This window comes from uncultured Roseovarius sp. (genome assembly GCF_947259555.1).
In the GTDB taxonomy this organism is placed as follows: domain Bacteria; phylum Pseudomonadota; class Alphaproteobacteria; order Rhodobacterales; family Rhodobacteraceae; genus Roseovarius.
In genome coordinates this window covers 1-44,247 of sequence record NZ_CAMYMD010000031.1, presented here as the reverse complement: position 1 = coordinate 44,247, position 44,247 = coordinate 1, and the positions used below count along the sequence as shown (strand labels likewise).

Here is a 44,247-nt window from a genome sequence, read left to right as displayed (position 1 = left end):
GCCGAGGCGGCGCTTGTCGCCGCCGACGAGGCGCGCGCCGAGGCACAGGCGCGCGAGGCAGAGGCACGCGCCGGGCGGTCCGAGGCCGAGGGCGAAGTGAACGCGCTGCGTGCCGAAGTCACGGCTCTGGCCAAGCTGGTACAGCGCGACACCGCCGAGGGCGGGCAGGTCATGGACCGGCTTCAGGTACAGCAGGGGTTTGAAAAGGCGTTGGGTGCGGCCCTGGCCGATGATCTGCGCGCGCCCGAGGTTGAGGCGGATGGCCCGTCAGGCTGGACCATCCTGCCGGGATATTCCGCACCACAGCCCTTGCCGGACGGTGTGACCGCTCTGACCAATCATGTTTCGGTCCCCGAGGTTCTGGCGCGGCGCATGTCGCAGATCGGGTTGATCGACCCCGAGGACGCGGCAAGATTGCAGCCCCTGCTCAAGCCCGGTCAGCGGCTGGTCAGCACCGAGGGCGATCTTTGGCGTTGGGACGGGTTTCGGGCGTGGGCCGAGGACGCGCCGAGCGCCGCCGCGCTGCGCCTGCAACAGCTGAACCGGCTGGAAGAACTCAAGCAGCAGTTGGAGCACGCCACCGCCCGCGCCGATGGTGCGATGCGGGCCCATGAGGCGCTGCGCGAGGCGTTGAGCCAGCGCACCGAAGAGGACCGCGCCGCGCGCGAGGCCCGTCGTGCGGCGGATGCCGCCGTGAACGAGGCCAACCGCGCCCTGAGCCGCGCCGAGGCCGACCGCAATCTCGCAGAGTCGCGCCTCGAGTCGTTGGGCCTTGCGGTGTCACGTCACGACGAAGAGGCGATGGCGGCGCGCAAGGGGCTGGCCGAAGCCGAGAAGGGGCTGGCTGATCTGGGCGATCTCGACATCGCGCGCAACGATCTCGAAGACATCAAGATGACGGTCGAGGCCGCGCGCATGACGATGATGTCCAAACGCTCGGCCGCCGACGAATTGCGCCGCGAGGGCGAGCGCCGCACCCGGCGCGGTCAGGAGATTGCCAAGGAAGTCAGCGGCTGGCGGCATCGGTTGGAGACCGCCGAGAAACGCAGTGCCGAGCTGGAAGAGCGCAAGGCGGCGTCCGAGGAGGAGCTGGGTGAGGCGAGTGCAACGCCCGAGCTTCTTGCGGCGAAGCGCGCTGAACTGAGCGAAGAGATCGAGCGCAGCGAGGCCCGCCGCGCCAGTGCCGCAGACGCCCTGTCTGCTGGCGAAGGCGTGGCGCGTCAGGCCGCGCTGGACGAGCGCGAGGCAGAGCGGCTGGCCTCCGAGGCCCGCGAGGCAAGGGCTCGGGCCGAGGCCCGTGTCGATGCCGCGCGCGAGACCCAGGACTATGCCGCCGAGCGGATCAGTGAGGCGATTGATCTCACGCCCGAGGCATTGCTTGACAGTCTCGGCACCGATCCCGATGCGATGCCGGCCTCGGATGTCATCGAGGCCGATGTGAACCGGCTCAAGCGTCAGCGGGACGCCCTTGGCGCCGTCAATCTGCGCGCCGAAGAGGACGCCCGGGAGGTCGAAGTCGAGCATGACAGCCTGGTCACCGAGAAGACCGACCTTGAAGAGGCGATCAAGACCCTGCGCAGTGGCATTGCCAGCCTCAACCGCGAAGGCCGCGAGCGGCTGCTGACCGCGTTCGAGCAGGTGAATTCCAACTTCACGCTGCTCTTCCGGCACCTCTTCGGCGGGGGCGAGGCCAATCTGGTTCTGGTCGAAAGCGATGATCCGCTCGAGGCGGGGCTAGAGATCATGTGTCAGCCGCCGGGCAAGAAACTCTCGACGCTGAGCTTGTTGTCGGGGGGTGAGCAGACGCTGACCGCTCTGGCTCTGATCTTTGCGGTGTTCCTCGCCAACCCGGCGCCGATCTGTGTGCTCGACGAGGTCGATGCGCCGCTTGACGATGCCAACGTGACGCGGTTCTGCGATCTGCTCGATGAGATGTGCCGCCGCACCGAGACGCGGTTTCTGATCATCACCCACCACGCGGTGACCATGAGCCGGATGGACCGGTTGTTTGGCGTGACCATGGGCGAGCAAGGGGTGAGCCAGCTTGTCTCGGTCGACCTCAAGAAGGCCGAGCAGATGGTCGCCTGACCCGCGCGGGCCGCTCCTCATGAAGCCGCCGCAGTCAAGCTGTGGTCAGGACGAGCCCGCCTTCGTCCAAGATGAACTGTGCGACCCGCTCGATTCCGCTTCCCATACGCAATTCGGTCAGGACATAGGGCCGCGATCCGCGCGCGCGCGCCGTATCGGCCTCAAGCTGCACCAGATCAACGCCGACATGCGGCGCGAGGTCGGTCTTGTTGACCACCAGAAGGTCGGATTTCGTCAGCCCGGGGCCACGCTTGCGCGGGATATCCTGCCCGGCGGCGGTGTCGATCACATAGATCGTCAGATCCGCCAGTTCCGGGCTGAAGGTGGCGGCGAGGTTGTCACCCCCCGACTCGATCAGCACCAGGTCGAGATCGGGAAAGGCGGTGTTGAGATCGGTCACGGCGGCCAGATTGATCGACGCATCCTCGCGGATCGCGGTATGCGGACAGCCCCCGGTTTCCACCCCGCGAATACGGTCGGCGGGCAGGACCTGCGCGCGCACCAGCGCCTCGGCATCCTCGCGGGTATAGATGTCGTTGGTGATCACCGCCATCGAACAGCGATGCGCCAGCGCCCGCGCCAGCCCCTCGGTCAGCGTGGTCTTGCCCGCGCCCACCGGGCCACCAATGCCCACCCGCAGCGGGCCGTTCATACGGGTGCCGCTCATGTCCTGAAAATCCTCACATCCATCCCCTCATGTTGCAGCGCCGCGAGGTCGCCCGCAAGCGCGCAGGTGCCGAGCGTATCCAGCGAGGCATTGGCGGCGCGGTTTGCCAGATCGTAGATCAGCGGCGCAAGGCCCGAGAGGATGGCTTGCCCCTCGGTCTGACCAAGCGGCACGTGGCGGATACCGATGGTGACGAGGTTCCCGGCAAAGCCTTGCAGGTAGAGCGCGATCACGTCCTCGCGGTCCAGATCGAGCGGCGCGGCGGCCTCCCCCACCGCCACGGGCAGCATCCGGGGGGGCAGCGCGCGCCCGGTGAGGCCATGGACGGTGCGGGCGAATGCGGCGCCCTGCTCCAGCCCCTCTTGCAGCCGCTCGGCGCAGGGTGCGAGCGCGCGGGCCAGATCGTCAAGCGCCTCGCATCCGCCCTCCAGCGCGTGGCTGAGCAGCACCGCATCCTGCCAGCCCGCACCATAGCGCAGGATGTTCTCCAGCCATGCCGCGAGGCTGGCTGCGTCCCTGACCACCCCCGTCGCGATCTCCCGCTCCAACCCGTGCGAATAGGCGAACGCCCCGGTCGGAAAGGCCGGAGAGAGCCATTGAACGAGCGAAAGATGTGCGGGCGTGAGCATCAGGCGTGGTGATGGCTATGGCCATGATCGTGGCCCCCATGATCATGCCCCCCGTGATCATGCCCCATCGTGCGCCCCTTGCCATAGGCGCCGCCTTCGGGGCGAAACGCGCCAGTCACCGGCGTCAAATCCGCGCCCAGTTGCGCCAGCATCGCCTCGATCACATGATCCCGGCGGATGCACAAATGATCCGCGCCGATCTGGCAAGGCGTGTGCCGGTTGCCGATATGCCAGGCCAGCCGCGCCAGATCACCGCGCACCTCGATCAGGTCCTCGGGCGCCGGTTCCACCGCCACCGCCCGGCCATCGTCGAGCGCGAAACCCCAGTGATCGTCTAGGTTTGTGACCTCGGCCAGATCGACCAGAAAGGCCAGCCCGGCCTTGCCCACCAGCCGCTTGCGCCGCATCAGCCGCGCGTCATAGTCGAGCACGACCGTATCGGCGATCCGGTCAGGGGCGTGAGGCAACAGGTGGCGGGCAACGGGCAGGTCGGTCATGGCATGGCCTCAGAACAGGAAATAGCGTTGCGCGAGCGGCAACTCAGAGGCAGGCTCGCAGGTGAGCAATTCGCCATCTGCCCGCACCTCGTAGGTTTCAGGATCGACCTCGACCTTGGGCGTCAGGCTGTTGTGGATCATGTCGCGCTTGGTGAGGGTGCGGGTGTTCGAAACTGCGGCCGTCTCCTTGGCCAGACCCAATGCCGCGCCGATCCCGTCTGCCTGCGCCGCCTCGCTGACGAACAGCACCGAGGACCGTTCGAGCGACCGCCCGTAGGCCCCGAACATCGGCCGCGAATAGACCGGTTGCGGCGTCGGGATCGAGGCATTGGGGTCACCCATCTGCGCCAGCACGATGGTGCCCCCCATCAGCACCATCTCGGGCTTCGCGCCGAAAAACGCCGGGTTCCACAGCACCAGATCGGCGCGCTTGCCGGGGCTTACGCTGCCGATATGGGCGCTCATCCCGTGCACGATGGCGGGGTTGATGGTGTATTTCGCGATATAGCGTTTGACGCGGGCATTGTCGTTGTCGCCGGTCTCTTCCGCCAGCCGCCCGCGCTGCTTGCGCATCTTGGAGGCCGTCTGCCATGTGCGGATGATCACCTCGCCCACGCGCCCCATCGCCTGACTGTCCGACGCCATGACGGAAAACGCGCCCATGTCGTGCAGGATATCCTCGGCGGCGATGGTCTCGCGCCTGATCCGGCTCTCGGCAAAGGCCACATCCTCGGGGATCGCCTTGTCGAGATGGTGACAGACCATCAGCATGTCGAGATGTTCCTCGATGGTGTTGACGGTGTAGGGCATGGTGGGGTTGGTCGAGGACGGCAGGACATGCTCAAAGCCCACCACCTTCATGATGTCGGGCGCATGCCCGCCGCCCGCACCCTCGGTATGAAAGGCATGGATCGTGCGGCCCTTCATGGCGGCGAGGGTGTTCTCCACGAAACCGCTCTCGTTCAGCGTGTCGGTGTGGATCATCACCTGCACGTCCATGTCGTCGGCAACACTCAGGCAGCAATCAATCGCGCCGGGTGTTGTCCCCCAATCCTCGTGCAGTTTCATCGCACAGGCCCCCGCGCGGACCATCTCGACCAATGCCTCCGGCTGGCTCGCATTGCCCTTGCACGAGAGGCCCACATTCATCGGAAAGGCATCCAGCGATTGCAGCATCCGCCCGATATGCCACGCCCCCGGCGTGCAGGTGGTGGCGAGCGTGCCATGCGCGGGTCCGGTGCCGCCGCCCAGCATGGTGGTGATGCCGGAATGCAGTGCGTCCTCGATCTGCTGCGGGCAGATGAAATGGATATGCGCGTCGAACCCGCCGGGGGTGAGGATGCGGCCCTCGCCCGCGATCACCTCGGTCCCCGGTCCGATGACGATATCGACGCCGGATTGCGTGTCGGGGTTACCCGCCTTGCCGATGGCCGCGATCAGCCCGTCGCGCAGGCCGACATCGGCCTTGGTGATGCCCTGATGATCGAGGATCAGCGCATTGGTGATGACGGTGTCCACCGCCCTGCCCGCACGGGTGACCTGAGACTGCCCCATGCCGTCGCGGATCACCTTGCCGCCGCCGAATTTCACCTCGTCGCCATAGGTGGTCAGGTCGCGCTCCACCTCGATGATCAGATCGGTATCGCCAAGCCGCAGCCGGTCGCCCGTGGTGGGGCCATACATGGCGGCATAGTCGGCGCGGGGGATGGAATGGGGCATTAAAGACCTCCCTTGGCCAAAGGCGCGCCGCCGGGGAGGGCCCGACCGCGGGGGGGCGCTGCGACCTCTGTGGAATGCGCTTTATGGCGGTCAAATACTGCAACGGTCGCGCGGTTGCACGTGGTTGCAAAAGCGCCCGCCCGTCCGGGCGGTCGGGCGCTGCGCGGCGGCGCGTGCCGCGCCTTTGTTCCGCGCAAGGGGCACTTGGGACTGATCCCGCGCATCACACCTCTCCCATCACCTGTTGATTGAACCCGAACACCCGTCGCCCGCCGCCATAGGGGATGAGCCGCACCTCGCGCCTCTGCCCCGGCTCGAAGCGGACGGCGGTGCCTGCGGGAATATCCAGCCTCTGCCCGCGCGCGGCATCGCGGTCAAAGGACAGCCCGCTGTTGGCCTCGGCGAAATGGTAATGGCTGCCCACCTGCACCGGCCGGTCGCCCGTATTGGCGACCTCCAGCACGGTGACGTGTGCGCCTTCGTTCAGGGTGATCTCGCCATCGGCGGGAAAGAGTTCTCCGGGGATCATGATCTATGCCTCACCCTGCGGCCACAAGCCACGCGCCGAGCGCCGCGACTACACCACCGCCCCCGCGCACCACGCTTTGCGAGCCAAGCCGCATGACAAGCAGCCCCAGAGCAAGGCCCGCAAGATGCAGACCCATCGTCGCGACGGCAAACCCCGCGAAATAATCCAATGCGGTTGCCGCCCCGATTTCGGCCCCATGGGCACCGCCGTGAAACAGACCGAATACCGACACGATACCGACAGCCCAAATCGCGGGCAGCCGCACGGCGAGAGCCACCAGCAGCCCCAGGATCAGCACCGAGGCAAGGATCAGCGGCTCCACCACCGGGAGGGTCAGCCCGAGCAGCGCGCCGCCGAATCCAACCGCCATCGCCCCGACAAAACCCACCGGCAACAGCCAGATCGCGCGCCCCGAAAGCACTGCGGCCCAAAGCCCGACAGCCAGCATGGCAAGCACATGATCGGCCCCGAATAGCGGATGCGTCGCCCCGGCAGCGAAAGAGCCATGCGCCGCAGGGTCGAGATGCGCAAAGGCAAGCGACGGTGTCAGCAGCAGAACGGTGAGGATGTAGCGCATCGGGAATATCATTTCAGCGTATGGGGTTATGGACGGTCACCAGCTTGGTGCCGTCGGGAAACGTCGCCTCGACCTGCACGGAATGCAGCATCTCGGGGATGCCCTCCATGCATTGCTCGGCAGTGATGACATGCGCGCCCGCCTCCATCAGGTCAGCGACGCTGCGGCCCTCGCGCGCGCCCTCGACCACGAAATCGGTGATCAGCGCCACCGCCTCGGGGTGATTGAGCCGGACGCCGCGCGCGAGGCGCCCGCGCGCCACCATGGCGGCGACGCTGATCAGCAGCTTGTCCTTTTCACGGGGGGTGAGGTTCATCCTGTGTCTCTCCTAGTTCTGCCAGACGCGGGGCAGGGGGCCGGGGCGCAGGGCGCTGACCAGCCGCATGATCTGACGGCGCAAGGGCCAGCCGTCACCGGCCATGAGGCGGATCACCAGCTTGCCGTCAAAGCCTGAGGCGCCGCCCGTGACGCCCTGCTCATCCAGCAGATCCTGCATGCGGGGTGCGGCATCCTCGGCCCCCTGCGCCACCAGCGCCAGCGTGGCGAAGGCGCGCGCGCCGTTCAGGATGGCGGGGCCAGCGGTCAGGGCCTCGGTGGTGAGGTGGAGCGGCTCGACCAGCACAGGCCTGCCCTCGCAGGTGATGCGGCGGGTGTCGCGCAGGGTGGTGCGCGTGACGGTCTCGCCCATGGCGGCGCGGCCAAGGACAATCGACTCGAGGATCAGGCAGGAGGCATCCCGCGCAAGGTCGATGGTGGTTTCGCGGTCCAGATGGCTGCCGTCGAAAAGGATCGTCTCCTGCGGCAGCCAGTCGAGATGCGCGCCGGATGCGACGCGGTGATGCACCGTTACTCGTGCCGCTTCACCTGTGCTGCGATAGGCACGTTCGGCGGTCTGCGTGGTGCCGGTGGCGCGACATCCCGCCGCCAGATCGAGCCGGTAGGACAGACGATCTCCACCGGTCAGCCCACCCGAGGTGTTGAGCAGCACGATCTCGGGACCGGAGGGACCGGGATGCAGAAATGCCTTGGCCGATCCCTTTTGGTGCAGGCGATCAAGCCGCCCGCCATTCGGCCCGGGCAACAGCGTCACATGCGCGGCGCCAAAGCTGCGTTCCTGTGTCGGGGAGGGGGCGGGGCAGGCGGGCATGCGGGATCTCTTGCTGTGTTTGGCCCGAGGCTACCGCCCTTGCGCGGGACTGCCAGAGATGGGCCGTGGACTCGCATGCCCTGCACGCTCCTCGACGCCCATATGCCCAAATAGCAGGCAGATCGCCCATCAAATGGACACTTCGCGCAACAGCCGTTCGCGTTCGACCGTGGCCGCAGGCTCCGAGAGCCGCACCTCGCCGCGATTGAGCACCACCAGATCGTCGGCCAGATCATAGGCGAAATCGAAGAACTGCTCGACCAGCACGATGGCAATCTCGCCCTCGTCGCGCAAAAGACCGATCACCGCGCCGATCTGCTTGATGATATTGGGCTGGATGCCCTCGGTCGGCTCGTCGAGCAGGAGCACGCGGGGGCGGGCAATCAAGGCGCGGGCGATGGCAAGCTGCTGCTGCTGCCCGCCCGACAGATCCCCGCCGCGCCGGTCGCGCATCTGCTCCAGCACCGGGAACAGCTCATAGATGCGGGGCGGGATGGTGTGATCGCTTTTCGGCAGGCAGGCAAAGCCGGTTTGCAGGTTCTCGGTGACGGTGAGCAGGGGGAATATCTCGCGCCCCTGCGGGACATAGGCGATGCCCGATTGCGCGGCCTGCGCGGCGGGGAGGCGGGGCAATTCGCGCCCGTCGAGCGTGATGCGCCCGTCCGTGTAAGGATGCCGCCCGGCGATGGCCTTGAGCAGGCTGGTCTTGCCGACGCCGTTGGTGCCCATCACCGCCGTCACTGCGCCGGGGCGGGCGGTGAGGCTGACGCCGTGCAGGATCTGCGAGGCGCCATAGTGCAGGGTGAGGCTGTCCACGCTCAGCATGGCTTATCTCCCCAGATAGACATCGATCACCTCCTTGTTCTGCGTGACGTGATCGAGACTGCCCTCGGCCAGCACCGACCCTTCGTGCAGCACCGTTACCTTGCAGCCAAGGCGGCGGACGAATTCCATGTCATGCTCGATCACCACCACGGCGCGGGTCTGCGCCGCACGTTTGAGGATGTCGGTGGTGTGCTCGCGCTCGGCGGGGGTCATCCCGGCGGCGGGCTCGTCCACCAGAAGGAGGCGCGGATCCTGCGCCAAGAGCATGCCGATTTCCAGCCATTGCTTTTGCCCGTGGCTGAGGTCGCCCGCGCGGCGGGGTAGGTCGTCTGCAAGGCCGATTTCGCGGGCCAGTTCTTCGATCCGCGCCGCGCCTTCGGCGGAGCGGCGAAAGAGCAGCACGTCAAGCGGCCCACGCTTGTTCTTGAGCGCGAGGCGGAGGTTCTCGCGCACGGTTTGGTCCTCGAACACCGTCGGTTTCTGGAACTTGCGACCGATGCCCGCCCGCGCGATGGCGCTTTCGCTCATCCCCAGAAGCGAGATGTTCTTCTCGCCCCACACAACCCGGCCTTCGTCGGGCCGCGTCTTGCCGGTGACGATATCCATGAAGGTGGTCTTGCCCGCGCCATTGGGGCCGATCACGGCGCGCAGTTCCGGTTCTGCCACCTGAATCGAGAGGTTGTTGATCGCGCGGAAGCCGTCGAAGGTGACGGAGACGCCGGAGACTTCGAGAAGGGTGGTCATGGCTTCCTCACCAGCATGTCAAAGAGCCCGCCGATGCCGCGCGGGAAGAAAAGCGTGACGGCAACGAAGCCGAGGCCGAGAAGCACCAGCCACCAATCGGTCCAGTTGATCGTGTAGAAGCCGAGGTCGATATCGGGCGCGCCGCCGCCGGTGAACCAGCTTGAGGCGAGGCTGACGACCGCCGCCCCGATCACCGCGCCGTAAAGCCGCCCGCGCCCGCCGATAGCGACCCAGACGGCGAGGTAAATCGACGCGATGGGCGCGATTTCGGCGGGGTTGATGATGCCCGCCTGAGGGTAGTAGAGCGCACCGGCAAGGCCCGAGACCACCGCCGTCAGCGTGAAGATCACCAGCTTGTAGCTTTCGACATGGTAGCCGAGAAAGCGCACGCGGGTCTCGTTGTCACGGATCGCGCGGACAACCGAGCCGAACTTGCCCGAGATGAGCCAGGCGAAGAAGAGATAGCCGAGGCCCAAGGCGGCGGCGGAGGCCCAGAAGAACCACAGCGCGATGGTGGATTGCGGCAGGTGCAGCAGGCCGGGAATGTTTTGCAGGCCCGAGAGCCCGTTGTTGCCGCGCAGCCCTGTGTCATTCTGGAAGAGGTAGAGCGAGAGCGCCAGCGTCATCGCCTGTGTCAGGATCGAGAGATAGACGCCGGTCACGCGGCTGCGGAAGGCGAGCCAGCCGAAGACCAGCGCCAGCAGCCCCGGCACCAGCACCACGAAGAGAAGCTGCATCGCGAGGCTGTCGGCGAAGGCCCAGATCAGCGGCAACTCGTTGGAGCCCACCACGCCGAAAATCTGGGTGGCGATGGCGTCGTTGATCTCCCCCTGCGTCGGCGGAATGGGGGCATTGGCGAGCGAGTCCACAACGATGCCTTGGGTGCGGGCATACATCAGCCACATGCCGATGGCATAGCCACCCAACCCGAAGAAGGCGAAATGCCCGAGGCTGAGGATGCCGCAATAGCCCCAGACCACGTCCATCGCCACGGCAATGAGGCACAGGCAGAGCGTCATGCCGAGGATCTTGACCATCGAGGTCGACAAGAGCGCCATGCCGAAGCCCTCGGCCAGCACGGTGACGCCGAGGGTGAAGAGGCCGAGCAGGCCGAGGAACCACATCACCGAGGGGTTTTCGGCCAGAAAGCTGCGGCGCGGGGTGATATCGGGTTTGCTCATGGCTCAGTCCCCCGCCGCGCGGCCCTTGAGGGCGACGATGCCCTTGGGGCGGAACTGGATGAAGAGGATCACGAAGAGCACCATGTAGGTCTGTGCCGCCAGCGTGTTGGAGGGGTTGAACCACTCAATCCCCTTTTGCAGAAAGCCGATGAGCGAGGCCCCCGCGAGCGTGCCCCAGACATTGCCGACGCCGCCCACCACCACGGTCATGAAACTTTGTACGATGTAGTTGGCGCCCATCTCGGAGGTGACCTGCGCGTAGAGCCCGATGGCCACCCCCGCGATCCCGGCGATGCCGGAGCCGAGGCCAAATGTCAGCATGTTGATACGGTCGGGGTTGATCCCCATCGAGGCGCCCATGCCTGGGTTTTGCGTGACCGCCCGCACCTCCAGCCCCAGCCGTGTACGCTTGAGGATGTAGAGGAGCAGCGCGAGGAAGATGAGGGCGAGGACGAAGATCGCCACGCGGATGGTCGAGATGCTGACGATGTCGTTGAGGGTGATCGCGCCGCCCAGCCAATCGGGGGCGGTGAGGGGCCGCGCCTGCGTGCCGAAGATGTTCTTGGCCAGTTGTTGCAGGGCGATGGAGATGCCGAAGGTGGCCAGCAGTGTCTCCAGCGGTCTGGTATAGAGGTGGCGGATCACCAGCCGCTCCATCGCGACGCCGGCACCAAACGTGACGGCAAAGGCCAGTGGCAGGGCGATCAGCAGGCTGACGGTGTAATCGGGGATGAAAAGCTGCACGACATAGCCGGTATAGGCCCCCATCATGATGAACTCGCCATGCGCCATGTTGATCACGCCCATCACGCCGAAGGTGATCGCAAGGCCGATGGCCGCGAGAAAGAAGATCGAGGCGAGCGACAGCCCGTCAAGCACAAGATCGGCGGTCTGGTAGAGGCCGAGGGTGCGCGAGGTGGCGGTGAGCGCGTCCTCGGCGGCCTGCGTGATCTGCGGGTCGGGTTGCAGGTATTCGGCGTAGAAGACGTGGGCGGCGACGGCCTGCGCCACCTCATCGGGGGCGGCGCGGGGCGGCACGGTGCCCGCCTGTTCCAGCGCCTCGTAGGCGCGGGCGCGGGCAGCGGTGGTGTTAAGCTGGTGCAGCGGCACGCCGCCGACGGTGCCGTCAACGATATGCTGCGCCAGCACGTCGCGCAGGTCGGTGGCGGTCTGGCGCGGTGGGGCGAGGTCTGCGGCCACGAGCCGGTCATGGGCCTCGGCCTCGGTAAGGTCGGTGCCGACCTCCAGCACGCGGGCGAGGTTGATGTCGTCCGGCAGGGTCTCGGCCACGCCGTCGCGGGTGGCGGTGAGTTGGTTGAGAACGCTGCGCGCCTCGATACTGGTATCGCCGCCAAGCCCGGCGATGGCGTCGAGACGCTCGGATTTGGTGGCCCCGAATTGTGCGATCAGCAGGGTGAGAAGGCGCTCTTTGCGGGTCTTGAGCGCGGGGTCGGTCTCGCCCTCGATGCTGCCCCTAAGCGGTGCGATCTGGCTGGCATCCGCGCTGCGCGTGATGGCCTCCAGTGCCTCTGCGCGGCGGGCTGGTTCGGGGGCGTTCAACTCATACGGCACGAGGGCGGCGGCGAGTTCGCGGCGCACGCCCGCATTGGGGCGGATCTGGTCCACCTCGCGGCTGCCCACCTCGGCCACCGCCGCGCCACTGTCGATGTCTATGAGACGCAAGCTGTCGCCTGCGTCCTCGGCGTAGAAGAAGAGCCCGTCTGCGGGACGCAGGTAGACCTCGCGCGCCTCCCATTTGCGCAGGAAATCGGCCATGCCGGGGTGATCCGAGGCCAGCAGATCCGCGATCACCGGGCCGATGGTGCGGCGCGAGGGCTTGGCGAGGTCGGCCTGATACTTTTGCAGGAGCGGTTGCAAGGCTGACTGTGCCCTTGCCTCATCCGGGCGCAGGATCACGGCGCAGGCGAGCATCATCAGCAGCGCCAAGGCGCGGGCAAGGAGGGCGGTGAAACGCATGGTCGGTTCGGTCCTGAGCGGGGAATTCAGTGCGAGGGGCCGCGCGGACGCGATCCGCGCGGCCCGGCAACTTAATAGTTCGAGGTCATCTGCACGCAGGTGCCGGTCTCGGTGTTGTACATGCCACAGCCGAGATCCTTCCAGTCGCTCTTGAGCGGCGCGCTCTCGGGCAGGTGGTCGGTCCAGGCATCGCCGGGCACTTCCGCGGTCTGGCTGATGATGTCGAACTGACCATCATCGCGGATCTCGCCGATCAGCACCGGTTTGGAGAGGTGATGATTGGCGTTCATCACTGCCGTGCCGCCGGTGAGGTTGGGATATTCCTGCCCCCACATCGCCGCGCGCACCGTGTCCACATCGGTGGTGCCCGCCTCGGTCACAGCGTTCACCCACATGTTGAAGCCGATGTAATGCGCCTCCATCGGGTCGTTGGTGACGCGCTCTTCGCCAGCATAGGCCTTCCATGCCTCGACGAATTTGGCGTTGATCTCGGTATCGGCGGATTGAAAATAGTTCCACGCCGCGAGATGGCCGACGAGCGGCGCGGTATCGAGGCCCGAAAGCTCTTCTTCACCGACCGAGAAGGCCACCACGGGGATATCGGCGGCGTCCACGCCTTGCGCGGCCAGTTCCTTGTAGAAGCCGACATTGGCATCGCCATTGATGGTCGAGATCACGCCCACCTGCTTGCCTGAGGCCCCGAGGGCGACCACGTCCGAGACGATGGTGGCCCAGTCGGAATGGCCGAACGGGGTGTAGTTCACAAATATGTCCTCATCCGCGATGCCCTTGGACTTGAGATAGGAATCGAGGATGTTGTTGGTGGTGCGGGGATAGACATAGTCGGTGCCAAGAAGTGCAAAGCTCTCGACGCCCAGTTCTTCGAGGAAATAATCCACCGCCGGGATCGCCTGCTGGTTGGGCGCGGCGCCGGTGTAGAACACATTTTTCGAGCTTTCCTCGCCCTCGTATTGGACGGGGTAGAACATCAGCCCGTTGAGTTCCTCCAGCACCGGCAGGGCCGATTTTCGGCTCACGGATGTCCAGGAGCCGAAGATCACATCGACCTCGCTCACGGTCAGCAATTCGCGCGCCTTTTCGGCAAAAAGCGGCCAGTCGGAGGCGGGATCGACCACCACCGCCTCGATCTCGCAGCCCAGAAGCCCGCCCTTGGCGTTCTGTTGTTCGACCAGCATCAGGACCGTGTCCTTGAGCGTGGTCTCGGAGATCGCCATCGTGCCCGAAAGCGAATGCAGCACACCCACCTTGACGGGGCAGTCCTGCGCCAGTGCGGGAAGCGTCCCGGCGACCGTGGTCGCCAAAAGGCTCGCCATGAATGTTTTCTTGTTCATTTGATCGAAACTCCCATGTCAGGGCTGCGCGCGTCATGCCGTCCAACGGGTCTTGGCCCAAGAGGTGGGCTGGCAACGCAGCATCCAGTTTGTATCTCCGCCCGGAGATTTGCGATCTGCCGAGAGCGGGGCCGCTTTGTGGATTGAGGGCAGTCACCCCCGCGACAGCGCAAAGACAAGCAGGCTATTGGGGAATACGCATGAGCGCGCCGTGAACGGGGTAGGGTGATCCGCATCAAGTTACAATTTTTAAGCGGCAATCTCGCAAGGCGCACAAAAATATCGCAGTCGCAGAAAGAATTTTGCTGCGTTGCGGCATGTTTGGGCATGTCGCGCGCGGTTGCTGGCATTTGAAAACAGCGCGCCACGACTCGGGGCCCTGCCCGTTGCGGAGACCTCTTCGCAGGGCCTTGCACCTCGGGCTGGCGAGAGGCAAACAAGGCAGGCACGCTTGGGAGCAGTCATGGAGAAAAGTGGGCTTGCCGATCGTTTGGCTGGGCTTTTGCTCAGCGCGATTACATGTCTGGTCATCCTTCACGAATGGCGCATCGCGGAATGGATGACGCCGGCAAAACCTGTGTTCGTGGGTTGCGTCATCGCCATTTTCGCGGTGCAGGTGCGGCTGGCGCGCAAGGCGTTTGTCGCCGTTGCTCTTGGCCTTACGGTCGCATTGGCGCTGAGCGGATCGGATTGGCGAGGGCCGGTGATGGATGGGCTGAGTGCGTCGGCCTTTATCGCGGCATTTTTCTCGGCGCTCACCACCTTGCGCAATGTCGCGCAGACCTCGCCTGCCGTGCAGGCGGCGGGCCGGTTCCTGTCCGCTCAGCGCCCGGGACGGCGCTACGCGGCGCTCACGGTGGGGGGGCAGGGCTTTGCGCTTTTGCTCAACTACGGAGGCATTCAGCTATTGGGCGCGTTGGCGCTCGCCAATGCCGGGGGAGAGCCCAATGCAGAGGTTAGGGGCCATCGTATCCGGCGGATGCTTCTGGCCATTCAGCGCGCGTTTGTCTCGACCTTGCCGTGGTCGCCCCTGTCGTTTGCCATGGCCATCACGATGAGCGTCGTGCCGGGTACGAGCTGGGCAGAGGCAATGGTGCCGGGGCTGGTGTCTTCGGCGCTTCTGGCTGGTATCGGCTGGGGGCTGGACAGCGTGTTCAAGCCACGTCTGAGCGTGACACCACAGCGGGTCGAGCCAGAAGGCTCGTGGGCGCTGATGTTGCCCTTGCTGACATTGCTCGGCATTCTCGTGGTGAGCGTGGGCAGTCTGCATGCGTTGACTGATGTACGGATTGTCGGGCTGGTTGTGGTCATCGTGCCTTTGATCGCCGTGGTCTGGATGATCATCCAGCATTGGGACCATGCGCCCGTCCGGTCGGTCGGCACGCGTGTGCGGGATTACGTCCTGAAGGAATTGCCGGGCTATCGCGGAGAGCTGACACTCTTGATGATGGCCGGATATATCGGCACGGTTGGATCTGCGTTGCTGGGGCCGTTGATGCAGCGCGCGGGGCTGGATCTGTCGGTCTTGCCTGCGTGGGTCATTCTGGTGTCCTTCGTCTGGCTTATCCCTTTGGCCGGGCAGATCGGGATGAACCCGATCCTTGCCGTGACGCTGATTGCGCCGCTGATTCCCGGAGCCGAGAGTCTTGGCGTGACACCGGCTGCCATCGTCGTGGCGATTACCGCAGGCTGGGCGCTGAGCGGTGCCAGCTCTCCCTACACGGCCACGACGCTGCTGATCGGCTCGTTCGCGGGGATCAGTGCGCTGCGTGTGGGCTGGGTGTGGAACGGGGCCTACACATTGCTTTGCGCCGTGGTCCTGTCAGGTTGGGTGCTGATCTATGGCTTTGCGCTCTGAGCTGTGTGGCGGCTGATTGTGTCACGAATTGGTCGCCCTGTGCATGGTCTTGAGACTGCGTGAGAGATGCTTGAGGTGTTGGCGCATGGCGCGCCGGGCCGCCTTGGCATCTTGCGCGGCAATCGCCTCGACCAGAGCATTGTGCTGTTTTGCGTAGAGGTCACGCAGCATCGGAGAGCGCGCATATTCCCGGGCGTGCTCGTCTTGCCAATGGTGCATCTCTCGCATCTCGTCCACGAGCGCGTAAGTGGTCAAAAGGATCGGATTTCCGGCAACATCGGCAATCAGACGATGCAAGGAGCGATCCCAGAGTTCTGCGGCTTCGGCGTCTTTCGCGGTGTCCGTACGCTTAGCCAGCATACGCATGCGCTCGATATCCTGCGGCGTTGCGCGCTCGGCGCAAAGTGCGGCAAGTTCGGGTTCCACGCAGAGCCGCGCTTCCATGACACTGAAAGGGTCTGCATCGCCACTGATTTCGGCGGCGAGGCGCCCGGTAGGATCGGGCGGTTGGCCCAGATACGTACCCTTGCCCTGCCGTCGCCAGATCAAACCCTCTGCCTCGAGCGCGTCGAGGGCCGCGCGCAAGGCACGGCGTCCGACACCAAGCCTTGCGGCAAGTGCCCGCTCTGTCGGCAGTTTTCCGTCGGTATCCAGTTTGCCAGCTTCGATGAGGGAACGCAGTTGTGAAAGCACGTGCTGTGCACCCTGGGATTTCTGGCTGTTATCGAGGGACATGACGTTTCCACCCGGATGCGCGAGATATCTGCCGATGGGGTTTGCAATGCGCGGACTTGAACCTTTTGTAGTATTGGTTTGCGTTGAAGATCTGTCAATCCGTTTTGGCAGTGCCGCTAGATCGCCAGGCCTGTTACGCGTCCATCGTAGATGGCCGCTGCGGCATGGCGCGGCGCGTTCGCATCGCCGAGCAGTCTGGGACGCAGCCCCAAGGTGCGCAAATCATCAGGCAGCGTGTGATCGGCGCGGCTTCCGGTGGCGAGCACAAGGCTGTCCGCGGTCATTTTCTGAAATTCGCCTGTCAGGAGGGATACAACCTGCGCGCAGGTGCCGGACCATTCCGAAATCGCGCTGTCTGTGACAAAGCGGACCCCGAGCCGGGCCAGTTTTTGACGCGCCGCGAAATCAGAGGCTGTGCGCGCAAGGTCCCGGCCGATCATCGCATCAGGCGTGACGAGGGTCACGTCATGACCCGCCTCGGCCAGATACCACGCGGTGCCGATGCCGCGCCAGCGCCCTCCTTCGTCAAGGAGCATGACGTGTTGGCCGAGCCGCGCAACGCGCCCCATCACATCCTGGGCCGACCAGATATTGCCGTGCGTGATACCCGGCAATTCCGGCACCTGAGGCAGGGCCTTTTGAAATCCGGTTTCATCCGGCAGGGCACCGGTGGCGATGATGATCTCGTCGGCTCCGAAGGCAGCGATCTCATCGGCCTCGAGGCAGGTGTTGAATCTCAAGTCGACGCCCAGTTTCTCCAGTTGCCGCCCGTACCAGCCAATGAGGTCGGTGATTTGCGCACGACGCGGTTGCAGGCCGGCAAGGCGGAACTGCCCGCCCAGTTCCGGCGCGGCCTCGGCCAATGTCACGGAATGCCCGCGCTCTGCCGAGACCCGCGCGCATTCGAGCCCTGCGGGGCCGCCTCCCACCACGAGGACGGTTTTCGCGGTGTGTGTCGTGGTAAACCGGTCGCCACCCCAGAGGTACTCGTGCCCTACCGAAGGGTTGATCAGGCAAGAGATATAATAATCGCGCCCGCGCCGTCCCCAGCATTGTTGATTGCACGACAGACAGCCGCGAATATCCTCTGGCCGGCCCGCCTCGGCCTTGGCCACAAGATGCGGATCGGCGATTTGTCCGCGCACGATCGAGACCAGATCGGCCTGCCCCGCCCCCAAGAGGGTATTGGCGTTTTCGGGCGTGCGGATGCTGGCCTCGGCCACTATCTTGGCAACAAGACCGGCCTGCTTCAGCCGCTGCGCCAGATCGGCGCCGAGGTTCTCTGGGTACTGAAAACTCGGGATGATCTTCTGAAAGTCGATATAGCTGCCCGCGCCGATTGTGACGTAATCCATCAACTCCTCGGAATCGTGCAGCGCAACGATCTTGACCATTTCGTCTCGTGTGGGAAAGACTCCCGTCTCGGGGTCGTCCGAGATCGACAGCCCGATGATGAAATCTGCACCACAGGCCGCACGTACCCGCCGCAGGATCTCGCGCGAGAACCGCGTGCGGTTTTCAAGGCTGCCGCCCCACTCGTCCCCGCGCTGATTGGAAAACGGCGCCCAGAACTGATCGAGCAGGCAATTGTAGGCGGCCCAGACTTCGACCCCATCGAAACCGGCCTTTTGACACCGGACTGCCGCCTGCACGAAGGCGTCGATGGTTTCCTCGATTTCGGCAGCGGTCATGGGATGGCTGCCATCGTTGTCATGATAACTTGGTGCGCCCGAGGGGGACCAGTTCACGTGCCAGGAATTATCCCAGTCGCCATGCGCGCCGACATGGTAAAGCTGTTGGATCATCACCGCGCCCTCGGCCTTGCAGGCCCCGGTCAGCCGGGCGAACTGCGGGATCACATCATCTGAGCAAGGCCTGAAATTGCCACGCGTCAGGACCGCCGCCGGATGCACCGGCATCGGCTCGACCGTGATCATCGCAGCACCACCCATTGCGCGCTCCAGATAATAGGCCAGATGCTGTTCGCCGGGTACGCCATCGCGGGCCATGTTGGTGGTATGTGCGCCAAAGATGATCCGGTTGCGCAGGGTCTTGTGGCGCAGGGTCAGCGGGGTGAACACATGCTTGAGGCTCATGCACTGCGCCCCACGGTCGGGGTGCTGGTACCGGTTCCGATCACACCGATCCGCATCACAGATCCTTGACCAGCCGCAGCGCGTCATAGATCGCCGCATGAGTGTTGCGCGCGCTCACAGCGTCGCCGATCCGGAAAAGCTGGAACGCACCGTCGGGGTTGCGCGTCACGCGCTGCGGCTGGCCTGCGATCAAGGCATCATAATCCACCTCGCCGCCATTTGAAGAGTGCGGCTTTAACGCGAAATACAGATCGTCCATCGGCAGCGTGCCGTAGTTCACGACCACTTGATCGTAGGTCTTCTCAGAGGTGAAATCGCTGTAATCGGTGCCGATCGTGGCCTTGAGCCGGTTGCCGTCGCGGGTCACGTCCAGCAGGCGGCGGGTGACGGTAAAGGTCACGTCCTTGTCCTGCAACGCGCGCATATAGGGCACCAGGTTCATCCCCATGACATCGGGGGCAAAGGTGCGGTCGGGGGTCATAACCTCGACACTTGCACCGGCATTGGCGGCGATTTCGGCGGCCATCAGGCCGGGATGATCGCCGCTTTCGTCATAAATCAGCACGTTTTGCCCCGGCTTCGCATCGCCCGCGATAATGTCCCATGTCGTGGTGACAAGGTCCTGTTCCTTGCCGCTCTCGAAGAGTTCGACATTGGGCAGGCCACCCGTTGCCACGATCACCACATCGGGGGCGAGTGCGGCGATGTCTTCGGCCTCGGCCCAGGTGTTGAAATGGAAGGACACGTCGCGTGCCGCGCATTGCGCCATGCGCCAGTCGATGATGCTGATCATCTCACGCCGACGCGGGTTCTGCGCGGTCAGCCGGACCTGTCCGCCGGGGTCGGGCTGGGCTTCGAATACGGTCACGTCATGCCCGCGCTCAGCGGCGACGCGCGCGGCCTCGAGCCCGGCAGGGCCTGCGCCGACGATGACGATCTTCTTGCGTGAGGGGGCCTGGGCGATCTCGTGCGGCATGGTCAGTTCGCGGCCCGTGGCGGCGTTGTGGATGCAGAGCGCCTCGCCCGCCGCGTAAATGCGGTCCAGGCAGAAGGTCGCACCGACACAAGGGCGGATGTCATCCTCACGCCCCTCGATGATCTTTTTCACGATATGCGGATCGGCCATGTGCGCGCGGGTCATGCCGACCATGTCCAAGAGCCCGGCCTGCACCGCGTGCCGCGCGGTCGCCACGTCGGGGATCTTGGCGGCGTGGAAGGTGGGCATGCCGGTGGCCGCCCTGACCGCGCCTGCGAAATCTAGATGCGGGGCGTTTTTCATGCCCTGCACCGGGATCACATCGGTCATTGCCGGGTCGGTATGGACGCGCCCGCGGATCACGTTGAGGAAATCGACCATGCCGCAATTGGCCAGCTTTTTTGAAATCTCCAGCCCTTCCTCGGGGGTGATGCCGCCTGCCTCGGCCTCGTCCGCCGTGTAGCGCAGGCCGACGATAAAATTGTTTCCCACACGTTTGCGGATCCCGCGCAGCACGTCCATCAAGAGCTTCATCCGAGTGTCGAGGTCGTGCCCGCCATAGGGGCCATCCAGATCATTGGTCAGCGGTGACCAGAACTGATCGAGCAGATGGCCGTAGACCTGCAATTCGATCCCGTCCATGCCGCCCTCTTTCATGCGTTCGGTGGCATCGGCGAAATCGGTGATGATCCGTTCGATATCCCAATCCTCCGCCAGCTTGGGAAAGGCCCTGTGCGCGGGTTCGCGGTGTTTCGAGGAGGACAACGAAGGCAGCCAATCGCCCTTGGACCAGACGGTGCGACGACCAAGATGGGTCAGCTGAATCATCACCGCGCAGCCGTGATCGTGGCAGGCATCCGTCAATTGCCGGATCCACGGCACCACCTCGTCCTTGTAGGCGAGGACGTTGTTGAAAACTGGCGGGCTGTCTTTGGAGACCGCCGCCGACCCGGCGGTCATCGCCAAGGCGACGCCCGCACGGGCGCGCTCGGCATGATAGGCGGTATAGCGTTCCTTGGGCATACCGTCCTCGGGATAGGCCGGTTCATGGCTGGTGGTCATGATCCGGTTGCGCAGCGTCAGATGCTTAAGCTGATATGGTTGAAGGAGGGGGTCATTTGACATCGGGCGGGCTCCGTTTGGCTGGGATCACGATTCCGGATATGTTCAGATATGTCAAGTTTATGGTCACTGATGAACATTTTATTGCGCTTGGCCAACAAGGCTCTTAGGATCGCGCCATGTCGAAACTTGAACATATGGAAGATGGCGACAAGACGAGCGGTTGGCGCGGCTCGCGTGATCTATGGCTTGATGCCGCGCGCAAGGCGTTCGTCACAAGCGGTCTCGATGCGGTCAAGATTCAGCCTCTCGCCAAGCAACTCAACCTGTCTCGCACCAGTTTCTACTGGTTCTTCAAGGATCGCGCCGCCCTGCTTGATGCGCTGCTCGACATGTGGGACGAAAGCAATACCGGCGGTCTCGTGATGGCCGCCGGGCTCTATGCCGAAACCATCACCGAGGCGGCGTTGAACCTCGTCAGTGTGTTTCTCGATGACGGGCCGTTTGAAGCGCGCTTTGATGTTGCGGTCCGGGGGTGGGCGCATAGCTCTGATGCGGTGGCTGCGCGCGTGCATTCCGCAGACGAGGCGCGGCTGTCAGCGATCCGTGGGATGTTCGAGAGGTTTGGATTTGATCCCGAAGAGGCTGATGTGCGGGCCCGTACAGTATATCTCGTGCAGATCGGGTATATTTCGATGCAGGTCGAGGAGGCCCTAGCCACCCGCATGGCGCGCATGCCCGCCTATATCAAGACGTTCACCGGCCAGCCCCCCACCGACCAAGAATTGCGCCGCTTTCATGCGCGCCACGGCGATGCGCCGCGATAAGACCCGATGCCGCCCCGCATTTGTATCGGATCTCTGGCATGTAGACGGTGGGCCGCGCAGCCATGTCGCAATTCTTCTGATTGCTGCAAAATGCGGTCTGTGCTCGCCTAGACCGGCATCACCTCTCTGGCAGAATCGTGATGACCCATGCTAAGTTTAGCGTCATGAACAAGCCGGACCCCAATATGAGCGCAATAATGCCAGAGATCCGCCAGTTGGACGAGGGGGCGGTCAACCGTATCGCCGCAGGCGAGGTGGTCGAGCGTCCGGCCTCTGCTGTCAAGGAGCTGGTCGAGAACGCGCTGGATGCGGGCGCTCGCCGGGTCGAGATTTCCTATGCCGATGGTGGCAAGACACTCATCCGGGTCGTGGATGACGGCTGTGGCATTTCGCCCGATCAATTGCCATTGGCCCTGGCCCGGCATGCCACATCCAAGATCGACGGTTCCGACCTGCTCGACATACACTCGTTCGGGTTTCGCGGCGAGGCGCTGCCGTCTTTGGGTGCGGTAGGACGGCTGACCATCACATCCCGCGTCAGCGGAGGCGAGGCGGCCGAGATCAAAGTGGCCGGTGGACAGATGGGCGGGGTGAAGCCCGCCGCGCTCAACTCTGGCACGGTCGTGACCTTGCGCGATCTGTTTTACGCGACGCCTGCACGATTGAAATTCATGCGATCGGATCGGGCCGAAGCGCAGGCCATCGCTGATACGCTCAAGCGCCTTGCCATGGCAGAGCCGTTTGTGGGGTTTATTCTGCGCGATGTGTCGGGCGGCGGCGAGGGCCGTGTCGTGTTTCGCGCGGAGCCCGAGAACGGCGATCTGTTCGATGCGCTGCACGGTCGGCTGGCCCGTGTGTTGGGTGCTGATTTCGCAGACAACGCGCTCCGGATAGACGCGACGCGTGAAGGGATACGCATGACCGGATATGCTGCCCTGCCCACCTATTCACGCGGATCGAGCGTGGCGCAGTATCTCTTTGTCAATGGTCGTCCGGTGCGGGACAAGATGCTCTATGGCGCGCTGCGGGCCGCCTATCAGGATGTGCTGAGCCGCGACAGGCACCCCGTCGCCGCGCTCTTTCTCGATTGTGACCCAACGCTGGTGGATGTGAACGTGCATCCGGCAAAATCCGAGGTGCGGTTTCGCGATCCGGGTTTGGCGCGCGGGCTGATCGTATCGGGCTTGCGGCATGCCCTCGCCGAGGCCGGGCACAGGGCGTCGACAACGGTGGCAGGGGCCACGCTCGGCGCGTTCCGGCCCGAACCTGCGGGCGCGCGCATATACCAGATGGACCGACCATCGGCGCAGGCCCGCAGCGTGGCCTATCAGGCGCAGGCGCCGGGGTTCTCCGATCTGGCCGAAAGCTGGAGCGCGCGGGTCGAACCACAGGGTAGCCTGGGTGCGCCAGAACCGAACGCCCCCCCGGATACAGCCTTGCCGCTTGGCGCGGCGCGGGCGCAGGTCCATGAGAATTACATCATCGCACAAACCGAGACAGGCATGGTGATCGTCGATCAGCATGCGGCGCATGAGCGGCTTGTCTATGAACGGTTGAAGCGGCAAATGGAGGAAAGCGGGATCGCGGCGCAGGCGCTGCTGATTCCGGAAGTCGTTGATCTGTCTGAGGGCGATTGCGCGCTTTTGATAGAGCATGCCGATGCTCTGGCCCGGCTTGGACTTAGTGTCGAGCCATTTGGCCCCGGCAGTATGGCGGTGCGCGAGACGCCGGCCATTCTGGGCGAGGTGAACGCAGCGGCGCTCTTGCATGACATTCTGGACGAGTTGCACGATCAGGGCGCGAGCGACATGCTCAAATCCCGGATCGACGCGATCCTGAGCCGGGTGGCATGTCATGGCTCTGTCCGGTCGGGCCGCCGGATGTCCGCCGACGAGATGAATGCGCTCTTACGCGAGATGGAACGCACGCCGATGTCGGGACAGTGCAACCACGGGCGGCCAACATATGTCGAGCTGCAGCTGTCTGATATCGAACGTCTGTTTGGCCGCACATGATCGAGATCGGGGGCGAGAGCTATGGCTTCGGCGATCCTCTGACACTCGCTGCTCTGAGTGGCGCGGCGGTTGTGCTGCTGATCCTAATCCTCTTGATCATGGCGGTGCGGGCGGCGGGCCGCTCGGCCCGTCTGGCAGAGCCGCTGGCTTATCAGGTTGGTCAGTTGGGTCAGCGGGTGCAGGGGCTGTCGGATGGCCAGCATCAACTGGCGGGTGGCCTCAATCATGTCTCGGAGGCGCAGGCAGCGGCGCAATCGCATCTGTTGCAACTGATGGAAAAGCGATTGGCGCAAGTCTCAAATTCCATGAGCGAGAACCTTCAGGGCACATCGCGGCGCACCGCGCAGTCGCTGGGTGAATTGCAGCAACGCTTGCAGGCCATCGACAAGGCGCAGGACAATATCACCAAGCTCTCGGGCGATGTGCTCTCGTTGCAGGATATATTGAGCAACAAGCAGACGCGCGGCGCATTCGGAGAGATCCAGCTCACCGATATCGTGACCAAGGCGCTGCCCTCGGACAGCTACAGCTTGCAACACACGCTGTCGAACGGCAAAAGGGCGGATTGTCTCATTCATCTCCCGAATCCGCCCGGTCCGATTTGTGTTGACAGTAAATTCCCGCTTGAAGCCTATGAGGCGCTGCGCCGGGCCGCGACTGATGCCGAGGCGGCGGAGGCGGGGCGGTTTTTGCGCAATTCGGTCAGGAAACATATCAAGGATATTTCCGATAGATATATCCTCGATGGCGAGACCGCCGATGGGGCGCTGATGTTCTTGCCGTCCGAGGCGGTCTATGCGGAGTTGCATGCGAATTTTCCCGACGTCGTGCGCGAGGGCTTTGCCGCGCGGGTCTGGATCGTGTCGCCGACCACCTGCATGGCCACGCTCAACACCATGCGCGCGATCCTCAAGGATGCGCGGATGCGTGAGCAAGCCGGGGCGATCCGACGGGAATTGGGGCTGCTGTTTGCAGATGTCGAGCGTCTGGGCGGCCGGGTCGAGAATCTTGACCGGCATTTCAATCAGGCCGCCAAGGACCTCTCCGAAATCAAGATTTCCGCTGACAAGGCCGGGCGTCGCGCGCGTCGGCTGGACAATTTCGACTTTGAGGAACTGGCCCCAGAGAGCGAGTCCGTGATCTTGCCGATGGAGCGGGAAAGCTGATCGGCGCAGTCAACTCTTGATCATGCTTTGAATGTCGCAATGAAACTGCCCGCCGTCTGACAAACGGCGGGCATTCGGGGCTTTGCCATGCGTTTCGGGTAAGGACCGGAAACGCAGGCTAGCCGATGGCAGCGGCCTTCACGTCCTCGTCTATGAAGGGGACATATTGCGCAAAGTTGTCCGCGAACATCTGCACCAGCTTGGCGGCCTGCGCATCATAGGCATCGGGATCGTCCCATGTGCGGCGCGGGTCCAGAAGAACCTCGGCCACACCCGGCGCCGCGACCGGCACCTCAAAGCCGAAATTCGGATCCTTGCGGAACTCCACATCGCCAAGCGAACCATCGAGTGCCGCCGTCAGGAGCGCGCGTGTCGCCTTGATCGGCATGCGCGAGCCGGTGCCATGCGCACCGCCGGTCCAGCCGGTGTTGACCAGCCAACAAGTCGCGCCGTGCTTGGCGATCTTTGCGCGCAGCAGGTCACCGTAGACCTCGGGGCGGCGCGGCATGAAAGGCGCGCCAAAGCAGGTCGAAAAGACGGGTTGAGGCTCGTCCACGCCACGCTCTGTCCCGGCCATCTTGGAGGTGAAACCCGACAGGAAATGGTACATGGCTTGCGCGGGTGTCAGCCGCGAAATGGGCGGTAATACCCCAAACGCGTCGCAGGTCAGCATGATGACATTCTTGGGGTGACCGCCCACAGCCGTTTCGGACGCGTTCGAGATATAGTGCAGCGGATAGGCGCAGCGCATGTTGGGCGTCAGGCTGTCATCCTCGAAATCCAGCTCCAGTGTTTCGGGGTCGAAGACCATGTTCTCGATCAGGGTGCCGAATTTCTCTGTCGTGGCGTAGATTTCCGGTTCTGCCTCAGGGTTGAGGCTGATCGTCTTGGCATAGCAACCGCCCTCGAAGTTGAAGGTGCCGCGATCTGACCAGCCATGCTCGTCGTCGCCCAGAAGCGTGCGTTCGGGATCGGCCGAAAGCGTCGTCTTGCCGGTGCCCGAGAGGCCAAAGAAGATCGCGGTATCCACAGGGTTGCCCTCGGCATGATTGGCCGAGCAATGCATTGGCATGATGCCCTTTTCGGGCAGCAGGTAGTTAAGCAGCGAGAAAACCGACTTTTTGTTCTCGCCCGCGTATTCGGTATTGCCGACAAGGATCAGCTTGCGGTCGAAATTCATCGCGATCACGGTCTCCGAGCGGCAATCGTGGCGCTCCGGGTCTGCCTTGAAGCCAGGGCAGTTTATGACAGTGAAATCGGCGATAAAGCTGTCGAGGGCCTCGCGCTCGGGGCGGCGCAGCATGGTGCGGTTGAACAGGCTGTGCCAGGCCAGTTCCGAGATCATGCGCATGTTGATCGAATGCGCCGGATCGGCACCGCCGACGAGATCCTGCACAAACACATCGCGGTCTTTGAGATAGCTCAGCATGTCCTCATGCAGCGCGTCAAAGCCCTCGGGCGACATGGCCGCATTGTTTTCCCACCAAACGGTGTCGGCAACGCTGTCGGTCTTGACGATGTGCTTGTCCTTGGGCGACCGGCCAGTGAACGTTCCGGTGCTGACCAGGAGCGTACCGCCGCGGCCAAGCGTGCCCTCGCCCTTTTTCAGTGCCGCTTCGATGAGCGCGGGCTCTATCAAGTTGTAGTAGACATTGCCCGGCCCTGTGATCCCTTGATCTTCAAGCCGGAATTGCGGGTTTACCCGTCCGAATGTCATAGTGCCAAGCTCCTGTTTAGCCAAATCCGCAGGTTTGCAGAGTCAAGTCAGGGCGCCGGCGGGCGGCGCCGGTCGGGCGTTTTGCCCGGCTGAGGCGCTCATAGCATGACGCTTCTGTGAAATGACAGGGCGGTTTCATGCAGTTAGCGCAACCACCGACAAGTTAGCGCAACCAGTCGGATGTTAGAGAAAAGCCCTCTCGCCGAGTCCGGGAAAAGTGGGTCAATTTAGTCATTCTCAAGAAATTTCTGCGTCAATCGTCAGGCGTGAACCGGGTGATTCGAAGATTTGAATTGATCGTGCGGGTGAAATCAGAGCATAATAAGGAAAAAAATACAGGTAATCCGAGCAGTATAAGGAAAATTGCAATGTCCAAAATCGCCCTTGTGGACGATGACAGGAATATTCTGACATCCGTATCAATGACGCTCGAGGCTGAAGGCTTCGAAGTGGAGACCTATAACGACGGGCAGCAGGCGTTTGACGCGTTCAGCAAAAAATTGCCTGACATGGCCGTGCTCGACATCAAGATGCCGCGGATGGACGGGATGGATCTGCTGCAACGGCTGCGGCAGAAGTCGCAGATGCCCGTGATCTTCCTGACGTCCAAGGATGATGAGATCGACGAGGTCCTCGGGCTCCGCATGGGGGCGGACGACTATGTGAAGAAGCCATTTTCACAGCGTTTGCTGGTCGAGCGGATTCGTGCACTCTTGCGGCGCCAGGACGCGGCTGACGGGCATATCGTCGCTGATACCGAAGAGACCAAGGTGATCGAGCGTGGTAACCTGTTGATGGATCCGCTGCGTCATTCGGTCAGTTGGAAAGGGCAGGACGTGTCGCTGACCGTGACCGAATTCCTGCTGCTTCAGGCGCTTGCAAAGCGGCCCGGCTTTGTCAAAAGCCGAGATCAGTTGATGGATGTCGCCTATGATGACCAAGTCTATGTGGACGATCGGACGATCGACAGCCACATCAAGCGTCTTCGCAAAAAATTGCGAATGGTCGATCCGGAATTCTCGGCGATCGAGACACTCTATGGTATCGGATACCGGTACAACGAAGAATAATGGCACTTGCCGAAGGGATAGGGGTGCGGGATTTGCCGCCGCGTAAGGATAACGATCTTGTCCTTGGGGATGATTTCGTCGCCCCCGACCGTATGGACGAGGGCGAGTTGAACGCACGCCGTGCGCAGCGCGGCTGGTTCAGCTTTCGCGACTCGTCGCTTACGCGCAAGATCATCACCTTCAATCTCATCGCACTCAACGTGTTGGTGGTGGGTATTCTCTACCTCAACTCTTCGCTCGACAATCTGGCGCTCCAGCGGTCCAACAGCCTGATGGGGCAGACCGCCCTGATCGCCGATGTGGTTGAGGCACGGTTGCCTGCCGACGCGCCTGTCAGCCTTGTGACCGGTGACGGCGTCGACGTGGAGGAGACGCTGGGGCGGCTCGATATTCAGGCCGGGACCGAACTTTATCTCTTTGACCGCACAGGCATGCTCGTCGGTCACAAGGTCGGTGAAGCGACTAGGCTCGACACTGCAGAAGAGCTGCCAGCGACGCCGATGACCGACTTTCTCGCTCGGGTCTGGAACGCGATATCGGCCCCGTTTTCCGGGTCGGACAGTGCTGCGCGCAATCGCAGCGTCGAAGACATGGCCCGGGACATGGTCGACGTCGCGGTGGGCGGCGGCGTGCAGATGCTTGCGGCCGAAACCGCCCGTGGCACGGTGCTCACGGTGGCCGCTCCGGTGATGCAAGGCGAGACACCGGTTGCGGTGGTGGCGCTTGCCAATGCGACCGGCGAGATCGACAGGCTGGCCCGCGTAGAACGGGAGCGCGTGTTGCAGATGTTCCTGATTGCCACGCTTGTCTCTGTCGGGCTTAGTCTCATCCTCGCATCGACCATATCGAACCCGCTGGCCGACCTTGCGGCGGCGGCCGAAATCGGGCGCGAGCGAAATCGTGGCTCTGGGGCCAAGGGCCGCATCCGTATACCCGATCTGACGGCCCGCCCGGACGAGATCGGCCGCCTGAGCGGGGCGCTGCGTGGAATGGTGGCCGCGCTTTATCACCGGATCGACAGCAACGAGCAATTCGCCGCGGATGTGGCGCATGAGATAAAGAATCCGCTGGCGAGCCTGCGCTCTGCGGTGGGTACCATGCGCATCGCCAAGCGCGAAGATCAGCGTGAGCGGCTGCTACAGGTGATCGAGCATGACGTGCGCCGGCTCGATCGTCTGGTCAGCGACATTTCAAACGCGTCGCGGCTGGACAGCGAGCTTGTGAAGGAAGAGCAAGAGTCGTTCGATCTGGTCAAGATGCTTACCAATCTGGGAGAGTATCTTGGTGAAGAGGCTGACAAGAAAAGTATTGAATTCATAACAGACTTTCCGCCGCAGCCGATCGTGATCACCGGGCTCGAAGGGCGATTGGCGCAGGTCTTTGTCAACCTTATCACCAACGCGATCAGCTTTTGCGAAGAAGGGGATGCAATCCGGGTCTGGGCGCGCAGGCGCGCCAACCGGGTGCTGGTGGTGGTCGAGGATACCGGACCGGGCATTCCCAACGAGGCGCTGGAGAAAGTGTTTCAGCGCTTCTATTCCGAGAGGCCCGAGGGTGATTTCGGCAATAATTCCGGTCTGGGTCTGGCGATTTCGAAGCAGATCGTCGAGGCGCATGGTGGTGTGATCTGGGCCGAAAACATCCGACCAACCCATGCCGACCTCACGTCCGACCCCCTTGGTGCCCGGTTTGTCGTGGGCCTGCCGGTCTGAGCGGGTGGCCGGGGAACAAAATCCGCAGTCAGACATTCTTCATGCGTCCTGTGTGGCGTATTGCGGCCGTGCCGTGCTTGTCACGGGGGCGGCAGGGCGTGGCAAATCCGGACTGGCGCTGCAATTGCTGGCACTGGGCGCCGGCCTCGTGGCGGATGATCGTACGCTGGTCCGCCGGGTCGGCGCGCAGGTGCTCGCGGCGGCGCCGCAAACGATCCGGGGTCAGATCGAGGCGCGCGGCGTAGGTATTCTTCGGTTGCCACCGATGGGCCCTCAGCCCGTGTCACTGGTTGTTGACATGGATGCCGAAAGTGACGAGCGATTGCCGATGCGAGAGCGGGTCGACATTCTGGGTCTGGATGTACCGGTGGTCAAAAAATGCGCACATATGCATTTTCCCGCGACGATTCTACTATATCTAAAACACGGAATGTTGTCGTGAGGGAGCCACGTGATGTCCGCCGAAGCGGTTGAGGCCTTTGCGTCGGAGAGGTCGGACAAAAGGCTGGTGCTGGTGACCGGTCCTTCTGGTGCGGGACGCAGCACGGCCATACGCGCGCTTGAGGATCTTGGATACGAGGCAATCGACAACATGCCGCTGTCGTTGTTGCCGCGCCTGCTTGACGGGCCAAGCCCTGAAAAGCCGCTGGCGCTGGGCCTCGATGTACGCAACCGCGATTTTTCGACCAATGCCTTGATAGAATTGATCGACCAACACAGCGCGCGTGCGCGGCTTGCGCTTCAGGTGCTGTATCTGGACTGCCGGTCCGGCGTTCTGCTGCAACGGTTTTCGGAGACGCGGCGGCGCCACCCGCTTGCACCTGCGGAAAGTGCGGAGGTCGGGATCGCCCGGGAATTCGATCTGCTTGGGCCCGTCAGAGCCAGGGCAGATATGCTGATCGACACATCCGATATGTCACCGCATGATCTTCGGGCTGAATTGGAGCGGTGGTACGCGCCCCGAGATGGCTCGGGCCTTGCGGTCACCGTGCACTCTTTTTCGTACAAGCGCGGGCTGCCCCGTGGTCTTGACATGATCTTTGACTGTCGGTTTCTGCGTAATCCCTATTGGGAGGCCGGGTTGCGCGGTCTGGACGGGCGTCGGCCCGAAGTCGTGGCCTATATCGAAGGAGACCCCCGCTTTGCGGATTTTTCCAGACGTGTAACAGAGTTGATCGCGTTGCTGCTGCCTGCCTATGAAACCGAAGGCAAGTCATATCTGGCCATTGGCTTTGGGTGTACCGGCGGTCAGCATCGCAGTGTTGCGATGACAGAAACTTTGGCTGCCACTCTTGCGAAAGACGGCTGGCAGGTGTCAATAAGACATCGGGAACTGGAGAGACACGGTGGTGCGGATGGCCTGCGCCACGCCTCCGATGTCTGAGGATGGAACGGTCTTGATCGGAATTGTGATCGTGGCACACGGCAGGCTGGCCTCTGAGTATCTCAAGGCCGTCGAACATGTGGTTGGCGAACAAACCGGTATTCTTGCGATCTCTATCGAGAACGATCACGACCGCGCGCACAAACAGTCCGAGATTTGCGCCGCAGCCGATGCGGTGGACTCAGGCGATGGTGTGGTTTTGGTGACCGATATCTTTGGCGGCTCGCCCTCGAACCTGTCTTTGCGTGCCTGTCGCCCGAGTAATCGCCGTATCCTGTACGGTGCCAATCTGCCGATGTTGATCAAGCTGGCCAAGAGCCGTCACATGCCGGTTGCTGATGCTGTGCGCGGTGCACTCGACGCGGGGCGCAAATACATCGACAGCCATAATGTATCAGAAGACTGAGAGGGCATGGTGACTATGGACAAAGTGACGCGCCAAATGGAGATCGTCAACGAAAAGGGGCTGCATGCCCGCGCCGCGGCCAAGCTCGTAGAGGTTGTCGAGGGATTTGACGCGCGCGCCGAGATTTCCTGTGACGGTCAATCGGCCTCCGGTGACAGTATTATGGGCCTTTTGATGTTGGCAGCAGCCAAAGGAAGCACTATTGACATCGAAATTGCCGGACCAGATGCCGCGCCAATGGCCGAGGCTGTTGCGGCGCTTGTGGCCGATCGATTTGGCGAAGACATGTAAGCGCGGGGTCTTGCAGCGGTGATGAGCGGGACAGGGACGAAGCATTGAACACCAAGGCGCAGCCAGAGTCCGGCAATGAGGCCGGCGAGACGGTCCTATTCACCAAGTATGACCGCCGCAGCCTGACCTATGCCAACAGTTTCGACAGTCGGTTGACCTCATTCATCATCCGCACGCTGGAATGGGTGACAGGCAAGATCACCATTGTGCGCATGATCCGCAAGTTCGAGAAGCGGGGTGCGCCCACGGGGCAGCCATTCTGGCGGGCCGCGCTCGATACCATGGGCATTCCGCTGCAAACACCCGACGACGAGGTTGCGAATATTCCTCTCGAAGGGCCGGTTGTCGTTGTCGCGAACCATCCGCATGGTCTGGTCGATGGGATGATCCTCGCGGATCTGATCGGACGCCGGCGCAGTGACTACAAGATCCTGACGCGCGCATTGTTGACCGGGATCGATGAGGTTGCGGCCTCCTACATGATCTCGGTGCCGTTTCCGCATGAGCCGGACGCGCAGCGCAAATCAGTCGAGATGCGTGCCAAGGCAATGGCGCATCTCAAGGAAGGCGGGGTGATCAGTGTCTTTCCATCAGGTGTGGTGGCCTCATCGGACACGCTATTCGGTCCCGCCGTCGAGCGGGAATGGAATGTTTTCACGGCGCAAATGATCCGACGTTCGGGGGCAACGGTGGTGCCGATCTTTTTTCCAGGCGCTAATTCACGCTGGTATCAGATGGCCAATCGCATCTCGGCCACCCTGCGGCAGGGGCTTTTGCTGCATGAGGTCGTGTACAGTTGCAACCGTCCGCAAAAACCGATTGTTGGCGCGCCGATCAGTAAAGAGCGGATGGCGATGCTCGATAAGGACCCGCGCGGATTTATGGAGTGGTTGCGGGCCCATACCCTTTCCTTGGGAGACCCGGGCGACTGACGCGCCGTCCGCCTCAGCGCGTGGGCACCGGACTGTCGCCCCGGTAGTCATAAAAGCCGCGCCCGGCCTTGCGCCCCAGCCAGCCAGCCTCGACATACTTCGTAAGCAGCGGGCAGGGCCGGTACTTGGTATCCGCCAGCCCGTCATGCAGCACGTTCATGATCGCAAGGCAGGTGTCGAGCCCGATGAAATCCGCCAGTTCCAGCGGCCCCATCGGGTGGTTGGCCCCGAGTTTCAGTGACTGGTCGATGGATTGCACGTTGCCCACCCCCTCATAGAGCGTATAGACCGCCTCGTTGATCATCGGCATCAGGATGCGGTTGACGATGAAGGCCGGAAAATCCTCGGCGCTGGCCGCCGTCTTGCCCAGGTTGTCCACCACGGCGCGGCACGCATCAAACGTTTCCTTGTCGGTGGCGATGCCGCGGATAAGCTCGACCAGCTGCATCACCGGCACCGGGTTCATGAAGTGAAACCCCATGAATTTCTCGGGCCGGTCGGTGCGGCTTGCGAGGCGCGTGATCGAAATTGACGAGGTGTTGGATGTCAGGATCGTGTCCGGCGTAAGATGCGGCAGAAGCTCGTCGAAGATCGCCTGTTTCACCGCCTCGCGCTCGGTGGCGGCCTCGATGATCAGGTCGCTCTGGCCCAGATCGGTCAGGGTTTGCGTCGTGGTGATGCGCGCAAGCGCCGCCTCGAGCGCGTCCTGGGTGATCTTTTCCCGGCTCACCTGCCGGTCCAGGTTTTTACGGATCGTCGCCATTGCCTTGTCGAGCGCCTCGCCGCTGATATCGTTCAGCGCCACCTCGTAGCCCGCGAGTGCCATGACATGCGCGATCCCGTTGCCCATCTGCCCCGCGCCGACAACGCCGATTGTCCTGATATCCATCGCCCGATCCTCGTGATTTTGCTGCACCAGCATAGGCCCCGGCAGGGCCGGGCTGCAAGGGCCGTGCACATCTAAACTTATCTGCAAATTGGCCGTTTAAGAGAATGGAAACAGGAATCGGAACATCCTGTGACCGGGTGATTTAAAATAGGGGGTGGACCAATGGTCTTCGAACGCTTGGGGCGTACGCCCCTTGACTATAAGCCTGTGCGGTATGGCACATCAAAGCTGGTCTTTCGAGGGCCTGCACGCGATACTTCTGGTGAATATGTCGCTTGTCTGGGGGGCACGGAAACGTATGGCAAATTTCTCGATCGCCCCTGGCCGGCGCGGCTAGAGGCCGAGCTTGGGCTGCCTTGTGTCAATCTCGGTCTGCCGAATTCCGGGCCGGACGTCTTGTTGCGCGACAAGGGGCTTCTGGGTCTCGCGCGCGGAGCCCGTGCCGTTGTGCTTCAGGTTCCCTCTGCGATAAACCTCTCGAACCCCTATTACAACGTGCACCCCCGCCGCAACGACCGCTTTCTTAGCGCCAGCGCGACGCTGCGCCGTCTTTATCCAGAGGTGGACTTTACCGAGTTTCACTTCACGCGCCACATGATCGGTCGGCTCGCCTCCCTTTCGCCGGAGCGTTTTTTGTTGCTGCGCCAAGCGGTACAGGATGTCTGGATCGAACGGATGCAGCGCGTGCTGACCTTCATTGACCGGCCCACCGTTTTGTTTTGGCTCGCCAATCACGCCCCGGGCCGCGATCCTGTCTCGACCGAGTTGCGCGACGATCCCGCCTTTGTGAGCCGTGCGATGATGCGCGTCGTTGGCCCGCACGCGACCCATTTGACAGAGGTGGTGATCAGTGACACCGCTCGCGAACAGGGTACGCGCGGTATGCGTTTTTCGCCGATGGAGGAAAGTGCCGCGGCTGACCTGCCCGGCCCGCTCGCCCATGCCGAGGCGGCGCAGGCGCTGCTGCCCGCCCTGCATGCGATGACCCGCGCATGAAAAAACCCGCGCCGTTCCGAGGCGCGGGTTTCTGGTGTAAATGACCTGACCGGATTAGAGCTTTTCGGTCAGTTCCGGCAGCGCCTGGAAAAGATCGGCGACGAGGCCATAATCTGCAACCTGGAAAATCGGTGCTTCTTCGTCCTTGTTGATCGCGACGATGATCTTGCTGTCTTTCATCCCCGCAAGGTGCTGGATCGCGCCCGAAATGCCGATGGCGACATAGAGATCGGGGGCCACGACCTTGCCGGTCTGACCGACCTGCCAGTCGTTTGGCGCATAGCCCGAATCGACGGCAGCCCGGCTGGCGCCCACGGCGGCACCCAGCTTGTCCGCCAGTTTCTCGATCAGCGCGAAATCGTCTTGGCTGCCGACACCGCGACCGCCCGAGACCACGACGCCCGCCGAGGTCAGCTCGGGGCGATCAGACGCCGCGACCTTGTCCTCGACCCATTCGCTCAGGCCGGGATTGTCCGCCGCCGAGATGGTCTCGACCGGGGCCGCCGCCTGTTCGCCCGCCGCGTCAAAGGTCGAGGTGCGGACGCTGATGACCTTTTTGGCATCACGCGATTTCACCGTCTGGATCGCGTTGCCCGCATAGATCGGACGCTCGAACGTATCGGCATCGACCACGCCCGAGGCGTCGGAGATCACCATCACATCCAAGAGCGCCGCGACGCGCGGCAGCACGTTCTTGGCGTCTGTTGTGGCGGGGGCCACGATGTGGCTGTAATCTCCAGCCAGGCTGACGATCAGCGCCGCCGTGGGCTCCGCCAGACGGTGCCCGAGCGAGGCATCCTCGGCCACCAGCACTTTGGATACGCCGGCGATCTTGGCCGCCGCCTCGCCCGCAGCTGCAGCTGACGCCCCGGCACAAAGCGCTGTCACATCGCCCAGCTTGGAACATGCTGCGACGGCTTTGGAGGTCGCGTCGAGATTGAGATCACCGTCGGTGACTTCGGCAAGTAGAAGTACAGACATCAGACGGCCCCCGCTTCCTTGAGTTTCGCAACAAGCTCATCGACAGAGCCCACGATTTCGCCGGCCTTGCGGGCCTCGGGCTCTGCCGTTCCGGTGACTTCCAGACGCGGTGTCACGTCCACGCCGTAGTCGGCGGCGGTCTTCTCATCGAGCGGCTTTTTCTTGGCCTTCATGATGTTGGGAAGGCTGGCATAGCGCGGCTCGTTGAGGCGCAGGTCGACCGTCACGATGGCGGGCATGCCCACCTTGATCGTCTGCAACCCGCCATCGACCTCGCGGGTGACCAAAGCACTGTCGCCTTCAATCTCGAGCTTGGAGGCGAATGTCGCCTGGGACCAGCCTAGAAGCGCCGAGAGCATCTGCCCGGTGGCGTTCATGTCGTTGTCGATCGCCTGCTTGCCGCAGAGCACGAGGCCGGGGGCCTCTTCCTCGACGATTTTCGCCAGTATCTTGGCCACGCTGAGCGGCTCGATATCCTGATGCACATCGTCTGCAGCGACCACGAGGATCGCGCGATCCGCGCCCATGGCCAATGCTGTGCGCAGCGTTTCCTGCGCCTGCTTCACGCCGATGGAGACGGCGATCACCTCATCGGCCTTGCCCGCCTCTTTCAGGCGAATCGCCTCTTCGACGGCAATCTCGTCGAACGGGTTCATCGACATCTTCACATTGGCAAGATCGACACCGCTTCCGTCCGCCTTGACGCGGACTTTTACGTTATAGTCGATCACGCGTTTGACAGGCACAAGAACCTTCATTGGCATGGTCTCCCTTAAGGTGGTGAAGAGCCGGTGCGACTCTTCGGCTATTACGTCTCGCGCGTTGATACCGGCTCAGGGCGCGACAAAACAGGGTAAAATCGTCACGTTAATGCCTGGCGACGTCGCGTTTCGGGCTTTTCACGACAGGATCGTTGCACAAGTGTTTCAGCGGTTCGCTCCGGGCACCCACAACACGTCATCCTTGCCACCATTATTCGCCATGCGCGAGGCGACAAAGAACCAGTCGCTGAGGCGGTTAAGGTATTTGACCGCTGCTTCGTTGATATGTTCGAGTGCCGACAACTCTACCGACAGCCTCTCCGCGCGGCGCGATACCGTGCGGCACAAATGCAGGTGAGCTGCCAAGGCAGAGCCACCGGGCAGAATAAAGCTGCGCAAAGGTTCCAATTGCTTGTTCATTGCGTCGATCTCGGCCTCAAGCCGCTCGACCTGGCTCGGGGCCATTCGCAGGGGCGTGTATTCGGCCTCGGTGTCCTTTTCCATGTCAGGGCGGCACAGATCTGCTCCCAGATCGAAAAGGTCGTTTTGAATGCGTGCAAGAGCATCGTCGGTTTCGCCGGTGGCATGCAGGCGTGCGAGGCCCACAGTCGCATTGACCTCGTCAACCGTGCCATAGGCCGTCACCCGCGCCGAGTGCTTGGCCACCCGGGCACCATTGCCTAGCGCGGTCTCGCCGGCATCGCCGGTGCGCGTGTAAATCTTGTTGAGAACCACCATCGGCTCAGCCTCCCTGCCTGCGGAAATAGACGAATATGAGAATCAGTACGATGGCCACGAATTGCGCGATCAGCCGCCACCGCATGTATTTGTTGGACCGTTTGGCATTCTCGACCCCCTCCTTGCCGAAGGTGGATATGCCGCGAATGAGGATGATCGCCACCACGAGGCACCCCGCAGCCACGAGAAGGAATAACGGGTCTGTCCACATGAGGCGTCCTTTCCGAGTCGGTCACGTGGGCCACATCTAGGCGGGGCGCGACCAAAAGCGAAAGAGAAAATGTGACGCGGGCCGCCCTGACACCCGCGCGAGTTCAGCCCTTGGCGATGATCCAGTCCAGCGCGCGCGTCGGCAACACTCGGCGCAACGTGCCCATGAAATGGGTCGGCGTTGTCACATAATACCGCGCGCGGGGCCGTGGCGCCTCCAGCGCATGGATCAGCTTCTTTGTCACCGCGTCGGCCGGCAGCTCAAAACGGTCCTTGCTGTAATCGCCATAAAGGCGGGGGCGCAGCTTGTCGCGGTACTCATCCGACCGCACGGAGTTTTCCCAATCCAGCCACCGCTCGAACGGCGCGCGCGCATTCTCGCGGATCTTCGACGTCACTGGCCCGGGCTCGATCAAGCTGACATGAATGCCGGTGCCGCGCATCTCAATGCGCAGCGTGTCGGTCAGCCCTTCGATGGCGAATTTGGTGCTGACATAGGCCCCGCGCCAACCGATCGCCACCAGCCCCAGTACCGAAGAGTTCTGCACGATCCGGCCATGGCCTTGCGCCCGCATTGCGGGGATCACCTGTCGCGTCAGGTCATGCCAGCCAAAGACATTGGCCTCGAAAATCTCGCGCAATGCGCCGCGCGGCAAATCCTCGACCAACCCCGGGCAGGCATAGGCCCCGTTGTTGAACAGCGCATCAAGCCGCCCGCCCGTGGCCTCCAGCACCTCGGCCAGACCGGAGGCAATGCTCGCCTCGTCCTCGTAGTCGATGCGCGGAGCGTCGAACCCCTCGGCGCGCAGCCGGTCGCAATCGGCCTGCGCGCGGCACGCGGCAAACACCCGCCAGCCCCGCGCCCGCAGCCCGTGCGCCGCGTCATATCCGATGCCCGACGAGCACCCGGTGATCAGGATCGTTCTCTCGCTCATGGCAGGGCTTGTGACCCGTCCCTGTCCGCAACGCAAGCCTACTCGGACGCCACCGTCAATAGCCGGTCCGCCATCCATCCGATGCGCCCCGTCCCGGGCACGCGCAGCTTGATCCAGCCTGTGCCCGGATCGCGCAGCACAATCACGTCTGTTCCGCGCTTGAGGCTCGTGATCCGTCCGAAACCGGTGCCGGGCCCGGTGCGCAAATTTACGGAACGTCCGGCGACAACCCGGCGCTCTAGGGGATCGGTCAAAGTTTCTTGCGTGGGATCGGGCAACCGCGCGTCTGCCGTGACGGCTGGCGTGTCCGGCAATGGGACTGGGGCGGTGGCCTTGACCGTTGGGACATCAATTCTGACCGGCGCCGAGGGCGCGCTTGCCTGGGCCGAAGCGAGTGTCAAAGTTACCCGTTTTCCGATGCTCAACCCCAGATCATGCAGCGATGTGATGGTGCGGGTGACTTCTGTTTCGGGCTGTACCGCGCCATCCTGCGCCAATTCTATGATGTTTACTCTTAACGGTCGGGGTCTAGGTCTCTGATTGTCAAGCACGGCACGCGCCTGAATCGAATTGGCAGATGGGCGATAGTCGGCCCCGCCACTCAATTCATAAAAAGACCATCCCAAAAGGGCAAAGCTTACGAAAATCAAGCGCCACATCGCGCATCCCCCAGATACAATACTCGTCAATAATTTGCTTGGCAGCGTTTTCAGTATACCCGATTCGGGGATGCGATTGCGGGGGAATTTAAGAATCTTTGACGACCTGTGCCGCCTCGGTGCTTTACGCGGAATGGCGGCGCGGCTATCACCAGATCCATGAGTGATTTGGTGGACGACCCCAACATGATGCCTGAAGCGACGTCCGAGCCGCTGCGCCGTGCGATCGGCGAGCGCTATCTGACCTATGCGCTGTCGACCATCATGCACCGCGCCTTGCCCGATGCGCGCGACGGTCTCAAACCCGTGCATCGCCGCATTCTCTATGCGATGCGCGAGTTGCGGCTCTCCAGCAGCGGGGGGTTCCGCAAATCGGCCAAGATCTCGGGCGACGTGATGGGCAACTATCACCCGCATGGCGATGCCGCGATTTACGATGCCATGGCCCGCCTCGCGCAGGATTTCGCGGTGCGCTATCCGCTGGTGGACGGCCAGGGCAATTTCGGCAATATCGACGGCGACAACCCCGCCGCCTCGCGCTACACCGAGGCGCGGATGACCCCCTTTGCCGAGGCGCTGCTCGACGGCCTCGCCGAGGACGCGGTTGATTACCGCGACAATTATGACGGCACCCTGCGTGAACCGGTGGTGTTGCCCGCCGCCTTTCCGAACCTGCTGGCCAATGGATCGTCGGGGATTGCCGTCGGCATGGCCACCAACATCCCGCCGCATAACATCAGTGAGCTGATCGACGCCTGCATCCATCTGATCAAGACGCCCGACGCGCGCGACGACACGCTGCTGAACTACATCCCCGGCCCCGATTTCCCCACCGGCGGCGTCATCGTCGAGCCGCCCGAGAGCATCGCGCAGGCCTACCGCACCGGACGCGGCGCGTTCCGGCTGCGCTGCCGCTACGAGGTCGAGGACCTGGGCCGCGGCCAGTGGCAGATCGTAATCACCGAAATCCCCTATCAGGTGCAGAAATCCAAGCTGATCGAGCGGATCGCCGAGTTGATCCAGACCCGCAAGGTGCCGGTGCTTGCCGATGTCCGCGACGAGAGCACGGATGATGTGCGCCTGATTCTGGAGCCGCGCTCAAAGAATGTCGATCCGGAGGTCCTGATGGGGCTGATGTATCGCAATTCCGATCTGGAGCTGCGCTTCTCGCTCAACATGAACGTGCTGGTTGATGGCGTGACGCCGCGCGTCTGCTCGCTCAAGGAGGTGCTGCGCGCCTTCCTCGATTTCCGGCAAGAGGTCCTGCTGCGCCGCTCTCAGCACCGGATGGAAAAAATCGACCGCCGGCTCGAGGTGCTGGAAGGGCTGATCGTCGCCTTCCTCAATCTCGACCGGGTGATTGACATCATCCGCTATGATGACGAGCCCAAAGCGGCGCTGATGCGCGAGGATTGGGGCCGGACGTTCGTGCGTGCGACCTCCGAGGCCGACTATGTCTCACCGGTCGCCTCTGATGAGGACGGCCTCACCGAAGTGCAGACAGAGGCCATTCTCAACATGCGCCTGCGGTCCTTGCGGCGGCTTGAAGAAATGGAGCTGAGGCGCGAGCGCGACGCGCTGATGGAGGAACGCGCGGGGCTTGAGGATCTGTTGGACGATGCCGCGCTGCAATGGGCGGCGGTCTCCGATCAATTGCGCGAGGTGAAAAAAACCTTTGGCAAAGACCACCCGATCGGCGCACGCCGCACCGGCTTTGCCGAGGCGGGCAAGATCGAGGAGGTGCCGCTCGAGGCGATGATCGACCGCGAGCCGATCACCGTGGTCTGTAGCCAGATGGGCTGGATCCGCGCCCTCACCGGACATATCGACCTGAATCGCGAATTGAAGTTCAAGGACGGCGACGCCCCGCGCTTCATGTTCCACGCCGAAACGACCGACCGTATCCTCGTCTTTGGCAGCAACGGCCGGTTCTACACCCTCTCGGCGGCCAACCTGCCCGGTGGTCGCGGGATGGGCGAACCGCTGCGCCTGATCGTCGATCTGCCCAACGAGGCGGGCATCGTCGATCTGCTCATTCACAAGCCGGGGCGTAAGCTCCTGGTGGCCTCCTCTGCCGGGGATGGCTTTGTTGTGCCCGAGAACGAGATCGTGGCCCAGACCCGCAACGGCAAGCAGGTGCTGAACCTGCGGAGCCCGGCCCGCGCACAGGTTTGCAAACCGGTCAGTGGCGACCACGTCGCCTGCGTCGGTGAAAACCGCAAGGTGCTGGTCTTCGGCCTTGACGAGTTGCCGGAACTGACGCGCGGCAAGGGCGTCCGGCTTCAGAGATACAAGGATGGCGGGCTGTCGGATGCCGCAACCTTCACGCTTGCCGACGGGCTTAGCTGGCGCGATCCGGCGGGGCGCACGCGGACCGAGACCGACTTGACTGAATGGCAGGGAAAGCGTGCAGGCACCGGTCGCATGGCCCCGCGCGGCTTTCCCCGTGACAACCGCTTTACCTGATCGGCCCTTGTCTGTGGCGTAAGGGCGGCGTATACGCCCGGCCTGACCCAAAAGGAGCCGTCTCAATGGTAGGTAGTGCCAATCTCAACGTCATGCTGAAAGCCGCGCGCAAGGCCGGGCGGGCGCTGGCCAAGGACTTCCGCGAGGTCGAGAATTTGCAGGTCTCGACCAAGGGGGCCGGCGATTTTGTCAGCCGGGCGGATATTGCGGCGGAAAAAATCCTCAAGACCGAGTTGATGGGTGCGCGCCCGTCCTACGGCTGGTTGGCTGAGGAAGGCGGCGAGGAAGAGGGCAAGGATCCAACGCGGCGCTGGATCGTCGATCCGCTGGACGGAACCACCAACTTTTTGCACGGGCTGCCGCATTGGGCGGTTTCCATCGCGCTCGAACACAAGGGCGAGGTCGTGGCCGGTGTCATTTACGACGCCAGCAAGGATGAAGCATTCTTTGCGGAAAAAGGTGCTGGTGCCTGGATGAACGAGAGCCGCTTGCGTGTTTCCGGGCGGCACAAGATGGGCGAGGCGATTTTTGCGACCGGCCTGCCCTTTGCGGGGCGCGCAGATTTGCCCCAGACCCTTCAGGATTTGGCGCGCCTGCTGCCTGCCTGCGCCGGTGTCCGGCGCTGGGGGGCGGCCTCGCTCGACATGGCATATGTTGCGGCCGGCCGTTATGACGGATTCTGGGAGCGGCGTTTGCAGCCATGGGATCTGGCTGCGGGCGTGATCATCGTGCGCGAGGCTGGCGGTTTTGTGGAGCCGCTGACCAATGGCAGAAATATCCTCGAGGATGGTGAGGTCATTTGTGCCAACGAGGCGATTTTTGACAAGTTCGCTGGCGTGATCCGGGGGGTGAGCTAGCTTTAGCGGTCGTGGCTTGGATGTGGCATTTGCCCATCCGCCGCGGTGCGGTATTACTTGCATCAACTACGATACAACGCGCGCAACGACCTATGGCGGGGCAGTCATATCAGGCATCCGAGGGGTGGTTCACGCCGTCGACCCAGGGTATGGGGTCAAGATCACGCGGATTGACGCCTTCAATGGCACCCAGATTGATGCCGTATTCATTCGGGTTCGAGCGGCGCTGGTGGTGGGTGTAGATCCCGCAGGTCTTGCAGAAATAGTGCTTCGCCGTGCCCGTGCCCCATTGATAAAGCGTGAGGTTTTCGGCGCCCTGGACAATTTCCAGTTGGTCGAGCGGAGCTGAGACCGCAGCGGCTCCGCGTCGCCTGCAAAATGAACAGTCGCAGCGTCGGGCTGTATCCAGACCGCTTGTAAGCGTGACGCGCAATTCGACCGCTCCGCAATGAAAGGTGGCTTTGATTGGTTGTGTCATCGGCGTTTTCTCACCCTTGGAACAGAGGTGTGGCGATACGCGTAGCGTGCTTTTGGATGGGGGGGCGAGCCGCCATGTTCTTGCCAGAACCGTGGCCCGCCAAGGCGAAAGAACACGGGTAGAGTCAGCACTACACCCGCCGCAAAGCCGCCCGCATGCGCCCAGTAGGCAACGCCACCCGCCTCCGCGCTGGTGCCAAGCCCTGCAAACACCTGAAAACCGAACCACAGCGCCAGCATGATAGCCGCCGGGATGGTGATGACGCGAAAGAAGATTATGAAAATCAAAAGGATATCCACCCGTGCGCGTGGGAAAAGCAGAAGGTATCCGCCCATTACGCCGGCAATCGCACCGGAGGCACCGACCGTGGGCACCATTGAGCCCGGACCGCCGAGAATATGCGCGAGGCTGGCGAGGATGCCCGAGGCGAGATAGAAACCGAGATAAGGGAGATGGCCCATCCGGTCTTCCATGTTGTCGCCGAATATCCACAGAAACAGCATGTTCCCCGCCAGATGCATGACCCCGCCATGCAGGAACATCGACGTGAAGAGGCCAGTAACCTCACCAAGTTGAGTGACCTTCGCCGGGATCATCGCCCAGTCGTAGAAGAAGAGAGTAAGCGCCCGCTCGTCAGAGAAGAGAGACCAGTAGCTTATGAAAATCAGAACGTTAAGCGCAATGATCAGGTAGTTTACATAAGGCGTTCGGCCCGATGGGTTATGATCGCGGATCGGAAACATGGGGCGCAAGCTAGCGCGGTTTGGAGAGGTCGGAAAGGCGCAATGCGCAGGAAACGGGTCGAGATGCGCTGCGTTTGGCGGTTCAATTTCCAGAGTGTTCATGGAGATTGCAATGATCGAGATCGCCTTTGCCCTGCTGCTCTTTCTCTTCCCGCTTGCCTATAGCCCCGGGCCGGGAAACATGGTGTTTGCTGCCAACGGCGCGCGGTTCGGCTTTCGTGCGACCCTGCCTGCAAGCGTCGGATACCACCTTGCGACCTGGGCCGTGACGGTGCTCATAGGTTTTGGGGCCGTGGGGACACTGGCGGCGATGCCGGGGCTTTTCTGGGCGCTGAAGCTGGCCGGTGCAGGTTATGTCTTTTGGCTTGCGCTTGGCCTTTTGCGGGCCGGTGCATGGGCGGATACGGTCGAGCCGCGGCCCGCGACGTTTCGAGACGGGGTGATGCTCTTGCTGCTCAATCCCAAGGCCTATGTGATCATCGGGCTGATGTTCACGCAGTTTTTGACTGTAACCGGACCGGAGCGCGCCGCTTTGGTGCTGGTGATCGCGACGATCTTCACGTTCAACAACCTCATGGCCTTTTCCATCTGGACACTCGCGGGGGAGCGGCTCGGCGCGCTTTTCGCAAATGGAGCAAGTGGTCGGGTTTTGAATGTGAGTTTTGGCTTGATTCTCGCTGGTGTTGCCGTCTGGATGTTGTGGGTATGACGGATGACCGATGTGGACGTTCAAGGAGACAGTCGAATGATCAGCGGACGGTGTGAATGTGGTGCCGTGGCCTTTGAAGTGGATCAGGTCAGACCAAGCGTGACGGTCTGCCATTGTAGTCAATGTCGCCGGATGAGCGGACATCTTTGGGCCTCGACCCATGCGCCGTTTGACGCGCTGCGGTTTCTGCGCGACGAGGGGCTGACATGGTATGCGTCCTCGGGCTTTGCCAAGCGCGGTTTCTGCAAGACCTGTGGCGCGAGCCTGTTTTACCGTATGAACGACGAGGAGGGGATCGGAATTGCCGCCGGGTGTCTCGACGAGACCCCGGGAATGGAGATTTCCAACCATATTTTCGTGACTGGCAAGGGCACCTATTACGAAATTACCGACGGCAAGCCGGTTTCGGCGGAGGGGTAGATCGGGCACCCCGCAGGGTGCCCGGATCTGATCAGGACATGCCCCCCAGGAGCGCCGCGTTGCCGCCTGCCGCCGTGGTATCGACGCAGACATGCCGCTCGTGCAGGGCGTGGCCGGTGTCGGGCATCCCGGTGATCAGCGGCAGGATCGGCCCCGCGCGCTCGGCGAGGGCCTGCGCATAGGCGCGCGCGTCGCGGTCCTCGCCCCACCAGAGCGCGCCTGAAAG

Annotated in this window: 43 protein-coding genes and 1 pseudogene; 17 read left to right on the top strand and 27 right to left on the bottom strand. The window is 62.9% G+C overall.

Going from position 1 to position 44,247, the window contains the following annotated elements:
- Nucleotides 1–2,088: pseudogene (locus Q0X85_RS05775) on the top strand (chromosome segregation protein SMC); the annotation flags it as partial.
- Between the two features lie 34 nt (nucleotides 2,089–2,122).
- Here the strand turns inward: Q0X85_RS05775 and ureG are convergent.
- From ureG to urtA, 13 genes are all read right to left on the bottom strand, one after another.
- Nucleotides 2,123–2,755, bottom strand: coding sequence for an urease accessory protein UreG (gene ureG / locus Q0X85_RS05770; RefSeq protein ID WP_297770206.1), 633 nt, complete (start codon nucleotides 2,753–2,755; stop codon nucleotides 2,123–2,125).
- Nucleotides 2,752–3,384 carry an urease accessory UreF family protein gene (locus tag Q0X85_RS05765; RefSeq protein WP_297770204.1) on the bottom strand — a complete coding sequence of 211 codons (633 nt, stop codon included), beginning with the start codon at nucleotides 3,382–3,384 and terminating at the stop codon, nucleotides 2,752–2,754. The genes ureG and Q0X85_RS05765 overlap by 4 nt, the downstream gene beginning before the upstream one ends.
- Complete coding sequence (locus Q0X85_RS05760; RefSeq protein ID WP_297770201.1) at nucleotides 3,384–3,881, bottom strand: urease accessory protein UreE; 498 nt, start codon at nucleotides 3,879–3,881, stop codon at nucleotides 3,384–3,386. The genes Q0X85_RS05765 and Q0X85_RS05760 overlap by 1 nt, the downstream gene beginning before the upstream one ends.
- A 9-nt stretch (nucleotides 3,882–3,890) precedes the next feature.
- Nucleotides 3,891–5,600: an urease subunit alpha gene (ureC, locus tag Q0X85_RS05755; RefSeq protein WP_297770198.1), complete on the bottom strand. Its 1,710-nt coding sequence runs from the start codon at nucleotides 5,598–5,600 to the stop codon at nucleotides 3,891–3,893.
- A 223-nt stretch (nucleotides 5,601–5,823) separates the two neighbouring features.
- Nucleotides 5,824–6,129 (bottom strand): urease subunit beta, encoded by a 306-nt coding sequence (locus tag Q0X85_RS05750; RefSeq protein ID WP_297770196.1) that lies wholly within the window; start codon nucleotides 6,127–6,129, stop codon nucleotides 5,824–5,826.
- 10 nt (nucleotides 6,130–6,139) lie between these two features.
- On the bottom strand, nucleotides 6,140–6,706 hold the full coding sequence (locus Q0X85_RS05745) for a HupE/UreJ family protein (protein WP_297770193.1): 567 nt from the start codon (nucleotides 6,704–6,706) through the stop codon (nucleotides 6,140–6,142).
- 13 nt (nucleotides 6,707–6,719) lie between these two features.
- Nucleotides 6,720–7,022, bottom strand: coding sequence for an urease subunit gamma (locus Q0X85_RS05740; protein WP_297770190.1), 303 nt, complete (start codon nucleotides 7,020–7,022; stop codon nucleotides 6,720–6,722).
- 12 nt (nucleotides 7,023–7,034) lie between these two features.
- Nucleotides 7,035–7,853: an urease accessory protein UreD gene (locus Q0X85_RS05735; protein ID WP_297770187.1), complete on the bottom strand. Its 819-nt coding sequence runs from the start codon at nucleotides 7,851–7,853 to the stop codon at nucleotides 7,035–7,037.
- A 129-nt stretch (nucleotides 7,854–7,982) separates the two neighbouring features.
- Nucleotides 7,983–8,678, bottom strand: a complete 696-nt coding sequence (gene urtE, locus Q0X85_RS05730; RefSeq protein ID WP_297770184.1) for an urea ABC transporter ATP-binding subunit UrtE — start codon at nucleotides 8,676–8,678, stop codon at nucleotides 7,983–7,985.
- 3 nt (nucleotides 8,679–8,681) lie between these two features.
- Complete coding sequence (gene urtD, locus Q0X85_RS05725; RefSeq protein WP_297770182.1) at nucleotides 8,682–9,422, bottom strand: urea ABC transporter ATP-binding protein UrtD; 741 nt, start codon at nucleotides 9,420–9,422, stop codon at nucleotides 8,682–8,684.
- On the bottom strand, nucleotides 9,419–10,603 hold the full coding sequence (gene urtC / locus Q0X85_RS05720) for an urea ABC transporter permease subunit UrtC (protein ID WP_297770180.1): 1,185 nt from the start codon (nucleotides 10,601–10,603) through the stop codon (nucleotides 9,419–9,421). The genes urtD and urtC overlap by 4 nt, the downstream gene beginning before the upstream one ends.
- A 3-nt stretch (nucleotides 10,604–10,606) precedes the next feature.
- A complete protein-coding gene (gene urtB, locus Q0X85_RS05715; protein ID WP_297770177.1) occupies nucleotides 10,607–12,580 on the bottom strand; it encodes an urea ABC transporter permease subunit UrtB in 1,974 nt (657 codons plus the stop codon).
- Between the two features lie 71 nt (nucleotides 12,581–12,651).
- The gene (gene urtA, locus Q0X85_RS05710; RefSeq protein ID WP_297770175.1) at nucleotides 12,652–13,932 is read right to left on the bottom strand and encodes an urea ABC transporter substrate-binding protein; all 1,281 of its coding nucleotides are present in this window, start codon (nucleotides 13,930–13,932) and stop codon (nucleotides 12,652–12,654) included.
- A 463-nt stretch (nucleotides 13,933–14,395) separates the two neighbouring features.
- Between urtA and Q0X85_RS05705 the strand changes: the two genes are divergently transcribed.
- Nucleotides 14,396–15,790 carry a hypothetical protein gene (locus Q0X85_RS05705; protein WP_297770172.1) on the top strand — a complete coding sequence of 465 codons (1,395 nt, stop codon included), beginning with the start codon at nucleotides 14,396–14,398 and terminating at the stop codon, nucleotides 15,788–15,790.
- 21 nt (nucleotides 15,791–15,811) lie between these two features.
- On the opposite strand, the gene Q0X85_RS05700 is transcribed toward Q0X85_RS05705, so the two are convergent.
- The 3 genes from Q0X85_RS05700 to Q0X85_RS05690 form a co-directional block, all read right to left on the bottom strand.
- On the bottom strand, nucleotides 15,812–16,525 hold the full coding sequence (locus Q0X85_RS05700) for an FCD domain-containing protein (RefSeq protein ID WP_297770169.1): 714 nt from the start codon (nucleotides 16,523–16,525) through the stop codon (nucleotides 15,812–15,814).
- Between the two features lie 116 nt (nucleotides 16,526–16,641).
- Nucleotides 16,642–18,621, bottom strand: a complete 1,980-nt coding sequence (locus Q0X85_RS05695) for an FAD-dependent oxidoreductase (RefSeq protein WP_297770167.1) — start codon at nucleotides 18,619–18,621, stop codon at nucleotides 16,642–16,644.
- A 55-nt stretch (nucleotides 18,622–18,676) separates the two neighbouring features.
- A complete protein-coding gene (locus Q0X85_RS05690; protein ID WP_297770164.1) occupies nucleotides 18,677–20,722 on the bottom strand; it encodes an NADH:flavin oxidoreductase in 2,046 nt (681 codons plus the stop codon).
- Between the two features lie 134 nt (nucleotides 20,723–20,856).
- On the opposite strand from Q0X85_RS05690, the gene Q0X85_RS05685 reads away from it, so the two are divergent.
- The 3 genes from Q0X85_RS05685 (at nucleotide 20,857) to Q0X85_RS05675 (ending at nucleotide 24,667) form a co-directional block, all read left to right on the top strand.
- Complete coding sequence (locus Q0X85_RS05685) at nucleotides 20,857–21,486, top strand: TetR/AcrR family transcriptional regulator (RefSeq protein WP_297770213.1); 630 nt, start codon at nucleotides 20,857–20,859, stop codon at nucleotides 21,484–21,486.
- Between the two features lie 164 nt (nucleotides 21,487–21,650).
- Entirely contained in the window at nucleotides 21,651–23,501 is a 1,851-nt protein-coding gene (gene mutL / locus Q0X85_RS05680; protein WP_297770162.1) for a DNA mismatch repair endonuclease MutL, read from the top strand.
- The gene (locus tag Q0X85_RS05675; protein ID WP_297770159.1) at nucleotides 23,498–24,667 is read left to right on the top strand and encodes a DNA recombination protein RmuC; all 1,170 of its coding nucleotides are present in this window, start codon (nucleotides 23,498–23,500) and stop codon (nucleotides 24,665–24,667) included. The genes mutL and Q0X85_RS05675 overlap by 4 nt, the downstream gene beginning before the upstream one ends.
- 118 nt (nucleotides 24,668–24,785) lie before the next feature.
- On the opposite strand, the gene Q0X85_RS05670 is transcribed toward Q0X85_RS05675, so the two are convergent.
- Nucleotides 24,786–26,384, bottom strand: coding sequence for a phosphoenolpyruvate carboxykinase (locus tag Q0X85_RS05670; protein WP_297770158.1), 1,599 nt, complete (start codon nucleotides 26,382–26,384; stop codon nucleotides 24,786–24,788).
- Nucleotides 26,385–26,752: 368 nt separating this feature from the next.
- Between Q0X85_RS05670 and Q0X85_RS05665 the strand changes: the two genes are divergently transcribed.
- The 7 genes from Q0X85_RS05665 to Q0X85_RS05635 are packed head-to-tail and all read left to right on the top strand — an operon-like array spanning nucleotide 26,753 to nucleotide 32,179.
- On the top strand, nucleotides 26,753–27,454 hold the full coding sequence (locus tag Q0X85_RS05665) for a response regulator transcription factor (RefSeq protein ID WP_297770155.1): 702 nt from the start codon (nucleotides 26,753–26,755) through the stop codon (nucleotides 27,452–27,454).
- Complete coding sequence (locus tag Q0X85_RS05660) at nucleotides 27,454–29,166, top strand: sensor histidine kinase (RefSeq protein WP_297770152.1); 1,713 nt, start codon at nucleotides 27,454–27,456, stop codon at nucleotides 29,164–29,166. Before Q0X85_RS05665 ends, Q0X85_RS05660 begins: the two co-directional genes overlap by 1 nt.
- Nucleotides 29,135–29,608, top strand: a complete 474-nt coding sequence (locus tag Q0X85_RS05655; protein WP_366129399.1) for a serine kinase — start codon at nucleotides 29,135–29,137, stop codon at nucleotides 29,606–29,608. Before Q0X85_RS05660 ends, Q0X85_RS05655 begins: the two co-directional genes overlap by 32 nt.
- Nucleotides 29,609–29,620: 12 nt before the next feature.
- Nucleotides 29,621–30,550: an RNase adapter RapZ gene (rapZ, locus tag Q0X85_RS05650; RefSeq protein ID WP_297770147.1), complete on the top strand. Its 930-nt coding sequence runs from the start codon at nucleotides 29,621–29,623 to the stop codon at nucleotides 30,548–30,550.
- Between the two features lie 13 nt (nucleotides 30,551–30,563).
- The gene (locus Q0X85_RS05645; protein WP_297770144.1) at nucleotides 30,564–30,956 is read left to right on the top strand and encodes a PTS fructose transporter subunit IIA; all 393 of its coding nucleotides are present in this window, start codon (nucleotides 30,564–30,566) and stop codon (nucleotides 30,954–30,956) included.
- A gap of 15 nt (nucleotides 30,957–30,971) precedes the next feature.
- Nucleotides 30,972–31,247 carry an HPr family phosphocarrier protein gene (locus Q0X85_RS05640; RefSeq protein WP_297770210.1) on the top strand — a complete coding sequence of 92 codons (276 nt, stop codon included), beginning with the start codon at nucleotides 30,972–30,974 and terminating at the stop codon, nucleotides 31,245–31,247.
- A 44-nt stretch (nucleotides 31,248–31,291) separates the two neighbouring features.
- Entirely contained in the window at nucleotides 31,292–32,179 is an 888-nt protein-coding gene (locus tag Q0X85_RS05635; RefSeq protein ID WP_297770141.1) for a lysophospholipid acyltransferase family protein, read from the top strand.
- Between the two features lie 13 nt (nucleotides 32,180–32,192).
- Here Q0X85_RS05635 and Q0X85_RS05630 read toward each other — a convergent pair whose 3' ends face one another.
- Nucleotides 32,193–33,068: a 3-hydroxybutyryl-CoA dehydrogenase gene (locus tag Q0X85_RS05630; RefSeq protein WP_297770139.1), complete on the bottom strand. Its 876-nt coding sequence runs from the start codon at nucleotides 33,066–33,068 to the stop codon at nucleotides 32,193–32,195.
- Between the two features lie 162 nt (nucleotides 33,069–33,230).
- On the opposite strand from Q0X85_RS05630, the gene Q0X85_RS05625 reads away from it, so the two are divergent.
- Nucleotides 33,231–34,064 carry a DUF6473 family protein gene (locus Q0X85_RS05625; protein ID WP_297770137.1) on the top strand — a complete coding sequence of 278 codons (834 nt, stop codon included), beginning with the start codon at nucleotides 33,231–33,233 and terminating at the stop codon, nucleotides 34,062–34,064.
- Between the two features lie 54 nt (nucleotides 34,065–34,118).
- Here the strand turns inward: Q0X85_RS05625 and Q0X85_RS05620 are convergent, their stop codons facing one another.
- From Q0X85_RS05620 to Q0X85_RS05595, 6 genes are all read right to left on the bottom strand, one after another.
- Nucleotides 34,119–35,045 (bottom strand): FAD-binding protein, encoded by a 927-nt coding sequence (locus tag Q0X85_RS05620; protein WP_297770134.1) that lies wholly within the window; start codon nucleotides 35,043–35,045, stop codon nucleotides 34,119–34,121.
- Nucleotides 35,045–35,803, bottom strand: a complete 759-nt coding sequence (locus Q0X85_RS05615; protein ID WP_050664273.1) for an electron transfer flavoprotein subunit beta/FixA family protein — start codon at nucleotides 35,801–35,803, stop codon at nucleotides 35,045–35,047. Before Q0X85_RS05615 ends, Q0X85_RS05620 begins: the two co-directional genes overlap by 1 nt.
- A gap of 168 nt (nucleotides 35,804–35,971) precedes the next feature.
- Entirely contained in the window at nucleotides 35,972–36,544 is a 573-nt protein-coding gene (locus Q0X85_RS05610; protein ID WP_297770130.1) for a cob(I)yrinic acid a,c-diamide adenosyltransferase, read from the bottom strand.
- 4 nt (nucleotides 36,545–36,548) lie between these two features.
- Nucleotides 36,549–36,755, bottom strand: coding sequence for a twin transmembrane helix small protein (locus Q0X85_RS05605; protein ID WP_297770127.1), 207 nt, complete (start codon nucleotides 36,753–36,755; stop codon nucleotides 36,549–36,551).
- Between the two features lie 103 nt (nucleotides 36,756–36,858).
- On the bottom strand, nucleotides 36,859–37,689 hold the full coding sequence (locus tag Q0X85_RS05600) for an SDR family NAD(P)-dependent oxidoreductase (RefSeq protein WP_297770125.1): 831 nt from the start codon (nucleotides 37,687–37,689) through the stop codon (nucleotides 36,859–36,861).
- A 38-nt stretch (nucleotides 37,690–37,727) separates the two neighbouring features.
- A complete protein-coding gene (locus Q0X85_RS05595) occupies nucleotides 37,728–38,348 on the bottom strand; it encodes an SH3 domain-containing protein (protein WP_297770122.1) in 621 nt (206 codons plus the stop codon).
- Between the two features lie 159 nt (nucleotides 38,349–38,507).
- On the opposite strand from Q0X85_RS05595, the gene parC reads away from it, so the two are divergent.
- Together parC and Q0X85_RS05585 are read left to right on the top strand one after the other, a co-directional pair.
- Nucleotides 38,508–40,814 carry a DNA topoisomerase IV subunit A gene (gene parC, locus Q0X85_RS05590; RefSeq protein WP_297770120.1) on the top strand — a complete coding sequence of 769 codons (2,307 nt, stop codon included), beginning with the start codon at nucleotides 38,508–38,510 and terminating at the stop codon, nucleotides 40,812–40,814.
- A gap of 65 nt (nucleotides 40,815–40,879) precedes the next feature.
- Nucleotides 40,880–41,671, top strand: coding sequence for an inositol monophosphatase family protein (locus tag Q0X85_RS05585; RefSeq protein ID WP_297770117.1), 792 nt, complete (start codon nucleotides 40,880–40,882; stop codon nucleotides 41,669–41,671).
- Nucleotides 41,672–41,780: 109 nt separating this feature from the next.
- Here Q0X85_RS05585 and Q0X85_RS05580 read toward each other — a convergent pair whose 3' ends face one another.
- Together Q0X85_RS05580 and Q0X85_RS05575 are read right to left on the bottom strand one after the other, a co-directional pair.
- On the bottom strand, nucleotides 41,781–42,149 hold the full coding sequence (locus Q0X85_RS05580) for a GFA family protein (RefSeq protein ID WP_297770114.1): 369 nt from the start codon (nucleotides 42,147–42,149) through the stop codon (nucleotides 41,781–41,783).
- Nucleotides 42,146–42,892, bottom strand: a complete 747-nt coding sequence (locus Q0X85_RS05575) for a rhomboid family intramembrane serine protease (RefSeq protein ID WP_297770208.1) — start codon at nucleotides 42,890–42,892, stop codon at nucleotides 42,146–42,148. Before Q0X85_RS05575 ends, Q0X85_RS05580 begins: the two co-directional genes overlap by 4 nt.
- A 100-nt stretch (nucleotides 42,893–42,992) precedes the next feature.
- Between Q0X85_RS05575 and Q0X85_RS05570 the strand changes: the two genes are divergently transcribed.
- Complete coding sequence (locus Q0X85_RS05570) at nucleotides 42,993–43,601, top strand: LysE family translocator (RefSeq protein ID WP_297770112.1); 609 nt, start codon at nucleotides 42,993–42,995, stop codon at nucleotides 43,599–43,601.
- Between the two features lie 3 nt (nucleotides 43,602–43,604).
- Nucleotides 43,605–44,021 carry a GFA family protein gene (locus Q0X85_RS05565; RefSeq protein WP_366129391.1) on the top strand — a complete coding sequence of 139 codons (417 nt, stop codon included), beginning with the start codon at nucleotides 43,605–43,607 and terminating at the stop codon, nucleotides 44,019–44,021.
- A 31-nt stretch (nucleotides 44,022–44,052) separates the two neighbouring features.
- Here the strand turns inward: Q0X85_RS05565 and Q0X85_RS05560 are convergent.
- Nucleotides 44,053–44,247, bottom strand: a 195-nt coding sequence (locus Q0X85_RS05560; RefSeq protein ID WP_297770106.1) for a hypothetical protein, incomplete at its 5' end; no start/stop codon positions are given.

What these genes read in the sequence shown, in the direction of transcription:
- Q0X85_RS05620 (WP_297770134.1), bottom strand. Translation starts at nt 35,045, where the DNA reads ATGTCTGTACTTCTACTTGCCGAAGTCACCGACGGTGATCTCAATCTC.
- Q0X85_RS05605 (WP_297770127.1), bottom strand. Translation starts at nt 36,755, where the DNA reads ATGTGGACAGACCCGTTATTCCTTCTCGTGGCTGCGGGGTGCCTCGTG.
- Q0X85_RS05565 (WP_366129391.1), top strand. Translation starts at nt 43,605, where the DNA reads ATGACCGATGTGGACGTTCAAGGAGACAGTCGAATGATCAGCGGACGG.
- Q0X85_RS05640 (WP_297770210.1), top strand. Translation starts at nt 30,972, where the DNA reads ATGGACAAAGTGACGCGCCAAATGGAGATCGTCAACGAAAAGGGGCTG.
- Q0X85_RS05625 (WP_297770137.1), top strand. Translation starts at nt 33,231, where the DNA reads ATGGTCTTCGAACGCTTGGGGCGTACGCCCCTTGACTATAAGCCTGTG.
- Q0X85_RS05610 (WP_297770130.1), bottom strand. Translation starts at nt 36,544, where the DNA reads ATGGTGGTTCTCAACAAGATTTACACGCGCACCGGCGATGCCGGCGAG.
- Q0X85_RS05740 (WP_297770190.1), bottom strand. Translation starts at nt 7,022, where the DNA reads ATGAACCTCACCCCCCGTGAAAAGGACAAGCTGCTGATCAGCGTCGCC.
- Q0X85_RS05665 (WP_297770155.1), top strand. Translation starts at nt 26,753, where the DNA reads ATGTCCAAAATCGCCCTTGTGGACGATGACAGGAATATTCTGACATCC.
- Q0X85_RS05745 (WP_297770193.1), bottom strand. Translation starts at nt 6,706, where the DNA reads ATGCGCTACATCCTCACCGTTCTGCTGCTGACACCGTCGCTTGCCTTT.
- Q0X85_RS05700 (WP_297770169.1), bottom strand. Translation starts at nt 16,525, where the DNA reads ATGTCCCTCGATAACAGCCAGAAATCCCAGGGTGCACAGCACGTGCTT.
- Q0X85_RS05600 (WP_297770125.1), bottom strand. Translation starts at nt 37,689, where the DNA reads ATGAGCGAGAGAACGATCCTGATCACCGGGTGCTCGTCGGGCATCGGA.
- rapZ (WP_297770147.1), top strand. Translation starts at nt 29,621, where the DNA reads ATGTCCGCCGAAGCGGTTGAGGCCTTTGCGTCGGAGAGGTCGGACAAA.
- Q0X85_RS05570 (WP_297770112.1), top strand. Translation starts at nt 42,993, where the DNA reads ATGGAGATTGCAATGATCGAGATCGCCTTTGCCCTGCTGCTCTTTCTC.
- Q0X85_RS05585 (WP_297770117.1), top strand. Translation starts at nt 40,880, where the DNA reads ATGGTAGGTAGTGCCAATCTCAACGTCATGCTGAAAGCCGCGCGCAAG.
- Q0X85_RS05615 (WP_050664273.1), bottom strand. Translation starts at nt 35,803, where the DNA reads ATGAAGGTTCTTGTGCCTGTCAAACGCGTGATCGACTATAACGTAAAA.
- Q0X85_RS05660 (WP_297770152.1), top strand. Translation starts at nt 27,454, where the DNA reads ATGGCACTTGCCGAAGGGATAGGGGTGCGGGATTTGCCGCCGCGTAAG.
- urtC (WP_297770180.1), bottom strand. Translation starts at nt 10,603, where the DNA reads ATGAGCAAACCCGATATCACCCCGCGCCGCAGCTTTCTGGCCGAAAAC.
- parC (WP_297770120.1), top strand. Translation starts at nt 38,508, where the DNA reads ATGAGTGATTTGGTGGACGACCCCAACATGATGCCTGAAGCGACGTCC.
- Q0X85_RS05595 (WP_297770122.1), bottom strand. Translation starts at nt 38,348, where the DNA reads ATGTGGCGCTTGATTTTCGTAAGCTTTGCCCTTTTGGGATGGTCTTTT.
- urtE (WP_297770184.1), bottom strand. Translation starts at nt 8,678, where the DNA reads ATGCTGAGCGTGGACAGCCTCACCCTGCACTATGGCGCCTCGCAGATC.
- Q0X85_RS05580 (WP_297770114.1), bottom strand. Translation starts at nt 42,149, where the DNA reads ATGACACAACCAATCAAAGCCACCTTTCATTGCGGAGCGGTCGAATTG.
- Q0X85_RS05735 (WP_297770187.1), bottom strand. Translation starts at nt 7,853, where the DNA reads ATGCCCGCCTGCCCCGCCCCCTCCCCGACACAGGAACGCAGCTTTGGC.
- Q0X85_RS05760 (WP_297770201.1), bottom strand. Translation starts at nt 3,881, where the DNA reads ATGACCGACCTGCCCGTTGCCCGCCACCTGTTGCCTCACGCCCCTGAC.
- Q0X85_RS05705 (WP_297770172.1), top strand. Translation starts at nt 14,396, where the DNA reads ATGGAGAAAAGTGGGCTTGCCGATCGTTTGGCTGGGCTTTTGCTCAGC.
- ureG (WP_297770206.1), bottom strand. Translation starts at nt 2,755, where the DNA reads ATGAGCGGCACCCGTATGAACGGCCCGCTGCGGGTGGGCATTGGTGGC.
- Q0X85_RS05750 (WP_297770196.1), bottom strand. Translation starts at nt 6,129, where the DNA reads ATGATCCCCGGAGAACTCTTTCCCGCCGATGGCGAGATCACCCTGAAC.
- Q0X85_RS05675 (WP_297770159.1), top strand. Translation starts at nt 23,498, where the DNA reads ATGATCGAGATCGGGGGCGAGAGCTATGGCTTCGGCGATCCTCTGACA.
- mutL (WP_297770162.1), top strand. Translation starts at nt 21,651, where the DNA reads ATGAACAAGCCGGACCCCAATATGAGCGCAATAATGCCAGAGATCCGC.
- Q0X85_RS05670 (WP_297770158.1), bottom strand. Translation starts at nt 26,384, where the DNA reads ATGACATTCGGACGGGTAAACCCGCAATTCCGGCTTGAAGATCAAGGG.
- Q0X85_RS05695 (WP_297770167.1), bottom strand. Translation starts at nt 18,621, where the DNA reads ATGAGCCTCAAGCATGTGTTCACCCCGCTGACCCTGCGCCACAAGACC.
- urtD (WP_297770182.1), bottom strand. Translation starts at nt 9,422, where the DNA reads ATGACCACCCTTCTCGAAGTCTCCGGCGTCTCCGTCACCTTCGACGGC.
- Q0X85_RS05765 (WP_297770204.1), bottom strand. Translation starts at nt 3,384, where the DNA reads ATGCTCACGCCCGCACATCTTTCGCTCGTTCAATGGCTCTCTCCGGCC.
- ureC (WP_297770198.1), bottom strand. Translation starts at nt 5,600, where the DNA reads ATGCCCCATTCCATCCCCCGCGCCGACTATGCCGCCATGTATGGCCCC.
- urtB (WP_297770177.1), bottom strand. Translation starts at nt 12,580, where the DNA reads ATGCGTTTCACCGCCCTCCTTGCCCGCGCCTTGGCGCTGCTGATGATG.
- Q0X85_RS05575 (WP_297770208.1), bottom strand. Translation starts at nt 42,892, where the DNA reads ATGTTTCCGATCCGCGATCATAACCCATCGGGCCGAACGCCTTATGTA.
- urtA (WP_297770175.1), bottom strand. Translation starts at nt 13,932, where the DNA reads ATGAACAAGAAAACATTCATGGCGAGCCTTTTGGCGACCACGGTCGCC.
- Q0X85_RS05685 (WP_297770213.1), top strand. Translation starts at nt 20,857, where the DNA reads ATGGAAGATGGCGACAAGACGAGCGGTTGGCGCGGCTCGCGTGATCTA.
- Q0X85_RS05630 (WP_297770139.1), bottom strand. Translation starts at nt 33,068, where the DNA reads ATGGATATCAGGACAATCGGCGTTGTCGGCGCGGGGCAGATGGGCAAC.
- Q0X85_RS05690 (WP_297770164.1), bottom strand. Translation starts at nt 20,722, where the DNA reads ATGTCAAATGACCCCCTCCTTCAACCATATCAGCTTAAGCATCTGACG.